The following is a 56,573-nucleotide window of genomic DNA, read 5'->3' as shown; positions in this document are numbered from 1 at the left end:
GATGTGTGGGGCATCGACCAGCCGATGAACAGCCGCACCGTCGACGTCCACATCAGACGGCTGCGGGACAAGCTGGGCGCCGACCGGCTGCGGATCACCACCGTGCGCGGGGTCGGCTACCGCTTCGACGGGCCGCAGGACGTGGTCATCGAGCCCGTCCCCGAATGGGCGGTGGTCTGACCTACCATCGGCGGCTGTGACACCACTGACCGCCCTGTACCGGGCACTGCCGATCTCGAGCGGGCGGGTGCGGGTGGGCAACCAGACCGGCTGCGGCGGCATCGCGGACGCCAGGCTCCACCTCGAGGCCGCGCGGGCCTACGAGTTCGTGGACGCGACCCCGGCGGCCCGGCACGACGACCAGGAGCTGGTCGCCTACTGCGTCACCAACGTGCGCGCGGGCGTCGAGGCGGAGCTGACCGCGCTGTTCGGGCGGCTGCCCGCGGTGCGCGTGACGCTCGACCGGGTGCTCCCGCACGCCGTCGACTCCAACGAGTGGATCAACCAGCTGGCGGGGCGGTCCGCGGTCCAGGACGCGCTGCGCGCCGCGGGGCTGGGCGGTCTGCTGCCCAGCCCCGAGGCGCGTTACCGGGTGGTCACACCCCCGCGACCGAGCTGATCCAGCTCCGGTAGCGGGTGATGTTCGTGTAGGCGGTGCGGGTCGAGCGGTCGCTGGTCGACGCGACGCCCACCTGCCTGCCGGAGGCGAACATCGGGCCACCGGAGTCGCCGCCCGCGGTGATGCCGTCGATGCGCTGGGCGCACACGGCGACACCACCGGTGTAGTCGCGGCAGCTCACCGACGTGACGCGGACGTTGGCGTACTTCAGGTAGCGGGACTGGCAGTTGATCTCGGGCTGGCCGGTGCAGGTGGCGCCCCAGCCGTAGACCTGGACCGTCTGGCCCACGGCCACGTCGGTGGTCGTGCCCAGCGGCGAGTAGGTCGCCGACACGCTGCGGTCGAGCCGCACGATCGCGAGGTCCGCCGTCGAGTGGCGGGTGATCGCGACCCCGGTGGCCATGGTGCCGCCGCTGGTCTGGTCGAGGCTGCCGATCCGGAAGGTGTACGTGCCGGAGCTGGACACGCAGTGCCTGGCGGTGAGGATGTAGGTCGGCGCGATGATCGTCGCGGTGCAGTTCTGCTGCCCGTTGACGAACAGGCGCGCCGCCCACGGCGCGTTGGACGCGGTGCCCCCACCGATGATCATCGGGGTGGCGCCACCGCCCGGCTCCGGCGGGGCGGCGGCGACGGCCTGCGGGGCCGCCATCACGAGCGCGAGTGCCGCGCCCACCACCGCGGTGGCGAACTTGAACAGCTTCATCTGGCTTCTCGATTCTGCGGCCGTGCGGCCGCGAGCAGGGTGAATCGGGAAGCCCCAGCTCACCACCCGCCCGCGCGCACGGGCAAGGAGGTGGGCGTTCCCAGAATTACCGGCTATCCGCGCAGCAGGCGAAGCGCCAGCACGCGCGCCTCGTCGCCGGTGTCCGCCCAGCGGGCGAGCGCGCTGGGGTGGGTCCACGACTCGTGGACGCCGCTGACCTTGCCGTACCCGTTGTCCAGCACGACGTGCGGCCGGCCCGCGAGCAGCGCCAGCACGTGCCCGTGCAGCTTGTCGGTCACCACCACGCGGCCCCGGCCGAGGATGTGCAGCCCGCGCCGCACCCAGCCGTGGCCGAGCGGCGCGAACGTCGCCCCCAGCGGGCGCCACGCGTGCCGCGCCCAGCGCGCGTCCGACTGTGCGCGGGCACGCAGGAACTCGTTGGCGCGCCTGGCGATCCGGTGGTCCACCCGCCACGCCGGCTCGTCGGGCTGCTCGTGGATCCACTCCACGACGCTGCTCGTGACCCCGTCCGGCGTGCCGCCGTGGTCGACGTACTCGGGGTCGCCCGGCACGCGGTGCAGCCACAGCACGTCGTGCCGCGGAGTGCCGAGCCGTGGCAGCGCGCCGAGCCCGAACGCCATGTCCGGCGCGAGGTGCACGTCGGCGTCGAACTCCTGCTCGGCCACGGTCCGGCTGCGGTGTTCGCGCACCATGACGGTGACGTCGCCGTGGTCGGCGACGAGGCGGCGGACGCGGTCGAGGTTGCCGCGGTCGCGGAAGTGGATGCTCTGCGGCAGCTGCACCAGGCGCCTGTCGCGCAGGGTCGCCAGGAGGTGCTCGCGGAGTCCCTGTTGCCCCTGGTAGAGGTCGCCGAAGTTGCCGCCGCCGTTGATCAGCACGGGACCGTCGGGCACCGCCTCGCGCAGGGCGGGCGCCGAGAACGTGTCCCACGCGCACTGGTAGCCGACCCGCACGCCGATGCGCCGCAGCGCCGCCCTGGTGCCCAGCCAGATGGCGGGGTCGCCGGGGTTGCCGTGGTTGGGGAAGTTCACCAGCGCGACCCGGCGGGCGCCGCGCAGGACGGTGCGGAGCGCGTCGTCCACCTGCCGGCGCAGGGAGGTGATCAGTGCGGCGTCTGGGTTGGACACGCGGACGAGCCTAGGGAGTGCCCATGAGCCCGGTGACGGGCGTGTCCGAGATGGCCATGCAGGTCCCCGTGGTGGACCCGGCGATCCACTGCTCCGGCGAGCCGTAGCTCATGCCGAAGCCGACACCGTCGCGTTCGCCGCCGAGGTACGCCTCGACGGCGGCCTTGCACTCGCGGAAGATCACGTCCTGGACGTCGGCCGCCGCGGGCGGCGGGTCGGTCGGCTCGCCGAGCACCACGACCGGGGTGACCGCCTCGCTGCGGTGCGGGCGGTCGCACGGCACCGTGAGCGCCGGACCGGGGTCGGCGGGGCTGCCGACCCGGCACTGCCGCAGTTCACCGAGGCCGTCGGTGAGCACGTCGCGCAGGGAGCCGGTGCGGGCGGCCACCTCGCCGTTGTCCGCGTACACGCCCGCGAGGCAGGAGTACCACCGCTGCCCGGCCCGCCACTCCGGTTCGTGCGGCCAGACGTAGGCCGCCTCGACCAGGCTCGCCTCGACCTCCGCGCTGCCGGTGTAGTCGGCCAGCACGTCGTGGCAGGACGGGCCGATCACCGTGTCCAGCTCGGGCGGGAAGGTGTCCGGCACGGTGGCGGGCAGCTCGCCGGACCGCGTCACCTCGTACTCGTGCGGCTCGGCGCAGGGGACGAGGGTGATGCCGTCCTCGATCGCGAGGCAGTCCCCCGGGGTGTAGGCGCCCGCAGGCACCGGCGGTGGCGCGGACGTCGTCGACGAGGGCGGGAGCGCCGCGCCCGCGACCGGCTGTCCGTCCACACTGGACATACAGGCGGCCAGGGGGAGGACGAGCAGGCACAGCGCGGCGCGGCGGGACATGACCGCAGTGAACCACGACCGTGCCGGGACCGGTCCCCGCTCGTCACCCGGTGCGGCGACAACCGCAGTACGATCTTCGAGGAGATCTCCTCCCCCTGCGAAGGGATCACCACCATGACGAGGCAGCACAACGACGTGACAACCTCGGTGACCAGCCGGTTCCCCACGAGCAGCCGGTTACCCGCACCCGAGGTCCGGCCACTGCCGGAGGCGCCGACCTCCACGTGGCGGATCATCGGGCCGGGCGTCATCGCCGCCGGTGTCGGGCTGGCGTCCGGCGAGTTCATCCTCTTCCCCTACATCGCATCCCAGGTCGGGCTCGTCTTCGTGTGGGCGGCGCTGATCGGCCTGGCCACGCAGTACTTCCTGAACATGGAGATCGAGCGGTACACGCTCGCCACCGGCGAGACCGCGCTGACCGGCTTCAGCCGCTTCTGGCGGCACTGGGGCCTGGTGTTCGCGGTCCTCACGGTCCTCGCGAACCTGTGGCCCGGCTGGGCGACCAGCTCGGCGACACTGGTGACGTACCTGTGGGGCGGCGACGTCACCTGGATCTCCGTCGGCATGCTCGTCGCCATCGGGCTGATCCTCACGCTCGCGCCCGTGGTGTACGTGGCACTGGAACGTGCCGAGATGCTGAAGGTCGCGGCCGTGCTGGTGCTGCTGGTCGTCGGCGCGGTGGTCGCGATCACCGCGGACGCGTGGGCGGACGTGCCGCAGATCGTGACCGAGGCGAGCATCCCGATCGACCCGCTGGGCCTCGCGTTCCTGCTGGGCGCGCTCGCGTTCGCCGGCGCGGGCGGCGGGCAGAACCTGGTGCAGAGCAACTGGATCCGCGACAAGGGCTTCGGCATGGGCCGGTACGTACCGCGGATCACGAGCCCGGTCACCGGCAAACCGGAGGCCGCGCCCAGCACCGGTTTCATCTTCGAACCGACCGACGAGCACATGTCCCGGTGGCGGGCGTGGTGGCGGTTCGCGAACCGGGAGCAGCTGTACACGTTCGTGCTGATCACGTTCGTGTCGATCCTGTTCACGTCGCTGCTCGCGTACTCGACCGTGCACGGCCGCGCCGACCTGCCGAAGGACATCGGGTTCCTGCAGATCGAGGGCCAGGTGCTCAAGGAGACCGTCGGCGCGTGGTTCGGCACGCTGTTCTGGCTGATCGGCGCGTTCGCGTTGTTCGCGGCCGCGCTCGGCATCGTCGACTACACGTCGCGGCTGGTCGCGGACGTGCTCAAGACCGCGTACGTCAAGCAGGCCAAGGAAAGCACGCTGTACTTCGGCGTGGTGTGGGTGCTCGTGCTGATCGGGTGCGTGATCGTGCTGGCCGGGTTCGCGCAGCCGCTGATCCTGCTGGTGATCTCGGCGTGCGTCGGTGGCGTGATGATGTTCATCTACTCCGGGTTGCTGATCGTGCTCAACCGCAAGGTGCTCCCCAGGCCGATTCGCATCCCGGCCGGGCGGATGGCCGTGCTCGGGTGGTCGGTCGCGCTGTTCGGCGTGCTGAGCGTGCTGACGATCATCGAGCAGGTGGGCAAGTTGATGGGTGACTGACGGCCCGGGTTGCTGGGTGATGAAGGGGTCCTTCGTCGCCCAGCCGGGATTTGCGGACCGCTGCGATGGCCCGGCCCGCTGAGCGGGCCGGGCCATCGGGTTCAGTCGGGCGTGGTGAAGGGGTCCTTCCTCACACGGCCGGACCACCCGGGCGCTGCGCGCCCGGGTGGCGCAGTGGGCCGGGCGCATCGGTTGGGGTGAGTGTGATGAAGAGGCCCTTCCCCGCGGTCGGCGTGACAACGGGACCCTTCATCACCCTGCCGGGTTTGCGGGCGCTACGCGCCCGGCCCGCACAGCGGGCCACCCCACCGATGGGCAAGCGTGATGAAGGGGTCCTTCCCCACGCGACCGCACCACCCGGGCGCTGCGCGCCCGGGCCCGCGCAGCGGGCCGGGCGCATCGGCTGGGTCGAGCGCGCTGACAAGGGCCCTTCCCCCGCGCTCGGCGTCACAAAAGGACCCTTCATCACCCTGCCGAGTTTGCGGGCGCTGCGCGCCCGGCCCCGCAACGCACCCGAACGCAACGCCCCAACGCAACGCCCTCGAACAGCGCGCGTCACGGGTGGCGGGCTGCGCGTTCGACCTCTGCCAGGTCGTCGGCCGTTACCAGGCGGTACTCCGCGACCCGTTTGCCCACCGCGAACCTCGGGTTCTGGATCCGGCCCTCGCGGGCCTCCGAGTACGGGTCGGCCAGCTCGCCGAACGCGACCTGCGACACCACGCGAATGGCGTCGTCGACGCGTTGGGGGCGTTCGAGGTTCCACGCGTGCCCGCCGCGCCAGTCGCGGATCCGTTCGTAGATCCGCCGGTTCGTCGGCGGGAACGGGGAGTCGTCGTCGCCGATGAGCCATGGTTCCGCCAGCGCCAGGGCGACGAACCACTCCTTCGAGTGGCGGGTGAGCTGTCCCTTGCGCAGGTGGGGTTTCAGCTCCGTGTCGCGGCGCACGGGTGGGGCGGCCGCGGTGGCCGGGACGAGCGCGTTCACGGTGAACGTCATCAGCAGGTCGGTGAACAGCTCGGCGCCGACCTGTTTGCCCGCCAGCACGACCAGCTCGTTCTTGCCCCCGTCGAGCAGCGCCGTCATGTCGCGCACCAACGTCACGCGCCGCGCGCCGCCCGGGGCGTCCAGCAGGCTGGACAGCCTGCCCTCACCGGACCCGAGCCACCGCAGCCACGCCGCCTCGTTGCCGACCACCAGCTCGGCGAGCGTGCCGGACACGTGCGGCGCGCAGCCCGGCAGCCGCAGCTCGACGCGGCCGGGGCCGGGGCCGGTGGCGCTGTGGGGGTCGCGGCCGAACAGCAGGCGCTCGCCCGCCGTCAGGAGCACCGGGTGCACGTCGTTGCCCCGCACCATGACCTGCAGCATTGCCGCAGATTACCGGGCGGGGCACCACCGCCGACCGCAGAACGGCGGCGGGCAGTGGAACGTTCCGCCGTCAGCAGCCGAGGCCGTCGAGGTCCGCCGCGCCGGCGTCGGCGAGGTTGTCGCACAGCTGCCGCACGACCGTGTCCGGGTCGAGCCGCCACACGCCGACGTCGGTGTCGGTGCCGCCGCTCGCGAGGACCGTGCCGTCCGGGGAGAACTCGATCTCGTTGAGCGCGCCGCCGTGGCCGCTGAGGGTCGCGAGCAGCTCGTGGCTGTTCAGGTCCCACAGCCGCACGACCGGGTCCTCGGTGGTGATCGTCGCGGCCATGCGGCCGTCCGGCGAGACCGCGATCTCGCGGACGGTCGCCGTGTGGCTGCCGAACGAGTCCCGCTGCTCGCCGGTCACCGGGTCGCGGACCTGGATGGCGCCGTCGGTGCCCGCGGTGAGCACGGGCCTGCCGTCCGGGGTGAGCGCCAGCGTGGCCAAGGTGTTCCGGTCGAGCAGCACCCGCTTCTCACCGTCGAACCCCGGCGCCCGCCACGAGATCATCGTGGAGGAGATCGCGCCGTCCGGGTCGCCATCCGGGGTCGAGTCGCCGTCGGTGTTGACGAGCGCGAGGAGCCGCCTGCCGTCCGGGGTGAACGTGAGCCCGGCGACCGACTTCGTGCCCAGGTCCAGTTCCGCGCGCCGCTCGAGCGTCGCCACGTCGTACACGGTGACCTTGTGGTCGACCGGGTCGTCGACGGTCACCGGGCTCTGGTGGGCGGCGGCGAACACGCTGCCGTCCGGCGACAGCGCCAGCTCCCCGCGGAACTGGCGGCCCGCCAGGCGGACCGACCTCGGGCGGGCGAACCCGGCCCGCGCCGCGGTGACCGTGAACGTGCCGTCCACCGTGCCGGTGATCCGGTCCCCGCGCCTGGTGTAGCGGGTGGCGAGCACGGCGCCGTCGAGCCGCGTGCTCGCGAGCTGCCGCCCCGACGCCGCCTCCCACGAGTCGAGCTCACCCTCGGAGTCCCCGGCGAGCAGGGACCGCCCGTCCGGGCTGAAGGCGACGGCGGTCACCGACCCGATCGGCTTGACGTACCAGCTGGGGTTGGAGTGCCAGCGCAGGATCGTGCCGTCGCTGGTGGCGGCGACCTTCGTGCGGCCGTCCCCGGACACGGCGATCGCGAGCACCGTCTTGCCGACGGTCGTGCCCGCGCGGGGACCGGGGGCGAGCGTGCCGGAGTAGCTGCCGTTCAGCGTCTGCCACGCGGTGAGGGTCGTGGTGTCGCTGTTGGTGTACAGCAGCGAACCGTCCGAGCCGAACGCCAGCGCGATCGGACCCTGGGCCGCGTCGCTGGGGTGGCGCGTGACGTCCGCGAACTGCCGCACCGGCGCGCCCGTCCGCGCGTTCCACAGCCGGATCGTGTTGTCCATGAAGCTGGTGCTCGCGAGCAGTTCCGCGGAGAACGCGACCTGGACCGGCACGCCCTCCCCCGTGTCGCCCACCGCGGTCATGAGGTGGTCGTCGTGCCGCGCGACGAGCTTGCCGGTCGCGGGCTCCCACAGGTCGAGCGTGCCGTCGAGGTGCCCGACCGCGAGCCGGTCACCCGCCGTGCCGTACGCGATGCTCGCCGCGTCCCCGCCGGCCGGGGTGACCCAGCGGATCAGGTTGCCGGTGCGGGGTTCCCACTCACCGACCCGCCCGACGCCCTCGGGGTCCACCGACACCGCCGCGATCGCGCCGCCGTCCGGCCGCCACGACACCGGCCCGAACGCGTTGAGGTTGTGGCGGAGCCTGCGGATCAGCCTGCCGTCCGGCACCGACCAGATCCGCACCCCGCTCTCCTCGACGTTGCCGGACCGCAGCGACGACACCGCGAGCATCGACGCGTCCGGGGAGAACCGGACCGCCCTGATCGTGCCGGCACCGGCGATGCCGACGTCGAGCCGCCTGCGTTCCGCGAGGTCCCACAGGGCGACCTCGCCCTCGCCGGACCCGGCCGCGACGTACCTGCCGTCGTGGCTGACGTCGATCGCGTAGCCCTGCGCCAGCCCGGACGCGAACGCGGACGGGTAGGTGAGGCCCGGCGCGGACAGCAGCGCGCTGCGCGCCTCCGCCGTCGGGCCGGCCCGCCAGCCCTGCACGGCCTTGCGCATGGCGCCCAGCGGGTCGACGGACGACTCGGCGAGCGACTCCGCCGCGTACTGGCGGGACAGGGCCACGTTGCGCTGGTCCTGCGCCTCGCTGCGGGAGATCACCGCCAGCACGCCCGCGACCAGCGCGATCGCGAGCAGCGACGCGAGCCCGGCGACCAGACCGCGCAGCCTGCGGGTGGTGCGCCGCCGGTCCCGGTCGCTCGCCTGCAGGAACGCGCGCTCGTCCGGGGTGAGGTCGGCGCGGCCCGCCGACCAGTCCAGCGCGGCGGCGAGCCGGGCGCCGCGGTACAGGTCGCCGCGGTCCTGCCCACCCGCCCGCCACGCGGCGGCGGCCTCGGCGAGCCGCTGGCGCACGAGCAGCCCCTGCCGGTCCTCCTCCACCCACTCGCGCAGCCGGGGCCACGCGGTCAGCAGCGCGTCGTGCGACAACGCGACCGCGTCCCGGTCGACGGTCACCAGCCGGGCGGCGACGAGGCTCTCCAGCACCCTGGGCGGGACCTCGTCCCGGCGGGCGCGGCGGCGCGCGATGCCGCCGCCGTCGAGCAGCGTGACCATCCGCAGCAGCGCGGCGCGCAGCGCCCAGCGCTCCGGTTCCGGCAGCCGGTTGTACACGCTGTCGGCGGTGAGCGCGACGGCCCGGTCGACGCCGCCGGTGCGCTGGTAACCGTTGAGCGTCAACCGGTTCCCGTCGCGGTTGTGCCACGTCTCGCGCAACGCGTGCGCCAGCCGGGGCAGCGCGCCGGGGTCGCGGCCCGCGCCGACGTCGGTGACCAGCCGGTCGACCAGGCCGGGTTCCAGTTCCAGGCCCGCCGCCTCCGCCGGCTTGGTCACCACCCTGGCCAGCTCGTCGGCGGTCAGCGGACCGAGCACGTACGGCGCGTCCAGCGACGGTTTCAGCGCGGGCAACGAGATGCAGTGCTCGACGAAGTCCGCCCGCACGGCGACCACGACGCGGGCGGGCCACGCGCAGGCGAGCGCGGTCGCGAACACGTCCCGCTCCCTCGGGTCCCGGCAGAGCGTGAACAGCTCCTCCGCCTGGTCGACGGCGACGACGAGCGGTCCGCGTGCACCGGCGGCGGCCTGGCAGAGCACACCGAAGTCCGCCGGCTGGTGCCACAGCCGCTGCGCGAGCACGCCGGGGTCGGCGTTGGTGAGCGCGGCGAGCCGGGCCGCGAGTGTCCCGACAGGACGGTCGCCGGGGGTCATGGCGAGCGCCTTCTCCCCCGACCTGGTGTGCGCGGCGAGCAGCCCCGCGTTCAGCAGCGACGACTTGCCGGCGCCGGACGCACCGACCACGATCAGCGGGCCGTCGTCGGCGCGCCCGCGGGACAGCCGGGCGAGCAGGTCCCGCACCGGCTGCTCGCGGCCGTAGAACCAGTCGCTGTCCCGGACCCCGAAGCTCTGCAGCCCGGGGTACGGGCAGGCGTCGGCGAGGTCGCGCGCCGGTGTGTGGTCCTGCCCGGCGACCGCGGTCATCAGCAGCTGCACGAAGTGGCCGCCGGTGAGCGTCGCCTCGGCCCGCACGGCGGTGGGCGCGTCCGCGGTCACCGCGGCGGCCGCCGCCATCAGCTCGCCCGCGGTGGGGTAACGCCGCTTGGGGTCCTTGTCCATGCCGGTGCGCACGACGAGGTCCATGCCCGCCGGGATGCGGCGGTCGAACAGCGACGGCGCCGGCGGCGGGTCGTTGAGCTGGGCCGACAACTTGCCGACCGAGTCCGGCGCGGGGAAGGGCACGCGGCCGGTCAGGCACTGGAACAGCACGCACGCGAGCGAGTACACGTCCGACGCGGCGTCGGCGGAATCCCCGCGCATCAACCGTTCCGGCGCCATGTAGTCGAGGGTGCCGATGTAGTCGCCGGTGTTCGTCAGCTTCGTCACGTCGTCGGCGAGCTCCCGGGCGATGCCGAAGTCCGCGAGGTACGCCGTGCCGTCGGCGTCGAGGAGGATGTTGGCCGGCTTGACGTCCCGGTGCAGCACGCCTGCCGCGTGGGCCGCGTCGAGCGCGGCGGCGACCTGGCCGAGGACCGCCACGGCACGTGCCGGGGACAGCGGTCCGTCGGCCAGGACGCGTTTCAGGTCGGGTCCCTCGACCAGGGCCATGTCCAGGTAGAGCCGGCCGTCGATCTCGCCGTGCGCGTGGATGGGGATGACGTGCGGCTCGTTCAGCGCCGCGACGAGCTTGGCCTCGCGGCGGAAGCGGGCGCGGAACTCCTCGCTCGCGGTGGCGGGCAGGCGTTTGAGCGCGACGTGGCGGTCGTGCTCGGTGTCGTAGGCGCGGTGCACCTCCCCCATGCCGCCGCGGCCGAGCAACTCCTCGATCCGGTACGGGCCGAACATCCCGGTCGCCGGATCGCCGTCCATCCCCGCCTCCCCCAGTTCGCTGGCGTGCCAGGGGATCTTACTGGCACGCGTCGTACATCGCGTCGAACGCGGACGTGCGGGCGGCTCCTTCCAGGCCGTCCCACAGGTAGTGCCGCACCGCCTCCACGCACGTGGTCAGTTTCGCGTTCTCCGCCGCCAGGTCGTCGTTGTGCGCCTCGGCCGCCGCCTGCGCCTCCTCCGCGTCGCCGATCCGGGCACGGACGTCGGCGAGTGCTCCCTTCCTGTCGTCCAGCCGGGCGATCGCCGCGTCGTGGTCGCCGTCCGCGGCCACGTACAGCCCGGCGAACACGGCGGCGGCGGCGAACGCGACCGCGCAGGCGATCAGGAGCACGAGCCCGGCGCGTCTTCTCGGTGGCGGCGGCGGGTACGCGACGGGCAGCGGGAACGGCTGGGAGATCGGGGACCGCCGGGGCTGGTGCGGCAGCTCGGGGTAGGACATGGGGGTCGTGCGGTCGTTCACCGGTCACCTCCCGCAGTGCAGCAACATCCGGTCCACCGCGGCCGACAGGGCCGGGTCGTCGCCCTCCGCCACGGCCAGCAGCGCGTCCTTCGTCGGGTCGGCGCAGGCACGCAGCGCGTCGCCCGCGTCGACGAGGTCCCGCTCCTCGGCCGCCAGTTCGTCCACAGTGGACCGAACGGTGCCGAGCCGGTCGCGGGCGCCCGCCAGTTCCCGTTCGGTGACGGTGACCTGCCCGTCGACGTCGGCGGTGGCCGACCGCGCCACGAGGTAGAGGGTGGCGAAGAGACCCGTCGCGGCGACGAGCACCCCGAGCACGATCGCGAGCACCACCGTCGTCGTCCGCGTCCCGTTCATGGCGGCTCCCTGCTGTCGACGTCCGCCACCAGTCTCGTGACCAGGCGGCGTTCGGGGCAGCGGAAGGTTCCGCCGGGGTCAGCCGACGTACAGGCAGAACGGGTGGCCCGCGGGGTCGAGGCACACCCGCACCTGTTCCTGCGGCTGGAAGCCCGCGACCTCGGCGCCCTCGTCGATGGCGTGCGCGACCTCCGCGTCGAGGTCGTCCACCTCGATGTCCAGGTGCGCCATCATCAGCTGCGCGCCCCGCTCCCCCGGCCACACCGGCCGCCGGTACTCCGGTTCGGTCTGGAACGACAGCCGCGCCGTGCCCTCGGGGTCGCGCAGGACCACCCAGTCCGCGCTGTCCTCCTCGGTCGTCCAGCCCAGCAGCCTGCGGTAGAAGTCGGCGAGTTCGCGGGCGTCGGGGGCGTCGAGGACGGTGCTCGTGTAGGTCATGGTCATGCCCGCGGGTGTTGACGCCGCCGGCCGCCGCCAAACGCGTCACCGCTTCGGGTGCAGGCGGACCTCCGTGATCGCGTGGTGGGCCACCGCCGTGACCTCGATCGTCCACTCGGACAGCGCCACCCGGTCGCCGGGCGCGGTCGGGATGCGGCCGAGCGCGGTGAGCACGAGGCCGGCGATCGTCGCGTAGTCGCCCTCGGGGCGGTCCGCGAGCTCCACCCCGACGTCGACGAGGTCGTGGATCGGGAACGTGCCGGGCAGCTGCAGCGCGCCGTCCGGCCGGGTCTGCACGGCCATCACGTCGGGGTCGGTCTCGTCGTAGATCTCGCCGACGATCTCCTCCAGCAGGTCCTCGAGGGTGACGATGCCGTCGATCGCGCCGTGTTCGTTGGCCACCAGCGCGAACTGCTCGCGCTCGTCCTTGAAGCGGCGCAACGCGTCCGACACGCGCACCGAGTCGGGGAACACGACCGGCGGCCGGGCGACGGCGGCGAGCGACGACGAGTCGTCGAGCAGGTCCCGCAGCGTCACCACGCCGATCACGTCGTCGAGGTGCCCGTCCCGCACGATCGGGGCCCGCGAGTGCCCCGACTCGGCGAGCGCCTTCCTCGCCTGCGGCACCGGCACGTCGCCGCGGATGGTGAACACGGCCCGCCTCGGCACGAGCACCTCGCGCAGGATCCGTTCGTGGATCTCCAGCGCGCCGGTGATGATCGTGCGCTGCTCGGCGTTGAGCCCGCGGTGCCCGACGACGAGGTCACGCAGCTCCTCGGGGCTGAGCTGCTCGGAGCCGGCCTTGGGGTCGCCGCCGAACATCCGCACGATCAGGTCCGTCGACCTCCCCAGCGCCCACACCGCGGGCCGCGACACGCGGGACAGGAAGTCCAGCGGCCGGGCCACGGTCAGCGCCCACCGTTCGGCGTACTGCATGGCGAGCCGTTTCGGCGCCAGCTCGCCGAACACGAGCGTCACGAACGTGAGCACCAGCGTGATCAACGCGATCGCGACGGCCTCCCGCGCGCTGCCCAGGAACGAGAACAGGGGCGCGACGGGCTCGGCGAGCGACACGGCCGCGGTCGCCGACGCGAGGAACCCGGCGAGGGTGATGCCGACCTGGATGGTCGCGAGGAACCGGTTGGGGTCGCGGGCGAGCCGGACCAGCGTCCTGCTCGCCGCGCCGCCGTCGCGTTCCAGCCGCCGCAACTGCCCCTCCCGCAACGAGATCAGGGCGATCTCGCTGCCCGCGAACAGCGCGTTCAGCACCACGAGCACACCGACCAGCAGAATGTTGAACCAATAACCGCTCATGTTCCAATCCCGGCTCGGTTGGGGACAACGGTACCGAGCCGTGGCTAACGTTGCGGTCATGAGACCAGCGGAGGTTCGGCAACGGGTCACCGGCCCGACCGCCGGGCTCGCGCCGGGGTACACGCAGGCCAACCTCATCGCGGTGCCGAGGGAGTGGGCCTACGACATGCTGCTGTTCGCGCAGCGCAACCCGAAACCGTGCCCGGTGCTGGACGTCACCGACCCCGGCAGCCCGCGCACGGTGCTCGCCCCGGCCGCCGACCTGCGCACGGACGTGCCGCGCTACCGGGTGTGGCAGGACGGCGCGCTGGTCTCCGAACCCACCGACGCGACCCCGCACTGGCGCGACGACCTCGTCGCGTTCCTCATCGGCTGCAGCTTCACGTTCGAGTCGGCGCTCGCCGCGGCCGGGGTGCCGCTGCGGCACGGCCGCAACGTGCCGATGTACGTGACGGACCGCGAGTGCCGCCCGGCGGGGCGGCTGCACGGGCCGCTGGTGGTGTCGCTGCGGATGATCCCGGCGGACATGGTCGGCACCGCCGTCCGGGTGAGCGGTCTGATGCCCGCCGTGCACGGAGCGCCGGTGCACGTCGGCGACCCGGCCGGGCTGGGCATCGCCGATCTCGCGACCCCCGACTTCGGCGACCCGCCGGTGGCGGAGGACGGGGACGTGCCGGTGTTCTGGGCGTGCGGGGTGACGCCGCAGGCCGTGCTGATGGCGTCGAAGCCGCCGTTCGCGATCACGCACGCGCCGGGGCACATGTTCGTCACGGACGTCCCGGACAGCGAGTACCGCGTGGCGTGAGTCAGGCGGCCGGGCCGAAGCGACGGCGGTAGGCGGACGGCGACAACCCGGTGTGCCTGCGCAGCTGCGCGCGCAGGTTGGCGGCGGTGCCGAGCCCGCTCGCCGCGGCCACGCGGTCCAGGCGCTGCTCGCCGCGTTCGATGAGCCTGCAGGCGAGCGTGACGCGTTCGGTGGTGAGCCACGCGAGCGGCGTCGTGCCCAGCTCGGTGCGGAACCGGCGGTGCAGCGTGGCCTGGCTGGTGGCCGCGCGGGCGGCGAGGTCGGGCACGGTGAGCGGCTGGTCGAGGCGTTCCCGGGCCCACTCGAGGACGGGCGCGAGCGACGTGCCGGGCACCGGCGGCACCGGCCGCTCGACGAACTGGCGCTGGCCGCCGTCGCGGTGCCCGGTGAACACCAGTCGCCTGCTGACCGCGTTGGCGACCTCCGCGCCGTGGTCGCGGTACACGAGGTGCAGGCCGAGGTCGAGCGCGGCGGCGCTGCCCGCGGCGGTGAGGACGTTCCCGTCGTCGACGAACAGCACGTCCGGCGTCAGCCGCACGGCCGGGAACCGCCTGGCGAACTCGGCCGCCCAGCGCCAGTGCGTGGTCGCGCGCCTGCCGTCGAGCACGCCGGCCTGCGCGAGGGTGAACGCGCCGGTGCAGAAGCTGACGAGCCGGGCGCCCCGGTCGGCGGCGGCGCGGATCGCGGCGAGCACGGCCGGGTCGGCGGGCACCTCCGGGTCGGGCCGGTTGGGCACGATCAGGGTGTCGGCGGCGGCCGCGGCGCCGAGGTCCGCGACGCCGGTCATGGTGAACATGCCGAGGTGCATCCGCACCGAGCGCCGGGCCGCGCACAGCGTGAAGTCGTACCAGGGCCTGCCGAGCTCGGGCCGCCGCAGCCCGAACAGCTCGGTGGCGACCCCCAGCTCGAACGGGTTCGACCCGTCGTCGACGAGGACCGCCACCCGGTGCGAGAATTCTTTCGGCATGTGCGATTCCTAGCACTCGTGCGCGGGGGTCCGCCACCGTCAGGATCGGCGCATGAACCGACCGATCGACCTGGCCGCCGCGCTCGCGAGCTTCACCGAGGCGTGGAGCCCGCGCATCGTGACCACCGTCAACGACTACGACATCCGCCTCGCGCGCTTCGCCGGCGAGCACGTGTGGCACGTCCACCTCGACACCGACGAGTTCTTCCTGGTCCTCGACGGCACGATCGACATCGGCCTGCGCGAGGAGGCCGGCGAGCGCACGGTGACGCTGCGCAGGGGCGAGGTGTTCGTGGTGCCGCGCGGGGTGTTCCACAAGCCGTCGTCGGCCGACGGCGCGGCCGTGCTGCTGGTGGAGCCGACGGGCACGCTGTCGGTCGGCGACGAGCACGACGAGGTGCCCGGGCACGTGGACGCCACCACCGGGCACCGGCTCGCTCAGGTGTGATGCCGCTGGTAGTAGCGCGAGACGCGGGCCCGGTTGCCGCAGGACGGCTTGCACCACTCCTGGCGTGCGTGCTCCTTGACGAAGTACCGCACGCAGCGCGGCGCCGGGCACGCGCGCAGCCGTTCGCGCTCCGGGCCGGCGAGGAACTCCATGGCGGCCCGTGCCACCGCGGCGAGCAGCCGGGCGGGCGCCGTTCCCGGCGTTTCGCGGACCAGCCGGGGATCGCCGCCCGTCGGCCACGTCAACCTCGTGGTGTGCGGCACGGCGGCGGCGTTGAGGCGGGCGAGCGCGTCGTCCGGTGACGGGAGGCGGGGCGCGTCCATCTTCCCGGCGGCGCCCGGCGCCACCGCGCGCGCGAACAGCGAGCGGACCGCCCACCGCAGGTCGGCCAGCTCCGCGCGGAGCTGCTCGTCGGCGGGTGCGGTGTCGGCGCCGAGCAGGTCGGCGTTGGCCGCCAGCCACGCGGCCAGCCCGTCGACGCCGGTCAGGTCGTCGGTCACACCGCCGTGCCCGTCGTGCCGGATCGTGCTCGCCAACTCCAGTGCCAGGTGCCGGTACGCCATGACTAATGGTTCTACCGCTTTCAGCCATGTGGTGCTAGCTTCTGCCTAATGATTGAACAGCCGGAAACCATTAGTAAAGTCCTCGACGACCTGGCCGTGAGCCACCGCAGGCTCGCGAAACTCGTCGACGAGTTCTCCGAGGCCGACGTCCGCGCGGAGTCCGCACTGCCCGGCTGGACGCGCGCACACGTGCTCACCCACCTCGCCGAACTGGCAGCCGCGCTGACCCGCCAGGTCACCGAGGCCATGGCGGGCAGGCTCGTCGACGTGTACGACGGCGGCCGGCCTGCGCGCGCCGCGGCCATCGAGGCGGGCGCGGGCCGCCCGGTCGGCGAGCTGGCCACCGCGGTCACGACCGCGTCGGACCGGCTGGCCGCCGCCTTGTCCACAGTGGACGACTGGACCCGGCCGGTCCGGTACCGCGACGGCACGCTGGCCGACGTCGCGCTGTGCCGGTGGCGGGAGGTGGAGCTCCACACGACCGACCTCGCGGTCGGGTACGGCCCGGACCAGTGGTCCGCCGACCTGTGCCACCACGTGATCGGGATGCGGGCGGAGCGCGCGCTGACGCTCGTCACACCGGAGGGGACCTGGACCGTGGGCACCGGCACACCCGTGACCGCGACCGGCGAGCTCACCGACCTGACGGCCTCGCTGGTCGGCCGCCCGCACGGTCCGGTGACGACGAGCGAACCGTGGACCCCCGAGCCGTGGGGGTGACGGTACCCGCCTGACGCGGCGACAAACCTCGATCCGTCGTGTTTCCCCCTTTCCTCCCCGGGCACCCGGATCGAAAGGGAGGTGAACACGGTCGTGCAGAAGGGAATCGAGGTCCGTGAGGAGATCGTCGTCCTGACGCCGACGGGCACGCTCGATGCCGGCAGCGGCGACGCCCTTCGCGACCGGGTACTGGCGTCGGCGGCGGACGAACCACGGGCGGTGCTCGTGGACGTCACCGAACTGGAGCTGCCGGCGCGGACGACGCTGTTCGGCGAAGTGGCCGACCAGCTCGCGCACTGGCCCGGTGTACCGCTCCTCGTCGTCGACCCGCGGGGCAGGCTGCCCGGCGCGCACCGCACGGTGCGCGCCGCGATCGCGTCGGTGGGCGAGCCACCACCGCGCAGGGTGGCACACCGGGTGCTGCCCGGCAACACCTCGGGCGGACGCGCGGGACGCGCGTTCGTGCGGGACTGCTGCCGGCGCTGGCACATCGAGGACGACCGCGCGGACGACGCCGTCTGGGTCGCGAACGAACTGATCGAGAACACCATCCGGCACACGCCGTACGCACCGGCGGTGCGCGTGGAGCTGCGCCACGGCGAACTGACGGTCGCCGTGCGTGACGACGACCCGCACCGCCCGCGACCGAACCCGGACCAGCGGCCGCTGCACGGGCTCGCCGCGGTGCACAAGCTCGCGACGACGTGGGGCACGGTGCCGCTCGAGAGCGGCGGGAAGGTGGTCTGGGCGGCACTGTGACGAACGCGGGGCTATGACAGCCGTCATGACCGAGGCTAGTATGACGGCTGTCATAGCAGCGGGAGGTCATGGTGCGACTGGGTTTTCTCGGGCTCGGCGTGATGGGCAAGCCGATGGCGCTCAACCTGGCGCGGGCGGGCACGCCACTCGTGGTGTGGAACCGCACGCGCGCGCGGTGCGCGGAGCTGCGGGACGCGGGTGCGACGGTGGCCGAGAGCCCGGCCGAGGTGTTCGCGTCGGCGTCGACGGTGCTGATGATGCTGGCCGACGACGTCGCCGTGGACACGGTCCTCGCCCGTGGCACACCGGAGTTCGCCGGGCGCGTCGCCGGGCACACGGTCGTCCACATGGGAACGACGGCGCCCGGCTGGTCGCGGTCGCTGGCCGACGACGTGGCCGCCGCCGGCGGCCGGTACGTGGAGGCGCCGGTGTCCGGGTCGCGGATCCCCGCGGTCAAGGGCGAACTGGTGGCGATGCTGGCGGGCGACGCGGCGGCCGAGGTGGCGCCGCTGCTGGCCCCGATGTGCCACGAGACCGTGCTGTGCGGTCCGGTGCCGAACGGGCTGCTGACGAAGCTCGCGGTGAACCTGTACCTGATCACGATGGTCACGGGGCTCGCCGAGGCCGTCCACTTCGCCGAACGCCACGGCCTCGACCTGGCGCGGGTCGCGGGCGTGCTCGACGCGGGGCCGATGGCGAGCGCGGTGTCCCGGGTGAAGACGGCGAAGCTCCTGGCCGGCGACTTCGACGTGCAGGCGTCGATCACGAACGTGCTGGAGAACAACCGGCTCGTGGCGGAGGCGGCGCGGGCGGCGGGCATCGCGTCGCCGTTGCTGGACGTGTGCCACGCGCTGTACGGGGAGACGGCGGCGCTCGGGCACGGCGAGGAGGACATGGTCGCGGTGGTCCGCGCGATCGAGGCGCGGACGGCCGCGTCGTGATCCGCGCGCTGCGCCCCGGCGACGGGGACGCCCTGACCCGCATGCTGGCCCGCTGCACCCCGGCGACGAGGTTCCAGCGGTTCCACGGCGTGGTCGAGGAGTTCCCGCCCGCGTACCTGCGGCGCTGCCTGACGGGCGAACACGCCGCGGTGGTCGCCGAGGAGGGGGACGAGATCGTCGCGCTCGCGAGCGCGGGCCCGGTCCCCGGCGAGCCGGGCGTGCACGAGGTCGCGGCGATCGTCGAGGATCGGTGGCAGAGCAAGGGTCTCGGCCGCGAACTGGTCGTGACGCTCCTGGCGCACGCGGACGTGGCCGTCGTGCGCATGGAGGTGTGCCGGACGTCGCTGCTCGGATACCTGACGTCGGCGCTGCCCGTGGTGGCGGCACGGCATCACGGGTGCGACACCGTGCTGGACCTGGACGTGCGGTCAGTCGTCCAGCAATGGCGCGAGCTCGGCAACCACGGTGGTGAGCGGGGCGACGTCCTCGTGCAGCCGGGCTGACATGATCGCGCCCTCGAGGGTGCTGATCATGAGCGTGGCGAGCCGCTTCGCCCGCCGCGGCGCGACGTCCATGGCGATCAGTTCCTCGGCCACCGCGGTCTCCCAGCGGATGATGCCGTCCCGCAGCTGGGTTCGCACTGATGACTCGGTGCCGACCAGGTCGGCGGTGGCGGCCATGAGCGGGCAGCCGCGGTCGAAGCCGCGTTTGGTGAACTCGTCCTTCCACTGGCGGGCCATATGCTGGAAGAGACCCGACGGGGTCGGCTTGCGGGCCGTGGCGCGGTAGGAGCGGGCGCGATCGGCGGCGAAGTCGGCGGCCCACAGGACCGCTTCGCCCACCAGCTGGTCCTTGCCGCCGGGGAAGTAGTGCTGGAACGAGCCGCGGGGGGCGTCGGCGTGCGCCACCACGTCGCGCACGCCGGTGCCCGTCGCGCCGCGGGCGCGGACCAGCTGCACGGCGCTGTAGACCATGCGTTCGCGGGGAGTTCGTTCCATGGGGGCCTCTTCATGACGGGTGTCATGAGGTTAGCAAGGGTGTGGATGACGTGCGCGGTTTTGTCGGTGGTGGTCGGTAGGCTGGTTCTCGGGGGCCGGAGGCCGTTGGCTGTGGACAACTCGGCTGTTGGTGGCTGATCGTGTCGGTGGCCTGCTCTAGGCTGGATGTCGGGGGCCGGAGGCCGCGGTTGCGGCGGCGGATTGCGCGGGCGGCGCACTCACCCGCCTCTCTGCCCGCCACCACCACCGAACCACTACCGGGGCATCCCGTTCGGGCGGCTTCTCCACGGGATGGGTCTTGGCGCCTTCGGCGCTAGGCGCGTCTTTCAGGACGCGTGCCCGGAAGCAGCGCCCCGCCGCGGGCTGACCGGGGCGGCACCTGCGCCAAGCGCATGACGTCCCTTGCGCTCGGCACCCGGCTCTGCCACTTTCCTTTGAGGGGACCATCTCACCCCCGATCCCGCAGTCCCACACCATCCACCCCTGCAATCAGTTGCACGAGACTGTCGATTTCTTGCAAGACACTGCTGGCATATTGCCTCGATCTGTTGACTCTGCGTATCCTCCTAGTCACCTGGCAGTGTTGCGAGGAATCGAAGGGCAGACATGCGAACCCTGCACAGCATCGTCGGCCTTCTGGCTCTGTTGCTCGCCGTCGGTGTGGTCGCCACACCCGCACCGGCGGCCGGCGCGCGGCCCGAGGCTGTCCAAGCCACCCCGTCCGACGTTCACCTCTTCTACTACCCCTGGTACGGCACCTACCGCCACTGGGACCAGGGCGGCCACACCCCACCCAACGACATCGGCGCCAACTTCTACCCCACCCTCGGCGCCTACGACTCCGGCAGCGCCTCCGTTCTCGACCAGCACATGGCGTGGGTCCGCCAGTCCGGCGCGGGCGTGATCGTCACGAGCTGGTGGGGCCAGGGCTCCTACGAGGACAACCTCGCCCCCGCGATCCTCGCCGCCGCCGCGCGCTACGGGGTGAAGGTGGCCTGGCACCTCGAGCCCTACGCCGGGCGCACCGCAGCCTCGACCGTCGCCGACATCAACTACATCCACGCGCGTTACGGCTCCAGCCCGGCCTTCTACCGGGACGCCGCGCACGGCAACCGGGCCGCGTTCTACGTGTTCGAGAGCCTGCGGATCGCCGACTGGTCGGCGCTCGACCAGGTGCGGAACACCAGCATCGTGCTCGCGCAGACCACCGACACCACCAAGGTCGCGCACTTCGGTGGCATGTACACCTACGACGGGATCGCGGGGGCCACCGCGCCCGGCTGGAAGAACGCGTCCGACTTCTGCCGCGCCAACGGTCTCGTCTGGGCGCCGTCCGTGGCACCCGGGTACCTCGACGACCGCGCGGTGCCCGGCAACACGACCCCGACCGTCGACCGCGCGAACGGGGCCATGTACGACCGGCAGTGGAACAACGCGCTCGACCCCGCGACGGGCGGGGCGCCGACGTGGGTGTCGGTCACCTCGTTCAACGAGTGGCACGAGGGCTCCATCATCGAGCCCGCCCGCTCGAACCCGCCCGCCGGCCACGGGTACCTGACCTACGAGGGCGCCTACGGCAGGACGGGCGCCGCCGCCGAGACCGCCTACCTCGACCGCACGCGGTACTGGGTCGAGCGGTTCACCGGTGGCACGACCCCGCCCGCGAACCCCGACCTCGCCCGCGGCGCGACGCTCACCGCGAGCGGCACGCAGCCCGGTTACCCCGCCGCCAACGCCAACGACGGGAACCGGGACAGCTACTGGGAATCCGCCAACCACGCGTTCCCGCAGACGCTCACCCTCGACCTCGGGTCCACACAGGACGTCGGCAGGCTCGTGCTGTCGCTGCCGCCGTCGTGGGGCGCCCGCACACAGACCATCGAGGTCCGGGGCAGCGCCGACGGTTTCGCCTACACCACGGTCGCCGCCGCGCGCGGCCACCTCTTCGATCCCGCCACGCAGAACACGGTGACCGTGCCCATCGCGGCACACGGCCACCGCTTCGTTCGCCTGGTCTTCAGCGGCAACACCGGCTGGCCGGCGGGCCAGGTCGCCGAAATCCAGGCATACCGCAACTGAAAGGACGCCGATGTCCCTGCACCAACGGCGTCGGTACGGAGTGACCGCGGCGGTGCTCGTGGCCGCGCTGCTCCTCCCGACCCCGGCCGCACAGGCCGGGTCCGTCATCCCAGCCGCCGACTACCAACAGATCCAGCTCGCGTCCGGTGGCGGCGAGCTCGGCGAGGCCATGTCGCTCGCCGTGCTGCCCAACCGGTCGGTCGTGCACACCGCCCGTGACGGCACGGTCCGGGTCACCGACGCGGCGGGCAACACCACCACCGCGGGCAAGCTGTCCGTCTACACCCACGACGAGGAAGGTCTCCAGGGCGTCGCGGCCGACCCCGGTTTCGCCACGAACCGGTACATCTGGCTGTACTACTCGCCCGCACTGTCCACTCCGGCCGGTGACGCGCCGACCGAGGGCACGCAGGCGGACTGGGACCGGTTCAAGGGCGAGCTGCGGCTGTCGCGGTTCGTGCTCACCACCGGCAACACCCTCGACATGGCGAGCGAGAAGATCGTGCTGCGGGTCGCCAACGACCGCGGCCAGTGCTGCCACGTCGGCGGTGACATCGACTTCGACGCCGCCGGGAACCTCTACCTGACCACGGGTGACGACACCAACCCGTTCCAGTCGGACGGGTACAGCCCGATCGACGAGCGGACCAACCGCAACCCGTCGTTCGACGCGCAGCGCAGCGCCGCCAACACCAACGACCTGCGCGGCAAGGTGTTGCGCATCAAGCCGCAGGCCGACGGCACCTACACGATCCCGTCGGGCAACCTGTTCGCGCCGGGCACGGCGGGCACCCGTCCGGAGATCTACGCGATGGGCTTCCGCAACCCGTTCCGGATGAGCGTCGACAAGGCGACCGGCATCGTCTACCTCGGCGACTACGGACCGGACGCCGGCGTCACCAACGCCAGCCGCGGGCCGAGCGGCCAGGTGGAGTTCAACCGGATCACGTCGGCGGGCAACTACGGCTGGCCGTACTGCACCGGCACGAACACCAGCACCGAGACGTACAACGAGTTCCAGTTCCCGTCCGGTCCGTCGAGTGCGAAGTACGACTGCCCCGGCGGCCCGACGAACAACTCGTTCCGCAACACCGGCCTGCAGAAGCTGCCGCCCGCGCGGGCCGCGTGGATCCGCTACGCCGGTGACGCGGGCACCCCGCCGGAGTTCGGCAGCGGCTCCGAGTCGCCGATGGGCGGCCCGGTGTACCGGTACGACCCGAACCTGAACTCGTCGGTGAAGTTCCCGCAGTCGCTCGACGGGCGCTTCTTCGCGGGCGAGTACGGCCGCCGCTGGATCAAGGCGATCGAGGTGACCTCGACGGGCGGGGTCGGCGACATCGGCGCGTTCCCGTGGACCGGCACGCAGGTGATGGACATGGCGTTCGGGCCGGACGGCGCGCTGTACGTGCTCGACTACGGCACCGGTGCCAACAACCAGGCACTGTGGCGGATCGAGTACATCGGCGGCACGAACCGCAACCCGATCGCGCGGGCGTCAGCGGACAAGACGTCCGGCCCGTCGCCGCTGACCGTGAACTTCTCGTCGGCGGGCAGCTCCGACCCGGAGGGCGGCGCGCTCACCTACCAGTGGAACTTCGGTGACGGCACCACGTCGACGGCGGCGAACCCGCAGAAGACGTACACCACCAACGGGAACTACACGGCGACGCTGACCGTGCGGGACCCGCAGGGCCTCACCGGCTCGGCGAACGTGCAGGTCTCGGTCGGCAACACGGCGCCGTCGGTGACGCTGTCCACCCCGGCGGACGGTGCGCTGTTCTCGTTCGGTGACACGGTGTCCTTCCAGGTCACCGTGTCCGACCCGGAGGACGGCACGATCGACTGCTCGCGGGTGAAGGTCCGCTACCTGCTGGGCCACGACAGCCACGAGCACGAGATCACGGCGAAGACGGGCTGTTCCGGCACGATCACCACACCGGTCGACGGCGAGCACGACGCGGCGGCCAACATCTACGGGGTGTTCGACGCCGAGTACACCGACAAGGGCGGGCTGACCACGCACAGCAAGCGCAAGCTGCAGCCACGGCACCGGCAGGGTGAACACTTCAGTGCGCAGAACGGCATCCAGCTGGCGCAGCACGCGGCGGCGGAGGGCGGTCAGACGGTCGGGTTCACCGACAACGGCGACTGGATCTCGTTCACGCCGTACGCGCTGTCCGGCGCGGGCAGCTTCACCGCCCGCGTGTCGTCCGGCGGTGCGGGCGGCACCCTCGAGGTCCGCGCGGGCTCGGCGACGGGCACGCTGCTCGGCTCGGCGGCGGTGGCGAACACCGGCAGCTGGGACACGTTCGTGAACGTCAACGGTGCGCTGTCCGGCGCGCCGGCGGGCACGACACAGCTGTTCCTGGTGTTCAAGGGCGCGACCGGGCAGGGCAACCTGTTCGACCTCGACGCGTTCACCATCAACCCGGCGAACTCGGGCACGAGCCGCACCGTGGAGGGCGAGTCGTGGTCGTCGACGGGTGGTGTGCAGGTCGCGGCGCACGCGGCGGCGAGCGGCGGCGCCACGGCCGGGTACATCGAGTCGGGTGACTGGGCGGGCTACGCGCAGCTGAGCACGAGTGGCGCCAAGGGTTTCTCGGCACGCATCTCGTCGGCGGGCGCGGGCGGCACGATCACCGTCCGGTCCGGCTCCCAGACGGGCACCGTCCTCGGCACGGTGACCGTGCCGGTGACCGGTGGCTGGGAAACCTTCCAGGACGTCTCGACCACGCTGACCGGCACCGCGTCCGGCGCGCTGTTCCTGACGTTCACGGGCGGCGCGGGCGCGTTGTTCGACGTGGACACGCTGACGGTCCGGTACTAGCGCAACGGGACGGGCGCCCACACGCGTGTGTGGGCGCCCGTTCACGTGCGCGGGGCTAGCCGAGGATCTGCCTCCAGTAGTTCTTGATGAAGTCCTGGACGTCACTGGGCAGCTGGTTGAACGGCAGCTTCGTGGTCACGTCCTCGTCGGTGAAGGGGTCCCTCTGGGTCGACTTGCCCCGTTCCTTCTTGTTCGGGACCACGCTCTCGATGTCGGTCCCGGAGCCGGTGAAGAAGTACTGGATCCTCGGGTTGCTCTCGCGGGTCACGTGGTAGACGTGGTCGCGGTCCCCACCTTGAAGATTGATGTGATATCGGAAGTTGTCCTGCACCCAGGTGGGCATCAGTTCGTTGCGCTCGCCGCGTTGCACGTTGATGCCGTTCACCGCGTACACGCCCGGCCCGGCGGCGATCGCGTCGGCGTGGTCGGTCCTCGGCTTGGTCTTCTTCTCCTTCTGCTTGCTCTTCTTGTCCCGGGCCTTGTTCGCGGCCTTTTCCCTGACGTTGCGGTAGGTCATGACGCGTCCTCCGGTTCGGCCGTTTCCTCGGCGGCTTCCTTGGCGAGTTCCTCGGCGATCTCAGCGCGCATCCGCGTCAGTTCCTCGGCCGTCAGGTTCTCGGCACCCGGCACCTCCGCCAGCGCCTCGGCGAGCGCCTCCTCGATGATCGGGTCCGCCGACGGCTCGCCGGGCACCGCGGCGGACTCGGCGGACCCGCCGTCCGGCTGGGGCGAGGCCTGGACGGCGAATCCGAACTCGGTCAGCCTGGCGATCCGCGCCGCGGCGGGGAGTTCGTCGAGCGGCGCCAGCTTCTCGTACGCGGCGGCGTACAGCGCCGGGTCCTGCGCGTTGGCCGACGTGTAGGTCCAGTCGCGGAACTGTGCCCAGCCCTCGTCCGAGCCGTCCCAGTTCGCCCAGCCCGGCCCGAAGTCCCGCACGACGTCCGACCACGGGTCGCCCGCCTGCTCGTCCGGTGGCTGGGCGTTGATCTCGAACCCGAGCCCGGTCATCCTGGCGATCCGCTCGGCGAGCGGGAGATCGTCGAGCGGCGCGAGCCCCTCGTAGGCGACGGCGTACAGCGCCGGGTCCTGCGCGTTCGCCGACGTGTAGGTCCAGTCACGGAACTGTGCCCAGCCCTCCTCGGAACCGTCCCACCCGGCCCAGCCGGAACCGAACAGCTCCACGACCGTGTCCCACGACCCCGGCTGTGGCTCCGCCGCCTGCTCCCTGGAGTTCGCGTACGCGGACGGCAACGCCCCCGGATCGGCGACGAGCTTGTCGATCAATTCCATCTTCCCGTGGTCGGCGGCGTACCACAGGAATGTCTTGACGGCCGTGTCGAAACCCCCGCCCGCGGTCGAGCGGAGCTGCTCGGAAAATGTGTCCCAGTCGCCGTTCGATGTCGAGTGGGCCGCTTCGACCACGTCGAACCATTCACCGGCCTGACCGGGATCGATGTCGACGACGGCGACGGCTTCCAGTGTTTCGGGGTCCATCAGCTGTCTCCCCTTGTGTGGACGCGCTGCGGGCAAACCCTCCCGAGATTAGGGGCAGAACATGAATGCACCGGTGCACAAAAGTGCGGTCATTCATGCGGGATTCTGTGCCCTCGGCAAGAATTACCCGGGGATCGACTCCGTGGCGTACCAGCGCCACAGAACGCACACACCGTCCACGTCCGGGTGACGGAACACGCTCCCCCGGAACGTCTTGCTGTGGCGAACACCGTTCAACGGCGGCACGTGACTCGTCCGCGCCAGCACGTCGACATGTCCCGTCGGCAGGTCGAGGTCGACGAACGCGAGGAACTCCTCCCCCGCGCCCTCGGCGAGCTCGGGCGGGCACGGCCAGCGCTCCTTGCCGACCAGCTCGGTGAAGTACCGGACGGCCTGGTGCGTGTACAGCGCGCTGAACGAGGTCGGCTGGCTGTCGCCGATGGCGGTCATGATGTCCACCGGGCGCTCCGCCATGGCGCGCTCGTAGGTCTCCCACGCCTCGACCAGCCTGATCGGCTCGTACGGCGGCGCTTGCGCGAGCCACCCGCGGACGTCCACGGGACAACACTAAGGGCTTGGCTAGGCCCTCTGTTCCCGCAAAAGGTTGAGCAGGAGACCTTCCTTGGTCGACCACGGGCTGATCTCGATGGTCTCGTGGCCGGTCGCGTGCATCAGGGCCTCCGCCGCCACGGCGCCCGCGAGCGACTGCCGCGCCCGGTGCCGGGAGATGCCCGGCAGCTTCGCGCGCTGCCTCGGGGTCATCTTGGCCAGCCGTGGGATCCATTCGGCCAGGTCAGCGGCGTGCAGGCGGGACCGCGCGCCGGTCAGCTCCGCGAGCTGCTGGAACACCTTCGAGCAGCCGACCGCGCGGCCCGTCGAGAGCTTCGCGAGCGCGCCGTCGGGGAGCGCCTCGGCGATCTTGCCGGGCAGCGTGCTCCGCAGCTTCGGCAGAGAAAGACCCGATCGGGTGAGCGTGCGGGCCCCCAGCGGCAGCGACCGGGCGAAGACCGGCTTGCGGGCGTCGCCCGCCGCCAGCTCGACCGTGCCGCCGCCGATGTCGAGCACCGACAGCGCGCCGGACTCGCCGAACCACGACCGGCACGCCGTGTAGGACATCCTGGCCTCGCGCTCACCGGAGAGGAGCCGCAGCTCGAGCCCGGTGCGCTTGGCGACGCGCGTCACCACCTGTGACGAGTTGGCCGCGTCCCGCACCGACGACGTGGCGAACGCCATGAACGCGGGCACCCGCACCTCACGCAGGCGCTCCTGGACCTCGGCGACCGCCGCTGTGATGTGATCTATGCCATCCGAGGAGATGCGGTTCCCCTCGTCGAGTGCGCGGTCCAGCCGCAGGCGCACCTTGTGTGACACCAAAGGCCTGGTCAGAGACTTTTCCACCACCATGAGGTGAGCACTGAAACACCCGACGTCCAGTACCGCTGCTCTTGGTGGCTCCTTCATGGTCAGCAAGGTTCCCACACCGCAGTCGAAACAAACACGGAATTCGGCATACGGCATAGTGGAAGACACCCCCGACGACCCCGTGATTGAGGTGTGACCACGCGTGTGCGGCCTGATCGGACTTGTCTGCGCCACCCCCCACCACGCGGCCGCCAGGCGCGAGGCCGTGCGGGCCGCCATGCGCTGCCAGCGGCACCGCGGCCCGGACGAGACCGACACGTGGGCGGGCGGCGAGGTCGTCTACGGGTTCAACCGGCTCGCGTTCATCGACCTCGAGCACTCGCACCAGCCGCTGATCTGGGGCCCGCCGGAGAACCCGACCCGGTACACGCTGAACTTCAACGGCGAGATCTACAACTACCGCGAGCTGCGGCAGATGCTCGCGGACCGGTACGGCGCCCGGTTCCGCACCCGCGGTGACGGCGAGGCCATCGTCGCCGCGTTCCACTACCTCGGGCCGGACTCGGTCAAGAAGCTGCGCGGCATGTTCGCGTTCCTGATCTGGGACGCGCAGGAGCGGGTCGTGTTCGGGGCGCGCGACCCGTTCGGCATCAAGCCGCTGTACTGGTCGGGCGGGCCCGGCGGGGTCGCGTTCGCCAGCGAGAAGAAGAGCCTGCTGGAACTGTCCGGCCCGCTCGGCGTGCGTGAGCAGCTCGACAAGCGCGCACTGCAGCACTACCTGGTGCTCCAGTACGTGCCGGAGCCCGAGTCGATGCACACCGGCATCCGCCGCATCGAGTCCGGCACGTCGTTCTACGTGCGTCCCGGCCAGCGGATCCAGTTCAACCGGTACTTCCACCCGACGTTCGAGTCGAAGCCGGTGCCGGACCCGGAGAAGCTGTACGACGAGATCGCCGAGGTCATGCGCGACTCGGTCGCCAAGCACATGATCTCCGACCCGGACGTCACGGTCGGCGCGTTCCTGTCCGGCGGCATCGACTCGACCGCCACGGCGACGCTCGCGCGCGAGTCCAACCCGAACCTGATCGCGTTCACGACCGGGTTCGAGCGCGAGGGCTACTCCGAGGTCGACGTGGCCGCGGAGACCGCGGAGGCCATCGGCGTGCGGCACGTGGTCAAGACCGTGTCGCCGCAGGAGATGATGGACGCGCTGCCGCTCATCGTCTGGTACCTCGACGACCCGGTGGCCGACCCGGCGCTGGTGCCGCTGTGGTTCATCGCGCGCGAGGCACGCAAGTACGTCAAGGCGGTGCTGTCCGGCGAGGGCGCGGACGAGCTGTTCGGCGGCTACACGATCTACAACGAGCCGGTGTCGCTCGCGCCGTTCGAGAAGATGCCGCACGGCATGCGCAAGATGCTCGGCAACCTGTCCACCAAGATCCCGGAGGGCGTGCGCGGCAAGGACCTGCTGCGCCGCGGTGCCCTTAAGCTGGAGGACCGCTACTACGGCAACGCGCGGAACTTCCGCGACGAGCAGCTGCGGGCCGTGCTGCGGGACTACAACCCGAACATCGGGTTCAAGGACGTCACCATGCCGTGGTACCGGGAGTCCTGGGACTGGGACCCGGTGGCCCGCATGCAGCACGTCGACCTGTTCACGTGGCTGCGCGGCGACATCCTCGTCAAGGCCGACAAGGTCACCATGGCCAACTCGCTCGAGCTGCGCGTGCCGTTCCTCGACATCGAGGTGTTCGAGATCGCGTCCCGGCTCCCGCGCGAGGAGAAGCTCGCCGGCGGGACCACGAAGTACGCGCTGCGCCAGGCGCTCAAGCGGATCATCCCGCCGCACGTGCTCAACCGGCGCAAGCTGGGCTTCCCCGTGCCGATCCGCCACTGGCTGCGCAACGAGATGTACGAGTGGGCGCGGTCGATCATCACGTCGTCACAGACGGACGAGCACCTGGACCGGCGGGCGGTGCTCGCCCTGCTCGACGAGCACCGGGAGGGGCAGCTCGACCGTTCGCGGCAGCTGTGGGCGCTGATCGTGTTCATGCTGTGGCACGGGATCTTCGTCGAGCACCGCATCAAGGTGGCTGTCCCCGAGCCGCGGTACCCGGTGAAGCTCTGACCCGCTGCGGCGGCCCCCGTGTCCGGCGGTGTCCCTCGAGTTCCGCGCCGACGCAGCGGTTCTGCCCAGGGTGCTCCTTGAGGCGGTCGGCTCGGCGTGCGGCTGGCCCGCTCCGCGGGCCGGAGCGCGCAGCGCTCGGGAGCGCCTCCGAAGGAAAGTCCCGCCGCAGCCGCCCCAGCCCAGTTCATCCCGGACCACAAACGGGCCCGGTGCGCCGCGCACGGGCCCACCACGCCCATGCACCTCGGCAGACCCCTCCCCCAAGACCCGAGCACACAACACCCGAAACGCTCCTCCAGCACCGCCCAGGCAACCGGCCCGCTGCGCAGGCCAGGGCCCGAGGTACCCCGAAGGCCGAGCCGACCGCCGGCCGACCGGCTCGCGCGCACCAGCCCTGACCTGCGGCGCTGCCACGCGGCTCGCGACTTGTAATACTGGCCGCGTGCGTTCTCTTGGTTTGCGGTTCGTCGGGCACTCCACCGTCCGGGTGGAGCTCGCCGGGCACGCCGTGCTGACCGACCCCGTGCTCACCGACCGGGTGTCGGCGCTCACCAGGGTGACGTCCTCCTGCACGAAGGCCGACCACGGCGACGTCGACCTGGTGCTGCTCTCCCACCTGCACGGCGACCACGTCCACCTGCCGTCGTTGCGGCTGCTCTCCGAGCACGTCCGGGTCGTGGTGCCGCGTGGCGCCGGGGACTGGCTGCGCGGCAAGGGCGTCCGCCGGGTCGACGAGCTGGCGCCCGGCGAGGAGCTGGAGCACGGTGACCTGCGTGTCACCGGCGTCCGCGCCGAGCACTCCGGGCACCGGTGGGGGCCGCGCTCGACGCGCGGGCCGCAGGCCGTCGCCATGGGGCACCTCATCGAGGGTGCCGAGCGGAAGGTGTACGCGGCGGGCGACACCGACCTCTTCCCCGAGATGGCCGGTTTCACCGACGTCGACGTGGCGCTGCTGCCCGTCTGGGGGTGGGGGCCGACGCTGGGACCGGGGCACATGAACCCCGAGCGAGCGGCGGCTGCCGTCGACCTCATCAAGCCGCGTGTCGCGGTGCCGGTGCACTGGGGGACGCTCGCCGTCACCGGGCTTCCTCAGCTGCCCGGCAAGCACGGGCGGCGGATGCGGCGGCTGCTGAAGGACCCGCCGCACGAGTTCGCCGCCGCCGTCACCGGAGCCACCCGCGTGCTGGTCACGCAGCCGGGTGAGAACGTGCGGTTGCCCGACGCCGTGCCCGGGTCGTGAGCGGCTTCCTCGGGATCGACTGGACACACCCGTCGTCCATCGGCTACCCGGTGATCTTCGGTGGGGTGCTGCTCGGGTCGATCGTGCCGGTCGTGCCGACCGGGGCCGTGGTGGGCGCGGGCGCGGCGATCGCGGTCAGCGGCGGGGACCTCAACCTCGTCCTGGTCGTCGTGTTCGCCATGCTCGGGGCGCTGATCGGCGACCTCGTCACGTTCGGTGCGGGACGGGGCGGGCGGGGGACGCTCGCCCGCTGGTTCGAGAAACGGCAGTCGCAGGAGAAGCTCGACGCGGCGCGGGCGAAGTTCGTCGAGCGCGGCTGGCTGCTCGTCGTGATCGGGCGCATGGTGCCCGCCGGGCGCATCCCCGTGCTGCTCGCCGCCGGGGCGCTCGACTACCCGTGGCGGCGGATCGTCGTGGCCTCGGCCGGGGCGTGCCTGCTGTGGGCGGTCGCCTACGCGGGACTGGGCGTGGTCAGCGGCGGTCTGTTCGACAACCCGCTGGTCGCGACCGTGATCGCCACGTTCCTGATCCTGGTCGTCACGCTCGTCATCGGGTTGATCAGCAAGCGGCGGGAGAGAGCACGCGAACATGCCGGAACTCACTGACCGCGGCCGGTTGCTGCGTGGCGGGCGGGCAGTGGCCCGCCTGCTGCTCGTCTGGGCGCTCGTCGCGGTCAGCCTGCACCTGCTCGACCTGTGGCTCACCGACTTCGCCATGCCGCTGTGGTGGCAGCCGACGGTGTTCGCGGCCATGCTCGGGCTGCTCAGCGCGGTCGTGTGGCCGCTGATCATGCGGTTCGCGCCGCCCGGTGCGGTGCTGTTCCTCGGGCTGTTCTCGTTCCTGCTGCTGGGCGCCGGCATCCTCGGCATCTCGTTCGCGGTGCCGGAGGTGTACGTCGCGAACATCAGGACCGCGGTGGTCGTCGCCGTCGTGATGGCTGCCGTCGCCGGGCTGGTCAGCAGCATGCTCGCGATCGACGAGGACGAGGTGTTCTTCCGGCGGGCCGCGCGCCGGTTCCGCAAGGACGGGACCGACCCGTGCGACGACCCGCCCGGCGTGCTGCTCCTGCAGATCGACGGTCTCGGCCACGACACCGTGCGCCGCGCCGTCCGCGACGGTGACCTGCCCACACTGGCCCGCTGGCTGTCCGACGGCAGCCACGTCCTCACCGACTGGCACTGCGACTGGTCGTCCCAGACCGGCGCGAGCGTGTGCGGCCTGCTGCACGGCAGCAACGACGACATCCTCGGTTTCCGCTGGTACGAGAAGGACCGCGACCACGTGATGGCGTGCGCGCACCCGACCGACGCGGCCGAGATCGAACGGCGCCACTCGAACGGGCAGGGCCTGCTCGCGAACGGCGGCGCCGCCCGCGGTGGCCTGTTCACCGGCGACGCCGACCACACCAGCCTCACGATGAGCGCGGTGCCGATCCTCACGAAGTCGCACCGCGAACGGCGCGACCCGGCGGGCTCCGGCTACTACGCCTACTTCGCGAACCCGATCAACGTGGTGCGCACGTTCGGGTCCGCGCTCGTCGACGTGCTGCGGGAGATCTCCGCGTCCACCCGGCAGCACCGGGCCAGGGTGCGGCCGAGGATCAAACGCGGCGGCTTCTTCCCGTTCGCGCGGGCGGGCACCACGGTCATCGCCCGCGACCTGGTGGTGTCCGCGATCATCGGCGACATGCTGGCGGGCAGGCCGGTCGTGTACGCCGACTTCCTCGGCTACGACGAGGTCGCCCACCACACCGGCATCGAGCGCTTCGACGCGCTCGCCGTGATCCGGGCCATCGACCAGCAGATCGGCCGCCTGCACCGGGCCGCCCGGCTCGCGCCGCGCCACTACAAGCTGGTCGTGCTGTCCGACCACGGCGTGACGCAGGGCTGGGCGTTCACCAACCGGTTCGGCGAGTCGATCGAGCAGTTCGTCGGCAGGATGTGCGGTGGGACGCCCCCACCGAACGGGAAGCGCGACAAGCCGAAGACCGGTGCGTGGCAGCTCGGCGCGGCACTCGCGGAGGCGTCGACGGGCGCGGGACCGATCGCGAAGGCGCTGCGGGCCCGCGCGACCCGGCAGGACACCAGGGACCGGCACCGCACCGAGGAGGGCAGGCCCGCGGCCGTGACCAGGGCGGCGCCCGGTGTGGTGGTCGTGGTGTCCGGGCACGTCGCGATGGTGTCCTTCACCGAGCACGAGGGCCGGGTCGACATGGAGACGATCGAGCGGGAGTTCCCCGAGCTGCTGCCCGCGCTCGTCGACCACCCCGGCGTCGGGTTCATGCTGGTCCGCAGCGCGAAGTCGGGCCCGCTCGTGCTCGGCCGCGACGGGGTGCGCAGGCTGCGTGACGACTCGGTGTCCGGGGAGGACCCGCTGACCGGGTACGGCCCGCACGCCGCCGACCTGATCCGCCGCACCGACGGCTTCGCGCACTGCCCCGACATCCTCATCAACAGCCGATACCACGAGGCCACCGACGACGCGTCGCCGTTCGAGGTGCACGTCGGCTCGCACGGCGGGCTCGGCGGCGGCCAGTCCCGCGGATTCCTCATGTACCCGGCGGACCTGCCCGCGCCCGGTGAGATCGTCGGCGCGGAACAACTGCACCGGGTGGTGCGTGGCTGGCTCGACCACCTCGGGCACGACCGGCCCGCGCCGGCGCGGGAGGCGGAACTGGTGGCGGAGACATGATCCCCGAGTACGGCGTCCGATCCCTCGCCGACGTGTTCGGTGTGCTCGAACCGGCCCGCGCGACGGCGTTGCTGCTGGTCGACGGCCTCGGCAGCGAGCTGCTGCGCGCGCACCCCGGCGACGCGCCGTTCCTCACCTCGATGACCGACGCGGGCCCGCTGACCGTCGGGTTCCCGTCCAGCACGGCGATCAGCCTCGCGTCGCTGGGCACGGGCCTGCCGCCCGGCGCCCACGGCGTGCTCGGCACGGCGCTGCGGCTGAGCGACGAGGTCGTGATGGACACGCTGCGGTGGGCCGAGCACGGCACGCACGGCAAGGTGGACCTGCGGGAACCGTTCCCTCCCGAGACCGTCCAGCCCGCGGACACCGTGTTCCAGCGTGCGGCGGCCGAGGGCGTCGGCGTGACCGTGGTGTCGCAGCCGAAGTTCGCGGGTTCCGGGCTCACCAGGGCGGTGCTGCGGGGCGGCGAGTTCACCGGCGCGTTCGCGTTCGGTGACCTCGCGGCCGCGATCGTGACCGCGTTGTCCGAGCCGGGCAGGCGGCTGGTGTACGGCTACCACGCGGACCTCGACGCGATGGGGCACGTGTACGGGCCGGGCTCGCTGCCGTGGCGGGTGCAGCTGCGGCAGGTGGACCGGCTCGTCGAGACGGTCGTGTCGCTCATGCCGCCGGACTGCCTGCTCGCGGTGACCGGCGACCACGGCATGGTGGCCATGGACCGCACCTTCGACGCCGACACGGACCCGGTGCTGCGGGCGGGAGTGCGGGCGTTCAGCGGTGAACCGAGGGCCCGGCACGTGCACACCGAGCCCGGCGCGGCGGCGGACGTCCTCGCCACGTGGCAGGGCGTGCTCGGCGACGCCGCGTGGACGGTGTCGCGGGAGCAGGCCGTCGACGAGGGCTGGTTCGGGCCGCTGTCCCCGCACTACGCCGACCGCGTCGGCGACGTGATCGCGGCCGGGCGCGGCACGGCCGGGGTGATCCGGTCGAAGGCCGAGTCGTTCCTGTCCGGACTGATCGGCCAGCACGGCTCGCTCACGCCCGAGGAACAGCTGGTGCCACTACTGGTGGCCCGTGCATGAGTGCGGTAGGACTGCCGCATGCCGCTTCTCCAGGACCTCCTCGCCGCCATCGCGGGCGGCCGGGTCGAGATCGTCGACCTGACCGCGCCGCTGTCGTCGCAGACGCCGATCCTCCAGCTGCCCGAACCGTTCTCGAACACGATCCCGTTCTCGCTGGAGCTGATCAGCCGCTACGACGCGGCCGGGCCCGGCTGGTACTGGAACAACATCCACACCGGTGAGCACACCGGCACGCACGTCGACGCGCCCGTGCACTGGGCCACCGGCAAGGACGGCGCCGACGTCTCGCAGCTCGCGCTGACGCAGCTGGTCGCGCCCGCCGTCGTGGTCGACGTGTCGGAGCGGGCCGCGGCGGACGCCGACTTCCTGCTGGGCGTCGACGACGTCAGGGCGTGGGAGGCCGAGCACGGCCCGCTGCCGGACGGCGCGTGGCTGCTGCTGCGCACCGGCTGGGACGCGCGGTCCGAGGACGCGGCGGAGTTCCTCAACGCCGACGAGACCGGCCCGCACTCCCCCGGCATCGCCCCGGAGTGCGCGCGGTGGCTCGCCGAGGAGACCGGGCTCGTCGGGCTCGGCGTCGAGACCGTCGGCACCGACGCGGGCGCCGCGCACTCGTTCGAGCCCGCTTTCCCGTGCCACCACTACTTCCTCGGCGCGGGCAAGATGGGCCTGACGCAGCTGCGGAACGTGGCGTCGCTGCCGCCGACCGGCGCGGTGCTCGTGGTGTCGCCGCTGCCGATCGTCGGCGGCTCCGGCAGCCCGGCGCGGGTGTACGCGCTGGTCGAGCGGTGAGCGGAGCGAGGCATGTCGACACTGACCACGACCGCGGAGCTGGTCGGTTCGACGCTCGCCGGGCTCGGGGTCGCGCACGCGTTCGGGGTGGTCGGCAGCGGCAACTTCGTGGTCACGAACGCGCTGGTGGCGGGCGGTGTGCCGTACGTGGCGGCCCGCCACGAGTGCGGCGCGACGGTGATGGCCGACGCGTACGCCCGGATGAGCGACCGGCTGCCGGTGGTCTCGCTGCACCAGGGGTGCGGGCTGACCAACGCGCTGACCGGCATCACCGAGGCCGCGAAGAGCCGCACGCCGCTGCTCGTGCTGACCGCCGACACGGCCGGTGCCGCGGTGACCGCGAACTTCCGCATCGACCAGGACGCGGCGATCACGGCGGTGGGCGCGGTGTCCGAGCGGGTCCACTCGCCGGCCTCCGCGGTGGCGGACACCGTGCGCGCATACCGGAGGGCGGTGCACGAGCGGCGGACCGTGGTGCTGAACCTGCCGCTCGACGTGCAGGCCGCGCCCGCGGTGCCCGCGCCCGTGGTGGTGCCTCCGGTGCCGCCGCCGGTCCGGCCCCACGCCGACGGGGTCGCCGCACTCGCCGACGCGTTGCGGTCCGCGCGGCGGCCGGTGTTCGTGGCGGGCCGGGGTGCCCGGCACGCGGCCGGGGAACTGCGTGCGCTGGCCGGCGCCACGGGTGCGCTGCTGGCCACGTCGGCGGTGGCACACGGGTTGTTCGCGGGCGACCCGTGGTCGCTCGGGATCTCCGGTGGGTTCGCCGCGGACCGGGCGGCAGCGCTGATCGCGGACGCGGACCTGGTCGTCGGCTGGGGCTGCGCGCTCAACAGGTGGACGACCAAGCACGGCACGCTGCTCGGCGCGACCGTCGCGCAGGTCGACCTGGACCCGGCGGCGTTCGGCGCCCACACCCGCGCCGACCTCGGCGTGGTCGGTGACGTCGGCGAGACCGCGCGGGACGTGCTCGCCGCGCTCGACGGGTACACACAGGACGGTTACCGCACCGCACCCGTCGGCGACGTCCGCAGGCACCCGCCGGGCGACGCGTCCACAGCGGACCGCATCGACCCGCACGTGCTGAGCGCGCGGCTCGACGAGCTGCTGCCCGCCGAGCGGGTGGTGTCCGTGGACTCCGGGAACTTCATGGGCTACCCGAGCGCGTACCTGTCGGTGCCGGACGAGTTCGGGTTCTGCTTCACGCAGGCGTTCCAGTCGATCGGCCTCGGCCTCGCCACCGCGGTCGGCGCCGCGCTGGCCCGCCCGGACCGGCTGTCCGTCGCGGCACTGGGCGACGGCGGGTTCCTCATGGGGGTCGCGGAGCTGGAAACCGTGCCGCGACTGGGCATCCCGATGGTCGCGGTGGTGTACGACGACGCCGCGTACGGCGCGGAGATCCACCACTTCGGGGCGGACGCGGACCTGTCGACGGTGACGTTCCCGGACACCGACCTCGCCGCGATCGCCACCGGTTTCGGGTGGACGGGCCGGACCGTCCGCACGGTCGCCGACCTCGACGGCGTGACCAGCTGGCTCGACGGCCCCCGCGACCGCCCGCTGCTGATCGACGCGAAGATCACCGACGACGGTGGCTCGTGGTGGCTGGCGGAGGCGTTCCGCTGAGCGCCTGGCTTGTCCGAGTTGCGACATGTCGCAGCTTGGCCAGCCCGCGCTGCTGACAACGGGCGGGTAAGGGCACGAGCCTACGGGGCATGCAGTGGAGATCCCGTGCACTCACCGTTGTCGCAGGCACCGCCGTCGTACTGGCGACCGTGTCCGTGCCCACCGCGGCCGCGGCACCCGCTCCCGCGCCGGACGCGCGGGGCGCCGCCGTCTCCGTCACGCTCGTCACCGGCGACGTCGTGCACCTCGAACGGCTGCCCGGCGGCAGGCAGGCCGCCACCGTCGAACCCGGGCCCGGCCGCGACCACGTCACGTTCACCCAGCACGAGGTGGACGGGCGGCTGTCCGTGCTGCCCGCCGACGTCATGCCCCAGCTCGGCGAGCGCCTGGACCCCGCGCTCTTCGACGTGACCGGGCTGGTCGAGCAGGGCTTCACCGGCACGCTGCCGGTGATCGTCACCTACGCCGACCGCGCCACGCGCAAGGCGCCGGGCCTCGACCTCGCCAGCATCAACGGCCGCGCCACCCGCGCGACGCCGTCCGTGCTGGCCGACAAGGCGGTCGAGCACATCGACCTGGACCGCCGGATCGAGGTGGACCTCGAGCACAGCGTGCCGCAGATCGGCGCGCCCACGGCGTGGGCGGCGGGCTTCGACGGCACCGGCACGACCGTCGCCGTCCTCGACACCGGTGTCGACGCCACCCACCCGGACCTCGCGGGCGTGGTCACCGAGGCCGAGAACTTCACCGACAGCCCCGACACGACCGACCACTTCGGACACGGCACGCACGTGGCCGCGACCGTCGCGGGCACCGGCGCGGCGTCGGACGGGCGGCGCAAGGGCGTGGCGCCCGGCGCGGACGTCATCGTCGGCAAGGTGCTCGGCGACGACGGCTACGGCATGGAGTCGTGGGTGCTCGCCGGCATGGAGTGGGCGGCGCGGTCCGGCGCGGACGTGGTCAACATGAGCCTCGGCGGCGACCCGACCGACGGCAGCGACCCGCTCAGCCAGGCCGTCGACGCGCTGACCGCCGAGACCGGGACGCTGTTCGTGGTGTCCGCGGGCAACTCCGGCGAGAACGGCGCGAGCACGATCGGTTCGCCGGGCAGTGCCTCCGGCGCGCTCACCGTCGGCGCCGTGGACCGGGACGAGGCGCTGGCGCCGTTCTCCAGCCGCGGCCCGCGCCTCGGCGACCTGGCCGTGAAGCCGGACATCACCGCGCCGGGCGTGGACATCGTCGCCGCCCGTGCCGCGGGCACCGCCATGGGCACGCCGGTCGACGACCACTACACGGCCGCGTCCGGCACCTCCATGGCCGCGCCGCACGTGGCGGGCGCCGCCGCGATCCTCGCGCAGCGCCACCCCGAGTGGACCGGGCCGCAGCTGAAGGACGCGCTCGTCAGCACCGCGGTCGGCGACCCGGCCCGGTCGGTGTACGAGCACGGCGGCGGCCGGGTCGCGGTGGACCGCGCGGTCGCACAGGGCGTGTACGCGTCGAGCACGGTGGACTTCGGCGAGCTGACCGAGCCGGTCACGCACGACGTCACCTACGTCAACACCACTGACGCGCCGGTGACGCTCGCGCTGTCGACGACCGCGCCGGTCCAGCTGGGACAGTCCAGTGTGGAGGTCCCGGCGCACGGCAGCGCGTCCGTCGCGGTGACCGCCGACCCGGCGCGGGTCGAGCCGGGAGCGCACGGCGGGCTGCTGACCGCCACGTCCGGTGACGTCAGCGTGCGCACCACCGTCGGCGTCGTCGAGACCGCGCCGACGCACGAGGTCACGTTCCGCGCGCAGGGCCGCGACGGGCAGGAGCTGTTCACCGAGTACGTCGCGGTGTTCGGCGCGGACCAGCGGCAGGACGTGGTGAGCTGGATCCCGTCGGGCGGCTCGCTGACCGTCGACGTGCCGGAGGGCGTGAACTACCTGGCGGCGCTGCTGTCCTCGCCGGACGGGGACGTCGCGTACCAGGTCATCGACCCGGCGTTCGAGGTCACCGGCGACCGGGAGTACGTGCTGGACGCGCGCAAGACCACGCGGGTGCGGGTCGAGACGCCGCGACGCGCGACGCAGCAGGGCATCTTCAGCTTCTACGCGCACCGCGAGTTCGGGCAGCGGAACATCAGCAACTACGCGATGAAGTTCCCCGACACGCGGGAGCTGTGGGTGACCCCGACGGTCACCGCGCCGTCCGGCGTGTTCGAGTTCGGTGCCCGGTGGAGCATGACCGCGCCGCCGCTGTGGGCCGACACGTCCACTGTGGACTTCGAGCCGCGGTACATCGGCGACTCACCGAAGCTGACCGGGCGGCGCACGCTCGACATCGTGCCCGCGGGCGACTTCGGGCCGGAGGTGCGCGGCAAGGTGGTGCTCGTGCCGCCGTCGTACGACCACGACTACGTGGCGATCGCGGACGCGGCGAAGAAGGCGGGCGCGGTGCTGGCGCTGCTGACGTTGCCGACGTACGGCGTCACCGCGACCTCGGCCGCGGACGCCGGGCTCGCGGCGCCGGTCGCGACGGTCCGGCCCGCCGAGGGCGCGGCGCTGGCGGCGGCGATCGCCCGCGGCCGGGTGCGGGTCACGCTCACGGCCACCGTGGACAGCCCGTACCTGTACGACGTCATGCAGGTGGAGCGGGACCGGGTGCCGCGCGAGGTGGTGCACCGGGTGTCGGACCGCAACTCGGCGACCGTGCGCGCCGGGTACCACGAGTCGGGTGGCGAGCGGTACGCGAAGGAGCAGCGGTTCGCGTGGCGGCCGTGGCAGACCACCGCGATCAACCAGTACCAGCGGGTGATGCCGACCGGGGTGACCAGGACGGAGACGGTGACCGCGGGCGCGACGACGTGGCAGCACCGCGTGCGGCACTTCCGCAGCTGGGAGAGCATGCAGCCGCTGGCGGAGGGCCTGGTGGACACGCCCCGCACGTTCCGCGCCGGGGAGCGGGTCACCGAGTCGTGGTACGGGCCGGTCGTGCGGCCCGCGATCCCGCGCGGCGGCCCGGAGTCCACACGGGACGGTGACGTGCTGTCCGCGTACGTCCCGGAGTTCGTGGACGCGGCCGGCCACCAGGGGTACCTCGAGGGCGCCCTCGGCGACGAGCCGGACACGGCGTCCGCGCGCCTCTACCGCGACGGTGCGCTGCTCGCGGCGGCGCCGTACGCGTGGGGCACGTTCCCGGTGCCCGCCGGTGAGGCGACGTACCGGCTGGAGCTGTCGACGGGCCGGTCCGGCGCCGAGTGGCAGTACGCGACCACGACGGAGACGGCGTGGACGTTCCGGTCCGGCCACACCGAGCACGCGCTGCTGCCGTTGCTGCAGGTCGACTACGCGGTGGACACCGACCTGACGAACCAGGCGGGCAGGACCACGAGGCTGGGCCTGGAGTTCCGCCACCAGGACGGCCTGGCGGCCCCGCGCATGCGCGCGGTGGAGGCGTGGCTGTCCTACAACGACGGCACGTCGTGGACCAAGGTCCCCCTGGACCGCCACCACCGAGCCACGGTCCACCACCCCCGCGGCGCGACCCACGTGACACTGAAGGTGGCAGCCACCGACACGGCAGGCAACAAGATCGAACAAACAATCACAAGAGCCTACGGCCTCTAACCCCGCGAGTCTCGCTCTCGCGCACACCGAGTTGTCGGTTTCGTGCACACGCCGGCGTGATCGGCCTGCACGAAACCGACAACTCGGTATGCCTGCGAGCGAGACTCGCGATGTTTGGGAGCGTGACTCGCGGGGTTACGGGGTCAGCCAGTTGAGTTTGCTTGCTTGCCAGGCCAGTTGCATGCGGGTGTCGGCGTGTACGCGGCGCATCAGGTCCTGGATGCGGCGTTGCACGGTGCGCTGGCTGACCTTCAGCTGGGTGGCGACCGCTTTGTCGGTGACACCCGCGACCAGCAGTGCCAGCAGTTGCCGTTCGTCCTCGGCGAGGCGGCCGGTGGCGTCGTCGTCGAACACCAGGGGCGAGCCGCGTTCCCAGTAGGACTCGAACAGCGCGATCAGCGCGGCCAGCAGGCTCGAGTCGTGCACCAGTGCCGCGGTCGGCTCGTCGCCGTTCTCGGTGTGCTGGACCAGCGGGCACAGCGCGACGACGCCGTCGGCGATCATGAGCCGGATCGGCAGGTGCGACGTGGCGCGCGCGATCTCGCCGTGCCGGACGCCACGCTCGATGTCGGCGATCATGCCGGGTTCCTCGACGAGCGCGGTCTCGTACAGCACCCGGACCTCGACGCCGCGGGCGAGCGCGTCGAACTCCTCGGTGTTGTCCGCCGACGGCATCGCGACGTGCCCGGCGCGGCAGAACCACCGCAGGTCGCGGCGGGCCGTGAGCTGCAGGTTCATCACCTGCTGCCGGATCGCGGCCGCGCCGGTGATCACCTCGACGAGCCGCGCGGAGTCCCGCCGCCGCGCCGTGTCCCGGTACTGCTCGACCAGCTCGGCGACGCTGCCGCGGGCGGCCTCGAGCGCCTCCTGGCCACGCAGCAGCAGCGGCCCGAACGCGGCGTCCGGCGGCACCGGCGTGTACTCGGGCCGGTCCGGGGCGGCCTTGCTGAGCAGGCCCAGGTCGTGCAGGGAGCTGAGCACCGCCGCGACGGCCGCCGTGCCGAGTCCCGTCCGCTCCGCCACCACCTCGGGCCGGGCCCGGTGCATGCCCAGCACCGCCCGGTAGACCCGCTCCTGGTCACCCGTCAACCCGATGGCTTCCAACATCACCGGATTCAAACACGCACCGTGTTTCCGGGCCGGTCCGGCCGGGCATTCCAGGGCATCGTGGAGGTGAGGACCGTGACCGAGACCGTCCGGAAGACCGCGAGCCCGGCCAGGACGATCGTCCTGGTGCTCGGGGTGGTGTACCTGGCACTCGCCGTGATCGGGCTCGCCGTCGTCGGCTGGGGCAGCATCCGCGAGGCCGAGAACGCACGACTACTCGGCGTGTTCGGCGTGAGCAGGCTGCTGATCATCGCGCACGGCGCACTGGGCGTGATCGCCGTCGTGGCGGCGCTGCGCCGGGGCGCGAGCGCCTTCGCCGCGGTCGCGACGATCGTGTTCGTCGCGATGTCCGCGTTCGGCGTCGTCGCCAACGTCATCGGCGACGCGGGCGACCCGCTGCACATGACGTGGTGGAACGTCGGCCTGTACGTGCTGTCCGCCGTGGCGTGCGTGCTCGCCTACACCCTGAACGCCAGGGCGCGCCGCTGACCTACAGCTCGGGCAGCTCCTGCCGCATCCCGACGAGCGGGGCGAGCGGGTCGCCCTTGTCCCGCAGCCGGTCCGGCACGGTGCGCACGGTCCACCGGTCCGGCCGCAGCCCCGGCTCGTCCAGCTCGTCCCACGTGATCGGCACCGAGACCGGTGCGTGCGGCATCGGGCGGATGCTGAACGGCGCCACGAGCGTCTTGTTGATCGCGTTCTGGGTGTAGTCGAGGCGCGCGAGGCCGCGGCGGCGGTCGCGGTACCACTGCCAGCTCACCAGCTCCGGCCGGATCCGCCCGACCACCCGCGACACCTTCTCCACCCACGACCGGGTGTCGTCGAAGGAGTACCCCTCCCGCACCGGGATCCAGATCTGCACGCCGCGCTTCCCCGTCACCTTCGGCATCCCGGCCACGCCGAGGTGCTCCAGCGCGGTGCGGAACAGCCTGGCCAGGTCGAGGATGTCGGCGAACGTCGTCGTGTCACCGGGGTCGATGTCGACCAGCGCCCACGTCGGCTGCCGCACGTCCGGCAGCCGCGACGTCCACGGGTGCAGCTCGATGCCCGCGAAGTTCGCCATCCACACCAGGGCGGGCACGCTGTCGAGCACGGCGTAGCACTGCGTCTCGTCCTCGTCGGCCTCGGTGTTGTGCCACCGCGTCAGCCAGGCCGGCGCGTGGTCGGGCACCTCCTTGTGCCAGAACCCGGGCTTGCCGACGCCGTCGGGGTACCGGTTGGCGTTCACCGGGCGGTTCCGCAGGTACGGCAGCAGCCACGGCCCCACCTCGGCGTAGTACCGGATCACGTCGCGTTTGGTGAGCGGCGGCGGCCCGGGGAACAGGACCTTGTCGAGGTTCGTCACGTGCACCCGCCGGTCGCCGACGCACCACCACCCCGCCCGGTCCAGGTCGTCGAGCGAGGTGCTGGTGCGTTCCGCGACTCTCATGGCCGGGGGGTACCCCGCTCAGGCGAGGAAAGTCCTGACCAGCAGGAACACGTTCAGCGCCGACACGATCGCGGCGATGGTGACGCCCGCGGCCGTGGTGGGCGGCCGGTTGGCGAACGTGCCCATGACGTCGCGGCGGCGGGTCAGCCACACCAGCGGCACCAGCGCGAACGGGATGCCGAACGACAGGACCACCTGGCTGAGCACCAGCGCCTGCGTGGGGTCCACCCCGGACGCGAGGACCAGCAGCGCGGGCGCCATGGTCACGAGCCTGCGCGCGGCGAGCGGGATCCGCCTGCGCAGGAACCCGTCCATCACGACCTGGCCCGAGTACGTCCCGACGCTGGACGCGGCGAGCCCGGACGCGAGCAGCGCCAGCGCGAACGCCAGCGCCGCGCCGGACCCCAGCGTCATGCCGAGCCCGCCGTGCATGTCGGTGAGCGACGCGGCGGGCAGGCCCGTGCCGTGCAACGCGCCGGCGGCCACCACCAGCATGCTGATGTTGACCAGCCCGGCGACGCCGAGCGCGATGCCGATGTCCCAGCGCGTGGTCCGCAGCGCACCGCGCACGGCCGCCGGTTCCTGCCGCTTGTTCAGCGCGGAGTGCAGGTAGATCACGTGCGGCATCACGGTCGCGCCCAGCATGCCTGCCGCGAGCAGCACGCTGTCCGCGCCCGCGAACCCGGGCACGAGCCCGGCGCCCGCGCCGGTGACCGGGCCGAGCCGCAGCACCTGGTAGAGGAACCCGGCGAGGACCACGGCCAGCAGGCCGATGATCACCGTCTCGAACCGCCTGCGGCCCGCGGGCTGCAGCACGAGGATCGCGAACGACACGAACGCGGTGATGCCGGCGGCGGGCAGCAGCGCGATGCCGAACAGCAGGTTGAGCGCGACCGCGGCGCCGACGAACTCGGCGAGGTCGGTCGCCATGGTGACGAGCTCGGCCTGCGCCCACAGCAGCCCGGTCACCGGTCGCGGGCAGTGTTCCCGGCACAGCGCGGGCAGGCTCCGGCCGGTGACGATGCCGAGCTTCGCCGACAGGTACTGCACGAACATCGCCATGAGGCAGGCGCTGACGATCACCCACAGCAGCAGGTAGCCGTACCCGGCGCCGCCCGCCATGTTGGTGGCGAAGTTGCCGGGATCCACGTACGCGACCGCGACGACGAACGCGGGTCCCATGAGCGCCGCGACGGACCGCACCCGGGAGGGCGCGGCCGGGGCGACGGCGACCGAACTGACCATGCGAGCACTCCGTCCGACGTTGGGCGGCGATGCCCTGAAAGCGTCTTTCAGGGCATCGCCGGGAGGGTGAGCGCCCGCCCGTGGCGTGTTGTGGGGCAACACCGGCGGGCGCCCACGATCAGGTGAGCTTCTTGATGGCCTTCTCGATCAGCCCGAGGTTCGCGGGGCTCGTCGCGTACAGCAGCGGGTCCGGTTTCGGCGCGGACGCCTTGCCGCCCAGCGGTTCCGGGTTCCGCACGTAGCTGAACTCGTGCATGCCGTCCGGCGCCGGACCGGACGCCCAGCGGCCCTCCGCGCCCTGGGTGCCGTCGGACAGGTGCCAGATGGTGCCCGCGTGCTCGGCGTGCTCCTCGTCGAACAACGCGCTCGGCGCGACCGCGCTCTCCAGCCCGTCCTCCTGCAGCTCCTCGATCGCGGCGAGCCACATGTTCTGGTGCACGGTGTCGCGGGCGAGGTTGAACTTCAGCATGTCCCGCACACCGGGGTCGTCGGTCATGTGGTACAGCCGGGCGGTCTGCAGCCTGCCCTGCGCCTCGGCGGCGACGTTGGCCCGGAAGTCCGCGAGCAGGTTGCCGCTCGCCACGATGTAGCGGCCGTTCCACGGCACACCGTTGGCGTCGGAGAGGGTCGGCCCGCCACCGGACACGATCGCCTGCTGCGGGTCCATCCCGCCGATGACCGCGGCCATCACCGGGTCCTTGTCGACCATCGCCGCGGTGGTCTCCGCGGGCGCCCCCTCAAGCAGCCGCGCCACCATCGTCGCGAGCATCTCGACGTGGCCGATCTCCTCGGTGGCCACGTCCATGATCAGGTCCTTGTACTTGCCCTCCATCCGGCAGTTCCAGCCCTGGAACAGGTACTGCATGGTCACGGTCATCTCGCCGTAGGCACCGCCGATGAGCTCCTGGAGCTTCCTCGCGTAGTGCGCGTCCGGCTTCTCGGGCTTGGCCTCGAACTGCAGCCGGCTCGTGTGGGTGAACATGACCGGGACGCTAGGTACGAGCAGTGACCGCCCCGCCACGATCGGTCCACGGGTGCGCCACCGGTGCGTCACCGCGCCGTCGCCGCAGCTCTTCGGAACGATTCAAAAAAAGCGGCGGCACGAGTAGTGAACCGGGCGGATCGGGGGAATTCGCTCTGGGCCCCACCGTTCGAGCCGACGCCGGGACAGCCGATGACTTCTCCGCACGCGCACCCGCCCACGATCACCATGCGACTCCTCGACGGGTTCGAGCTGCTGGTCGGGGGTGATCCGGTGCCGGTCGTCCCGGGTGCGCAACGACTCCTCGCCTACCTCGCCCTGCACGAGGGCACCGCGCCGAGGCAGACGGTCGCGGCCGCGCTGTGGCCGCAGGCCTCGGCGCGACGGGCGGCCGCGTGCCTGCGGTCGGCGTTGTGGCGGCTGGTCAAGCCCCCGCACCCGCTGGTGCACGGCGGCCGGGAACGGCTGCGGATCGGCCCGGGGGTGGACGTCGACGTGACGAGGGTCCGGGCGTTCGTCGCGGGGAACGCGCCGCCGAACCCGTTCCCGTCGCTGACCGCGCTGACCGCGGACCTCCTGCCGGGCTGGACGGAGCAGTGGGTGGAGGCGGAACGCGAGTGGTGCAGGCAGGTCTGCCTGCGGGCGCTGGAGATGCTGAGCGAGCGGTTCCGCACGTGCGGCGACCACTACCACGCGCACGAGACGGCCGCGGCGGCGGTGCGCGGCGACCCGTTGCGGGAGAGCGCGCACCGGCGGCTCATCGAACTGCACCTGGCGGACGGCAACCCGGCGGCCGCGCTGCGCCAGTTCACCACCTACCAGGCGCTGCTGCGTGCGGAGCTGGGGGTGTCGCCGTCACCGGAGATCCGCAGGCTGGTGGCCTCGGTGTTCGCCGAATGACGGTTTTCCGGCCGTCGATTCCGGGCACCCGGTGGTCCGACGAGTCGGGAGGAGACGATCATGACCGAGACACCGGCCGATCCGGATCCCGAGGGCCACAACGCCGCCGAGGACCTGGACGAGGACCGGCTGCGGCTCGACCCCCTCGAGGACGGCATGGACCCGCCGGAGCACTGGTCCCCGGTGACGGAGCAGGGGATCACCGAGCGCCAGGAGCGGGAGGGCAGACCGCTCGACGAGCGGCTGCGCGAGGAGCGCCCGGACACCGCCGTGCCCCGCGAGGAGCCGCGCGACGCGGTGGACCGGATGGACGCCGAGGGCGAGCTGGAGGGCCGTCCGACCGACGACGGCGAGGTCGCGTTCGCGCGTGACTTCGACCAGCCGTCCGAGGAGGCCCGCCGTGGGCAGACCGCGGACGAGGGCGCCGGTTCGGTGGCACGCGAGTTGCGCACGCCGCGCGACCGCGCGCGGTAGTGCACGACGGGAAGGGGCCGGGACCGCGTGGTCCCGGCCCCTTCCCGTGGTGGCGGTCAGCGGGCGACCGCACGCCTGCCGCGGAGGGCGAGGCCGAGGCCGATCATGAGGACGGCCAGGCCGAAGTGCAGCCAGTTGTCCGCCGTGTTGACCGGCACGAAGTTCGCCGCGCTGCTCTGGTCGATGATCAGGCCGTAGAGCCACAGCACCGCGTAGACCGCGCCACCCCAGATCAGGAACGCCGTGGCGCCCGAGACCGTGCGGGCGAGCGCCAGGCCGACGATGCCGAACAGAAGGTGGACGATGTTGTGGAGTATCGAGACGTGGAAGACGCCGAGGAGCATCGCGGTCGACTCGTGGCCCGCGAACGTCATCCCGTCGTAGTCGGTGGTCAGGCCGGGGATGAACCCCGCGATCCCGACCACGAGGAACACCGCCGCGACGACCATGGCCGCCACCTGGACCGGATGCCTCGTGTGCACCGAACTGGTCATGCTTCATCCCTCCCAACGCCGGAACCGGCTGTGCGGCCCGGATACCCTCGTTTCGGGGGCCGAACCTGGGTGAATACCCCCGGCATGGACGAATTTCTCCGCATCTACTTGCGCGACCAGCTGGCGATGGGCATCGGCTGGCGGGAGCTGGCGCGGCGCGCGGCACGCAGCAACAAGGGCACCGAACTGGGCGATGCGCTCGACCGGGTGGCGAAGGCCATCGCGGCCGACGTCGACACCTTCCGCGAGATCATGCGGCGGCTGCGGGTCACGCCGGACCCGGTGAAGAACACCGCCGCGATGGCGGCCGAGCGCGTCGGCAGGCTCAAGCCGAACGGCAAGCTGCGGGGTTACTCCCCGCTGAGCCGCTTCGAGGAGCTGGAGCTGCTCACCATGGGCATCGACGGCAAGAAGCAGATGTGGCACACCCTGGGCGATGTCGCGGGCCTCCGCGCCCGCATCACCGACATCGACTTCGACCGGCTGGTGGCCCGCGCGGAGGAGCAGCGCGCGGAGTTGGAGCCGTACCGCGTCGCCGCGGGCACGGAGGCGTTCGCGACCGCCTGACCTCGCGGGTCCACCTCAGTGTGCGGTCGCGGCGGCCACCCTGGTCACTCAGGTGCGGTACGCGTCCGGCCCGTGCGGCGCGGCCACCACGCGGACGTCGGCCTGCTCGACCTCGACGTGCTCGCCCAGCCGGGTCAGGAGGTCGGCGTCGCGGCCGGCGGTGACCCCTTCGCGGCCCGCGAAGTCCGGCCCGTGCGGCACGACGAGCCCGGTGACGTCGACGCGTTCGCCGGGCTGCACCGGCATCGCGGAGCGGCCGGGCAGCCGGAGCTTCACCCAGATGCGCTCGTCGCGGTGGCCGATCGCCCAGAACCCGGTGTCGGCGGGCACGGAGTCGACGGTGAGACCGCGCAGGACGACGCGCTCCGGCGTGGCAGCGTCGTGCGCCTCGTGGGTGCCGCACCCCACGGCCAGCAGGGCGACCACGACCACGAGCAAACGCATGGCGCAACGGTTCCCGGTGCTGGCACGGCCCGCCACCGGAGCCACCGGATCGGGTGGAATATCGCTCGGCACGGAGGGGACCGCTGCTCTACCCTCCGGCCATGCTGCCCTGGTCCGCATCCCTGTCCGGCCGTATCGAGCACCACGTGGTCCACAGTGAACTGCTGCGTGGCAACCCACTGGGTGACCCGCACGAGCGACCGGTGTACGTGTACCTGCCACCCGGCTACGACGAGTCGGACCGCCGGTACCCGGTGGTGTACGTGATCCAGGGCTACACCGGCCACGTGGCGATGTGGTTCAACCGCATGCCGTTCCGCCGCCCGTTCCCCGAACTGGCCGACGACGTGTTCGCGCCGGGCGACACCCCGCCGGCGATCCTGGTGTACGTGGACGCGTGGACGTCCCTCGGCGGGAGCCAGTTCCTGGACTCCCCGGCCACGGGCCGCTACCACTCGTACCTGTGCGACGAGGTCGTCCCGTGGGTCGACGCCCGGTACCGCACCCTCCCGGCCCCCGCACACCGCGCGATAGCGGGCAAGTCGAGCGGCGGCTACGGCGCGATGGTCACCCCGATGCTGAGGCCCGACCTGTTCGGCGCACTGGCCACCCACGCGGGCGACGCCCTGTTCGACGTGTGTTATCCCGGGGACTTCCCCCGGATCGCCCGCATTCTGCGGGATTCCTACGACGGCGACTACCAGAAGTTCTTCGCGGACCGCGCGGAACGCGTACACGGCACCAAGGACACCGACAACGACCTGATCGAGATGTACGGCTACGCGGCGGCGTACTCCGGCAACGAGGACGGCAGCGTGTCCCTGCCGTTCGACGACACGGGGGCACTGGTACCGGACGTGTGGGCCCGGTGGCTGCGCTGGGACCCGGTCCGCATGGCACCGGAGCACGCGGAGGCACTCCGTTCACTCAAGGCGATCTGGATCGACGCGGGCCGCAGCGACGAGTACTACCTGGACCTGGGCGCGACTGCCTTCCGGCGAGCGGTCCAAGCAGCGGCGGTGCCCGACGACCGGGTCCACTTCGAACTCTTCGACGGCCGCCACGGAGCCATCGAGTACCGGTACCCGCTGGCACTGAAGTTCCTCTGCGAACGCATCGCCCCGTAGGGCGAGCACCCTTCCGAGGGGCCGGGCGCTGCGCGCCCGGGCCCGCGATACGGGCCCACCAGCCAAGCCGAGCGCAGCTCACCAAGCGAGGACTGCCTGCCTGCCATCCCGTCGACCTGGCGAAGCCCGATCACACCGTGTCAAGGGGGCCCGAAACCCAAAGCGCCCACATGCCAAAGCCGCCGGGCCCCCTTGACGCGGTCTGATAGCCCTCCGGGAGGTCGACGGGATGGCAGGCAGACCCTGGACACCAGTCCCTGCCAACCCAACCCGAGACCAAACCCCCGCCATCCCGGAGACCAGCCCCTCCGGCGAGGAGGCCCGTCCGGCAGGACGCCCTCCGGCGAGGACGCCCCTCCGGCGAGGAGGCCCGTCCGGCAGGACGCCCTCCGGCGAGGACGCCCGTCCGGCGAGGACAAACCCAGAACGGGGAACACCCACGACGACTACCCCTGCGGCGCAAGCGTTCTCGACCACAGGGCAGCACCAAGCCCACGATCTTCCACGTAGCCTTGCCGCGGGTCAGCCCGGAACGCGCGCCGCCGGCACACCCGGCCGTCGGGCAGCGCCGGTAGTCACGTCAGCCCCGCGGGACCAGGCGGTACTCGCGGTCCTCCGCCACGTACACCCTCGGCGTCGGGACCGTCGGCGGCGCGGTCACGTCGGCGAGCGCGGTCGCGCCGGTCGCGAGCGACACCGGCAGCCCGAGCCTGCTGCGTGACAGGTCGATCCGCACGGTCGCACCGGTCGACGCGGGCAGCGTGTACTCGCTGTCGGACAGCGTCAGCACCAGGCCCAGCACGCGGCCCGCGGGCAGCACGGCGTCGTGTGCGTTCAGGTCGAACGTCACCGTGTACCAGCGGTCCGGCCGCAGCGGCGCCGGCGACGTCAGCGAGTCGCGGTGCGCGGCGTCCACCCAGCCGCGGGTCATGACGGCGGCGTCCGCGGTCACGACGTCCTTGGCGGTGTCGCGGTAGCAGGCGTCGTCGGCCGGGGTCGACCCGCCGTAGCAGGACTCCGTGGTCAGGTCCACGATGCCCTCCTTGCGGCCGAGGTAGTTGATCCGGGTCGCGGTGCCGTAGTCGACGAGCCGTGCGGCGATCCCGGTCGTCGGCCGGTCGACCTGGACCCGCAGCGTGACGGTGGCGGTGCCGCTGATCCGCAGGTCCCTCGGCAGAGGTGCGGACAGGAACACGGCACGGCCCGCGACGGCCGCGTTGGGATTCGCGACCGCGGCCCGCTCCCGCAGCGCCGGGTTGTCCACAATGGACGTGGTGCCGCGGCCCGGCAGCAGGCCGAGCGTGCCGGTGGTGCCGTCGCCCGCGCCGAGCGAGACCGGCAGCCGCACGGCGCCGCGGGCGGGCCACGTGCGCTCGTCGACCCAGACGTCCGGCGCCCGCTCCACGGTCGCCACCGGCTCGCGCATGATGCCGTTGTCCAGGCCCTGCAGCCAGTAGTCGAACCAGCGGTGCAGCGTCTCGACCCACTCGGCGCGGCGGAAGTCGAACGGGTCGACGTGCCCCTCCTGCCCCAGCCAGAGCTTGCGCGGCACGCCCGCGCGGCCGAGCGCGTCCCACCACCGGGCGAAGTGCTTGGTCTCCACGTTCAGGTCGTTGACGCCGTGCGCGATGAACACGCTGGCCTTGACCTTGCGCGCGTCGGGCACGAAGTTCCGCTCGGCCCAGAAGGCGTTGTAGCTGCCGGTGGCGTTGTCCGACCCGGCGAGCAGCGCGTCCCGCACCGGCCGGCACACCTCCTCGGGGCGGCCGTTCACGTACCCGGACAGCCACGCGGGCCCGAAGTCGGCGGTGTAGCGGACGCCGCCGTCGCGGTAGTAGTCGTACCAGCTGGAGATCGCGGAGATGGGCACGATCGTCGCGAGGCCGTCGACGCCGGTGGCGGCGACCCCGTTCGCGACGGAGCCGTCCCACGACTTGCCGATCATGCCGACCTTGCCGGTGCTCCAGGTCGCGCGAGCCGGGGTGCCGTCGGCGTGGGTGCCCTTCGCGCGGCCGTTGAGCCAGTCGATGACTGCCTTGACGCCCTCGATCTCCTCCCGGCCGCCGACGTCGCCGCACCCGGTGGACCGGCTGGTCCCGGCGAAGTCGACGGCGGCGAACGCGTAGCCGCGGGGCACGAAGTAGTTGTCGTAGAACAGGGGGAACTTCGTGACCGTGCCGTCGGCGGCGTACTCCTTGAGCTCGCTCTCGTTGCCGCGGCCGCAGCACCGGTAGTACGGCGAGGCGTCCATGATCACCGGCACCCGCCCGGCCGCCGCTTCCCTGGGCCGCACGAGGTCGACGACGACCCGGTCCGGCGCGCCGTCACCGTCGTTGTCGAGCTTCGTGGTCACCCACACGCTCTCCCGGACGGCGTTCGCGTAGTCGTACACCGGCACGGTCCGCGTGCCCTTGACGTGCGGCGGCGGGGGTGCGGCCGCGGCCGTCGGGGAGATCGCCAGACCGGCGAGACCGATCACCACCGCGACCAGAGCGGCGCGGCGCAGGGAGGGAAAGGCCATGGGCCGCAACCTACTCGCGCCACGGGCGCGGTGGAAGCCGCACACGACAAGGGGCCCGGCCGGCGAAAAGCACCGGCCGGGCCCGTTCTCAGCGCGCTACTTCCACTGGATGATCTGGAGGTAGTTCCCGTCGGGGTCGGCGAACGTGCCGAACCTGCCCTTCTCCCGGTCCTCGACCGAGATCCACGCCACGCCGGCCGCGTCGAGCTGGGCGGCCACCGCGTCGAAGTCGTCGACGTGGAAGTTCAGGATCACCCGGCCCGGTTCGTTGTTCTTCGCCTCGACGTCGTCCCGGCCGTCGATGACCAGCAGGAAGCCGCCCAGGTCGAGCGCGCCGTCGCCGGTGGTCTCCGGCGCGAGGGCCTTGACGTACCAGGCCCGCAGCTCGGCGGGACGGGTCGTGCCGAGCAGCATGCTGCCGGGCTTCAGGGTCGTCATGTCGGTTCTCCTTCTGTGTGGGTGTTACGCGGGTACGGCGTCGGTGGTCGTGGGCGTCTCGACGACCGGTGGTTTCAGGAAGCTGGTCCCCCAGGCGACCGCGACGGTGAGGACGGCGAGGACCACGCCGGTGACGACGGTGGCCCGCGCGCCGTGGTCGTCGATCGCGACACCGCCCGCGAACGCGCCGAACGCGATGCCGACGTTGGCGGCGGAGACGGGCAGCGACTGCGCGAGCTGGCCGCCGGGGCCGGCCAGGCTGATCACCCGGACCTGCAACGAGGGCACGATGGCGTAGGCGGACAGGCCCCAGGCGAGCAGCACGAGCACGACGAGCCACGCGGTCGAGCCGGCGAAGTACAGCGCCAGCAGGGAGACGGCGATGCCGAGCGCCCCGACGATCAGCGTCCGTGCGGCGTCGCGGTCGGCGAACCGGCCGCCGTTGAACGAGCCGAACGCCGTGGCCACCCCGTAGGCCAGGAGGAACACGCTCAGCACCGCGCCCGAGACACCGGTGACGTCCCGCAGGAACGGCACGAGGTAGGTCAGTGCCGCGAACGTCGTCGCGAACACGATGAAGTTCAGGAACAGCACCGCGAGCACCCTCGGGGCGAACGCGTACCTCGCCTGGTGTCCCGCACCGCCACCCGACGGCGGCACGGACGGGACCAGCGCCACCGTCGCGATCAGCGTGACCGCGGTGATCGCCACGATCGCCGCGAATGAGCCGCGCCAGCCGAGGGTCTGGCCGACCAGCGTGCCCAGCGGGACGCCGAGCGCCGTGGACACCGAGACGCCGGAGACGACGATCCCGATCGCCTTGCCCATGCGTTCCGGCGGGACGACCGACATGCCCGCGATGAACGACGTGGCGATGAACAGCCCCTGCAACGCGCCGATGAGGACGCGCGCCACGAGGAACACGGCGTAGCCGGTGGTCAGCAGCGCGACCACGTTGGCCGCGGCGAACAGCACGAGTGTGCCGACGAGGACGGCCTTCCGGTCCAGCCTGATCGTCAGCGCGGCGAGGACCGGCCCGCCGACGGCGAGGCCGAGCGCGTAGCCGGTCACGAGGGCGCCCGCCTCGGGGACGGTCACCCGGAGGTCGGCGGCGATCAGGTCCAGCACGCCGACGACGAGCAGTTCGCCACTGCCCAGCACGAACATCCCCAGGAACAGCGTGGCCAGGACGAGGTTGGCCCTGCCCGGGCTCACCTCTGTCCGCCGGTTGCTCATGTGCACCTTGGTCCTTTCAACGAACTTTGAGGTAGCACCATAGGAGTATCTAGTCCTAAAAAGCAACCATGATGGTCGATAACAGAACCTCCGCTGGTAGAGTGCGTGCATGGCCACCAGGCGCAAGTACGACGACGGGTGCGCGGTCGCCCACGCCCTCGACCTCGTGGGCGAGCGCTGGGCGCTGCTGGTCGTCCGCGGGCTGCTGTTCGGCCCGAAGCGGTTCACCGACCTGCGGACGAGCCTGCCGGGCGCGAGCCCCAACGTGCTGTCCCAGCGCCTGCGCGAACTGGAGGACTCGGGTGTCGTGCGCAGGCGCAAGCTGCCCCCGCCCGCCGCGACCTGGGTGTACGAGCTGACCGAGTGGGGCAGGGAACTGGACCCGGTGCTCACCAGCCTCGGGCGCTGGGGTGTGCGGTCACCGTCCCTGCGGCCCGGCAGCGAGGTGAACGCGGACTCGTTGATGCTCGCGCTGAAGACGCTGTACGCCCCGGCGGACGGTCAGGGCGTCACCGCGGACTTCCAGGTGCGCGTCGGCGAGGACGAGTTCCGGGTGTCCGTGTCGGCCGACGGGGTCGACATCGCCCGCGGCGAACTCGACCGGCCGGACGCCGTCGTCGAGACCGACCGGGCCACGTTCACCGCGTTGCTCGCACGCGACAGAGAACTCGGTGAGGCGGTCGAGTGCGGGGACGTCCGCCTCACCGGGAACCGGGAGAGCCTGGCGCGCTTCCTGGACCTCCTGCCGCCGCCGGAACCCGCGACCACCTGAGCATCACGGGGTGTCGAGCAGCCGCTCGACCTCCGCCAGCGGTCGCGTGTCGTAGCTGTGCAGGAGGAGCACGTACCGCTTGGCCTCGTCGGCGCGTTCCCTGGCCTCCTCGGGCGACGTCGCGGGCGCCGGGTCCATGACCCGGGCCGCGATCTCGTTCAACCGCGCCTCCACCGCGGCGCGCCGGGTCCGGTACGCGGTCAGCACCGGCCACGCGCGCAGGAGCAGCCACAGGACCGCCGCGCCGAGACCGACCTCCGCCACCGTCACCGCGATCCGGTGCGCGACGACGTCCGAGCCCGCCTCGCTCGTGGCGATGGCGAACAGGACGACCGCGAACGCGCCCACCACCAGCAGCGGGCGGCGCCACCAGCCGGCGGGCACGGCCGGGAGCTCCTGCCGCGGCGCCGCGGGACGGAACCGGCGCGCGGGCACACCGGCGGGCCGGCCGCGCCGCCGGGAACGCCTGCGGGCGCGCCGCGGGTCCTTGCGCGGCAGCGGGCGCGGCGGCGCCTCCGGCACCGTCTCGGCCACCAGTGCGCTCACCTCGGCGAGCGCCGCGGGCGTCGCCGCCTGGTCGTAGAGGAGACGGGCGGTCGCGAGCCGTTCGGCGAGCGCCGTGTCCGACGGGTCGGCCAGGACACGCGCGCCGAGTTCGCTGATCCGCGCCATCGCCTCCGCGCGGGCCGTGCGCAGCGCCGACCGGCGGTTGGCGGGGAACACGACCAGAGCCAACCAACGCGGCGACGCGAACGGCACGACCGAAAGGGCAGCGGTCAGCGCACCGTGTACACGCCCGTCGGTTCGTCGTGGTACCCCTTGGCGCCCACCGCGAGTGCCAGCGGGCTGCGGAAGTCCGTCCCGGCGCGCAGGCAGTCGAGCACGTGCGCGAAGTCGTACTTCGGCCGCCACCCCAGCACCGAGCGGGCGCGGTCGTTGACGTACACCCGGTCGATCTCGTCGAACATGCGCCAGCCGCGCTCGGCGTACCGCGCGGGCTGCTCGGGGAACAGCGACGCCACGACCGACGCCGCGTCCCCGTGCAACGCCGCCACCTGGGACGACGTGAACGGGGTGGTCGCGCTGACGATCATGCGGTCGAACCCGATCGACGGCGCCTTCGCCAGCGCCAGCAGGTGCGCGTCGACGATGTCCTGGATGTCGGCGCGCCGGTACAGGTACTCGTTGGCCTTCAGGTTCGCGTCCTCGTACACGGTGCGGACCTCGTCGCGGTCGTCCTCCTCCGGGAAGAACCGGGACGTCCGCAGCACCACCACCGGCAGGCCGTGGTCGCGGTGCACCAGCTCGCACAGGTTCTCCGCGGCGACCTTCGTGACGCCGTAGATGTTCTTCGGCACCGGGACGACGTCCTCGGTGATCCACCCCGACAGCGCCCGGCCGAACGAACTGGTCGTGCTGGTGAACACGAAGCTGCCGACGCCCGCGGCCACCGACTCCTCCAGCAGCGTCAGCGTGCCGGTGACGTTGGTGTCGACGAAGTCCTGCCTGCTGTGGGACGCCACGTGCGGCTTGTGCAGGGTCGCGGGGTGCAGGACGGCGGTGACGCCGTCGAGCGCGGCCCGCACCACGTCCCGGTCGGTGATCGAGCCGACCACCGACGTGAACGGCGACGCCTTCACGTCGAGGCCGACCACGTCGCGGCCCTGCCCGGACAGCACCCGCACCAGCGCTTCCCCGAGGTGCCCCGCACTCCCGGTGACCAGAATCCGCTCCACGTCGATCACCGTACGGCCTGGTCGCAACCGGTTTGTTGACCACCAGGAGACACGGCGGGTTGACTTCCGGTGACGACAAGGAGGTCACCGTGCGTCTCAAGGGATTCCTGCTGGCGCTGGTGCTGGTGTTCAGCACCGTGCTCACCCTCCCGGCCGCCGCCGAGCGCGCCGGGGCGTACATCGTCTCGCGACAGCAGCTCGACGACCGGCTGGTCGAGCTGACCGTGCACTCCCCGGCGGTCGGTCACGACGTCGGTGTGCGGCTGCTGCTCCCACCCGACTTCGACCGCAGGCCGCACACGCGGTGGCCGACGCTGTACCTGTTGCACGGGTGCTGCGACGGTGACACCGGCTACCGGAGCTGGACCGACAAGACCGACGTCGAGGAGCTGTCGGCACGGACGAACGTCCTGATCGTGATGCCCGAGGGGGGTCCGGCCGGGTTCTACTCGAACTGGCTCGACGGCCCCGCGTGGGAGACCTTCCACCTCACCGAGCTGCGGCGGATCGTCGAACGCGAGTACCGGTCGGGCAGCCACCGCGCGGTCGCCGGGCTGTCGATGGGCGGCTTCGGCGCGCTGTCCTACGCGGCGCGCCACCCCGGCTTCTTCCGCGCCGCCGCGTCCTACAGCGGTGTCGTGCACCCGACCTACCAG

53 protein-coding genes (2 of these 53 cut by a window edge) are annotated in these 56,573 nt (G+C 72.4%); 26 read left to right on the top strand and 27 right to left on the bottom strand.

Annotated features, from left to right (window positions below; translation table 11 throughout):
* Both ACYQ77_RS40250 and ACYQ77_RS40245 read left to right on the top strand, forming a co-directional pair.
* Positions 1-180, top strand: partial view of a winged helix-turn-helix domain-containing protein gene (locus ACYQ77_RS40250; RefSeq protein ID WP_459721939.1) — the 3' end only. Its footprint begins 324 nt before the window's first position; only the last 180 of its 504 coding nucleotides appear in the window; its start codon lies beyond the left edge, outside the window; its stop codon occupies positions 178-180.
* 16 nt (positions 181-196) lie between these two features.
* Positions 197-619: a hypothetical protein gene (locus ACYQ77_RS40245; protein ID WP_459721936.1), complete on the top strand. Its 423-nt coding sequence runs from the start codon at positions 197-199 to the stop codon at positions 617-619.
* Here the strand turns inward: ACYQ77_RS40245 and ACYQ77_RS40240 are convergent.
* The 3 genes from ACYQ77_RS40240 to ACYQ77_RS40230 all read right to left on the bottom strand — a co-directional run bounded on the left by ACYQ77_RS40240 (position 597) and on the right by ACYQ77_RS40230 (position 3,302).
* Positions 597-1,322 carry a S1 family peptidase gene (locus ACYQ77_RS40240; RefSeq protein WP_459721934.1) on the bottom strand — a complete coding sequence of 242 codons (726 nt, stop codon included), beginning with the start codon at positions 1,320-1,322 and terminating at the stop codon, positions 597-599. The two genes, ACYQ77_RS40245 and ACYQ77_RS40240, sit on opposite strands and share 23 nt — an antisense overlap.
* 113 nt (positions 1,323-1,435) lie before the next feature.
* Positions 1,436-2,470: a polysaccharide pyruvyl transferase family protein gene (locus tag ACYQ77_RS40235; RefSeq protein ID WP_459721931.1), complete on the bottom strand. Its 1,035-nt coding sequence runs from the start codon at positions 2,468-2,470 to the stop codon at positions 1,436-1,438.
* Between the two features lie 10 nt (positions 2,471-2,480).
* Positions 2,481-3,302, bottom strand: a complete 822-nt coding sequence (locus ACYQ77_RS40230; RefSeq protein ID WP_459721928.1) for a septum formation family protein — start codon at positions 3,300-3,302, stop codon at positions 2,481-2,483.
* Between the two features lie 114 nt (positions 3,303-3,416).
* Between ACYQ77_RS40230 and ACYQ77_RS40225 the strand changes: the two genes are divergently transcribed.
* Positions 3,417-4,859, top strand: a complete 1,443-nt coding sequence (locus ACYQ77_RS40225; RefSeq protein ID WP_459721926.1) for an Nramp family divalent metal transporter — start codon at positions 3,417-3,419, stop codon at positions 4,857-4,859.
* Between the two features lie 555 nt (positions 4,860-5,414).
* On the opposite strand, the gene ACYQ77_RS40220 is transcribed toward ACYQ77_RS40225, so the two are convergent.
* The 6 genes from ACYQ77_RS40220 to ACYQ77_RS40195 form a co-directional block, all read right to left on the bottom strand.
* A complete protein-coding gene (locus ACYQ77_RS40220) occupies positions 5,415-6,224 on the bottom strand; it encodes a hypothetical protein (protein ID WP_459721923.1) in 810 nt (269 codons plus the stop codon).
* A gap of 70 nt (positions 6,225-6,294) precedes the next feature.
* Entirely contained in the window at positions 6,295-10,728 is a 4,434-nt protein-coding gene (locus tag ACYQ77_RS40215) for an nSTAND1 domain-containing NTPase (RefSeq protein ID WP_459721921.1), read from the bottom strand.
* A gap of 37 nt (positions 10,729-10,765) precedes the next feature.
* Positions 10,766-11,209, bottom strand: a complete 444-nt coding sequence (locus tag ACYQ77_RS40210) for a hypothetical protein (RefSeq protein WP_459721919.1) — start codon at positions 11,207-11,209, stop codon at positions 10,766-10,768.
* A 3-nt stretch (positions 11,210-11,212) separates the two neighbouring features.
* Complete coding sequence (locus tag ACYQ77_RS40205) at positions 11,213-11,563, bottom strand: hypothetical protein (RefSeq protein ID WP_459721917.1); 351 nt, start codon at positions 11,561-11,563, stop codon at positions 11,213-11,215.
* Between the two features lie 78 nt (positions 11,564-11,641).
* On the bottom strand, positions 11,642-12,007 hold the full coding sequence (locus ACYQ77_RS40200; RefSeq protein ID WP_459721915.1) for a VOC family protein: 366 nt from the start codon (positions 12,005-12,007) through the stop codon (positions 11,642-11,644).
* A gap of 39 nt (positions 12,008-12,046) precedes the next feature.
* Positions 12,047-13,315: a hemolysin family protein gene (locus tag ACYQ77_RS40195; RefSeq protein ID WP_459721912.1), complete on the bottom strand. Its 1,269-nt coding sequence runs from the start codon at positions 13,313-13,315 to the stop codon at positions 12,047-12,049.
* Positions 13,316-13,373: 58 nt separating this feature from the next.
* On the opposite strand from ACYQ77_RS40195, the gene ACYQ77_RS40190 reads away from it, so the two are divergent.
* Positions 13,374-14,120: a putative hydro-lyase gene (locus tag ACYQ77_RS40190; RefSeq protein WP_459721909.1), complete on the top strand. Its 747-nt coding sequence runs from the start codon at positions 13,374-13,376 to the stop codon at positions 14,118-14,120.
* A gap of 1 nt (position 14,121) precedes the next feature.
* On the opposite strand, the gene ACYQ77_RS40185 is transcribed toward ACYQ77_RS40190, so the two are convergent.
* Entirely contained in the window at positions 14,122-15,087 is a 966-nt protein-coding gene (locus tag ACYQ77_RS40185; RefSeq protein WP_459721907.1) for a helix-turn-helix domain-containing protein, read from the bottom strand.
* Between the two features lie 52 nt (positions 15,088-15,139).
* Here ACYQ77_RS40185 and ACYQ77_RS40180 point away from each other — a divergent pair, with 52 nt between their 5' ends.
* Entirely contained in the window at positions 15,140-15,535 is a 396-nt protein-coding gene (locus ACYQ77_RS40180) for a cupin domain-containing protein (protein ID WP_459721905.1), read from the top strand.
* On the opposite strand, the gene ACYQ77_RS40175 is transcribed toward ACYQ77_RS40180, so the two are convergent.
* The gene (locus ACYQ77_RS40175; RefSeq protein ID WP_459721902.1) at positions 15,526-16,098 is read right to left on the bottom strand and encodes a CGNR zinc finger domain-containing protein; all 573 of its coding nucleotides are present in this window, start codon (positions 16,096-16,098) and stop codon (positions 15,526-15,528) included. The genes ACYQ77_RS40180 and ACYQ77_RS40175 overlap by 10 nt on opposite strands.
* A gap of 48 nt (positions 16,099-16,146) precedes the next feature.
* On the opposite strand from ACYQ77_RS40175, the gene ACYQ77_RS40170 reads away from it, so the two are divergent.
* The 4 genes from ACYQ77_RS40170 (at position 16,147) to ACYQ77_RS40155 (ending at position 19,021) form a co-directional block, all read left to right on the top strand.
* Positions 16,147-16,818: a maleylpyruvate isomerase family mycothiol-dependent enzyme gene (locus ACYQ77_RS40170; RefSeq protein WP_459721900.1), complete on the top strand. Its 672-nt coding sequence runs from the start codon at positions 16,147-16,149 to the stop codon at positions 16,816-16,818.
* A gap of 93 nt (positions 16,819-16,911) precedes the next feature.
* The gene (locus ACYQ77_RS40165; protein ID WP_459721897.1) at positions 16,912-17,577 is read left to right on the top strand and encodes an ATP-binding protein; all 666 of its coding nucleotides are present in this window, start codon (positions 16,912-16,914) and stop codon (positions 17,575-17,577) included.
* 68 nt (positions 17,578-17,645) lie between these two features.
* Positions 17,646-18,518 (top strand): NAD(P)-dependent oxidoreductase, encoded by an 873-nt coding sequence (locus ACYQ77_RS40160; protein ID WP_459721895.1) that lies wholly within the window; start codon positions 17,646-17,648, stop codon positions 18,516-18,518.
* Entirely contained in the window at positions 18,515-19,021 is a 507-nt protein-coding gene (locus ACYQ77_RS40155; RefSeq protein ID WP_459721892.1) for an N-acetyltransferase family protein, read from the top strand. The genes ACYQ77_RS40160 and ACYQ77_RS40155 overlap by 4 nt, the downstream gene beginning before the upstream one ends.
* On the opposite strand, the gene ACYQ77_RS40150 is transcribed toward ACYQ77_RS40155, so the two are convergent.
* The gene (locus ACYQ77_RS40150; protein WP_459721889.1) at positions 18,947-19,516 is read right to left on the bottom strand and encodes a TetR/AcrR family transcriptional regulator; all 570 of its coding nucleotides are present in this window, start codon (positions 19,514-19,516) and stop codon (positions 18,947-18,949) included. The genes ACYQ77_RS40155 and ACYQ77_RS40150 overlap by 75 nt on opposite strands.
* Positions 19,517-20,122: 606 nt before the next feature.
* Here ACYQ77_RS40150 and ACYQ77_RS40145 point away from each other — a divergent pair.
* Both ACYQ77_RS40145 and ACYQ77_RS40140 read left to right on the top strand, forming a co-directional pair.
* A complete protein-coding gene (locus ACYQ77_RS40145; protein ID WP_459721886.1) occupies positions 20,123-21,595 on the top strand; it encodes a discoidin domain-containing protein in 1,473 nt (490 codons plus the stop codon).
* Between the two features lie 10 nt (positions 21,596-21,605).
* On the top strand, positions 21,606-24,422 hold the full coding sequence (locus ACYQ77_RS40140) for a carbohydrate-binding protein (protein WP_459721883.1): 2,817 nt from the start codon (positions 21,606-21,608) through the stop codon (positions 24,420-24,422).
* Between the two features lie 55 nt (positions 24,423-24,477).
* On the opposite strand, the gene ACYQ77_RS40135 is transcribed toward ACYQ77_RS40140, so the two are convergent.
* From ACYQ77_RS40135 to ACYQ77_RS40120, 4 genes are all read right to left on the bottom strand, one after another.
* Positions 24,478-24,939 (bottom strand): hypothetical protein, encoded by a 462-nt coding sequence (locus ACYQ77_RS40135; RefSeq protein WP_459721880.1) that lies wholly within the window; start codon positions 24,937-24,939, stop codon positions 24,478-24,480.
* On the bottom strand, positions 24,936-25,916 hold the full coding sequence (locus tag ACYQ77_RS40130) for a hypothetical protein (protein WP_459721877.1): 981 nt from the start codon (positions 25,914-25,916) through the stop codon (positions 24,936-24,938). The genes ACYQ77_RS40135 and ACYQ77_RS40130 overlap by 4 nt, the downstream gene beginning before the upstream one ends.
* A 123-nt stretch (positions 25,917-26,039) precedes the next feature.
* Positions 26,040-26,474, bottom strand: coding sequence for a hypothetical protein (locus tag ACYQ77_RS40125; protein ID WP_459721875.1), 435 nt, complete (start codon positions 26,472-26,474; stop codon positions 26,040-26,042).
* A gap of 21 nt (positions 26,475-26,495) precedes the next feature.
* Positions 26,496-27,377: a Ppx/GppA phosphatase family protein gene (locus ACYQ77_RS40120; RefSeq protein ID WP_459721872.1), complete on the bottom strand. Its 882-nt coding sequence runs from the start codon at positions 27,375-27,377 to the stop codon at positions 26,496-26,498.
* Between the two features lie 103 nt (positions 27,378-27,480).
* On the opposite strand from ACYQ77_RS40120, the gene asnB reads away from it, so the two are divergent.
* From asnB to ACYQ77_RS40080, 8 genes are all read left to right on the top strand, one after another.
* Positions 27,481-29,406, top strand: coding sequence for an asparagine synthase (glutamine-hydrolyzing) (gene asnB, locus ACYQ77_RS40115; protein WP_459721869.1), 1,926 nt, complete (start codon positions 27,481-27,483; stop codon positions 29,404-29,406).
* Between the two features lie 442 nt (positions 29,407-29,848).
* Positions 29,849-30,646 carry an MBL fold metallo-hydrolase gene (locus ACYQ77_RS40110; RefSeq protein ID WP_459721867.1) on the top strand — a complete coding sequence of 266 codons (798 nt, stop codon included), beginning with the start codon at positions 29,849-29,851 and terminating at the stop codon, positions 30,644-30,646.
* Entirely contained in the window at positions 30,643-31,251 is a 609-nt protein-coding gene (locus tag ACYQ77_RS40105; RefSeq protein WP_459721864.1) for a DedA family protein, read from the top strand. Before ACYQ77_RS40110 ends, ACYQ77_RS40105 begins: the two co-directional genes overlap by 4 nt.
* The gene (locus ACYQ77_RS40100) at positions 31,235-33,337 is read left to right on the top strand and encodes a phage holin family protein (protein ID WP_459721861.1); all 2,103 of its coding nucleotides are present in this window, start codon (positions 31,235-31,237) and stop codon (positions 33,335-33,337) included. Before ACYQ77_RS40105 ends, ACYQ77_RS40100 begins: the two co-directional genes overlap by 17 nt.
* Complete coding sequence (locus ACYQ77_RS40095) at positions 33,334-34,419, top strand: alkaline phosphatase family protein (RefSeq protein ID WP_459721858.1); 1,086 nt, start codon at positions 33,334-33,336, stop codon at positions 34,417-34,419. Before ACYQ77_RS40100 ends, ACYQ77_RS40095 begins: the two co-directional genes overlap by 4 nt.
* 18 nt (positions 34,420-34,437) lie before the next feature.
* Positions 34,438-35,211, top strand: coding sequence for a cyclase family protein (locus tag ACYQ77_RS40090; protein ID WP_459721856.1), 774 nt, complete (start codon positions 34,438-34,440; stop codon positions 35,209-35,211).
* Between the two features lie 12 nt (positions 35,212-35,223).
* Entirely contained in the window at positions 35,224-36,834 is a 1,611-nt protein-coding gene (locus ACYQ77_RS40085; RefSeq protein WP_459721853.1) for a thiamine pyrophosphate-binding protein, read from the top strand.
* A gap of 89 nt (positions 36,835-36,923) precedes the next feature.
* Positions 36,924-40,445 carry a S8 family serine peptidase gene (locus ACYQ77_RS40080; protein WP_459721850.1) on the top strand — a complete coding sequence of 1,174 codons (3,522 nt, stop codon included), beginning with the start codon at positions 36,924-36,926 and terminating at the stop codon, positions 40,443-40,445.
* Between the two features lie 135 nt (positions 40,446-40,580).
* Here the strand turns inward: ACYQ77_RS40080 and ACYQ77_RS40075 are convergent, their stop codons facing one another.
* On the bottom strand, positions 40,581-41,552 hold the full coding sequence (locus tag ACYQ77_RS40075; RefSeq protein ID WP_459721847.1) for a helix-turn-helix domain-containing protein: 972 nt from the start codon (positions 41,550-41,552) through the stop codon (positions 40,581-40,583).
* Between the two features lie 75 nt (positions 41,553-41,627).
* Between ACYQ77_RS40075 and ACYQ77_RS40070 the strand changes: the two genes are divergently transcribed.
* Positions 41,628-42,041 (top strand): DUF4383 domain-containing protein, encoded by a 414-nt coding sequence (locus ACYQ77_RS40070; protein ID WP_459721845.1) that lies wholly within the window; start codon positions 41,628-41,630, stop codon positions 42,039-42,041.
* A 1-nt stretch (position 42,042) separates the two neighbouring features.
* On the opposite strand, the gene ACYQ77_RS40065 is transcribed toward ACYQ77_RS40070, so the two are convergent.
* From ACYQ77_RS40065 to ACYQ77_RS40055, 3 genes are all read right to left on the bottom strand, one after another.
* The gene (locus ACYQ77_RS40065; protein WP_459721842.1) at positions 42,043-42,981 is read right to left on the bottom strand and encodes a DNA polymerase domain-containing protein; all 939 of its coding nucleotides are present in this window, start codon (positions 42,979-42,981) and stop codon (positions 42,043-42,045) included.
* An 18-nt stretch (positions 42,982-42,999) separates the two neighbouring features.
* Complete coding sequence (locus tag ACYQ77_RS40060) at positions 43,000-44,226, bottom strand: Nramp family divalent metal transporter (protein WP_459721839.1); 1,227 nt, start codon at positions 44,224-44,226, stop codon at positions 43,000-43,002.
* 118 nt (positions 44,227-44,344) lie between these two features.
* Positions 44,345-45,208, bottom strand: coding sequence for a manganese catalase (locus ACYQ77_RS40055; protein WP_459721836.1), 864 nt, complete (start codon positions 45,206-45,208; stop codon positions 44,345-44,347).
* Between the two features lie 192 nt (positions 45,209-45,400).
* Here ACYQ77_RS40055 and ACYQ77_RS40050 point away from each other — a divergent pair, with 192 nt between their 5' ends.
* The gene (locus tag ACYQ77_RS40050; protein ID WP_459721833.1) at positions 45,401-46,108 is read left to right on the top strand and encodes an AfsR/SARP family transcriptional regulator; all 708 of its coding nucleotides are present in this window, start codon (positions 45,401-45,403) and stop codon (positions 46,106-46,108) included.
* 60 nt (positions 46,109-46,168) lie between these two features.
* Positions 46,169-46,582, top strand: a complete 414-nt coding sequence (locus tag ACYQ77_RS40045; RefSeq protein WP_459721830.1) for a hypothetical protein — start codon at positions 46,169-46,171, stop codon at positions 46,580-46,582.
* Positions 46,583-46,638: 56 nt separating this feature from the next.
* On the opposite strand, the gene ACYQ77_RS40040 is transcribed toward ACYQ77_RS40045, so the two are convergent.
* A complete protein-coding gene (locus ACYQ77_RS40040; protein WP_459721827.1) occupies positions 46,639-47,076 on the bottom strand; it encodes a DUF4383 domain-containing protein in 438 nt (145 codons plus the stop codon).
* Positions 47,077-47,160: 84 nt separating this feature from the next.
* Here ACYQ77_RS40040 and ACYQ77_RS40035 point away from each other — a divergent pair, with 84 nt between their 5' ends.
* Positions 47,161-47,643 carry a hypothetical protein gene (locus tag ACYQ77_RS40035; protein WP_459721824.1) on the top strand — a complete coding sequence of 161 codons (483 nt, stop codon included), beginning with the start codon at positions 47,161-47,163 and terminating at the stop codon, positions 47,641-47,643.
* 48 nt (positions 47,644-47,691) lie between these two features.
* On the opposite strand, the gene ACYQ77_RS40030 is transcribed toward ACYQ77_RS40035, so the two are convergent.
* Positions 47,692-48,087 (bottom strand): hypothetical protein, encoded by a 396-nt coding sequence (locus tag ACYQ77_RS40030; protein WP_459721823.1) that lies wholly within the window; start codon positions 48,085-48,087, stop codon positions 47,692-47,694.
* 101 nt (positions 48,088-48,188) lie between these two features.
* Between ACYQ77_RS40030 and ACYQ77_RS40025 the strand changes: the two genes are divergently transcribed.
* Positions 48,189-49,214, top strand: coding sequence for an alpha/beta hydrolase (locus ACYQ77_RS40025; RefSeq protein ID WP_459721821.1), 1,026 nt, complete (start codon positions 48,189-48,191; stop codon positions 49,212-49,214).
* Between the two features lie 580 nt (positions 49,215-49,794).
* On the opposite strand, the gene ACYQ77_RS40020 is transcribed toward ACYQ77_RS40025, so the two are convergent.
* The 3 genes from ACYQ77_RS40020 to ACYQ77_RS40010 form a co-directional block, all read right to left on the bottom strand.
* A complete protein-coding gene (locus ACYQ77_RS40020; RefSeq protein ID WP_459721819.1) occupies positions 49,795-51,735 on the bottom strand; it encodes a Xaa-Pro dipeptidyl-peptidase in 1,941 nt (646 codons plus the stop codon).
* A gap of 96 nt (positions 51,736-51,831) precedes the next feature.
* The gene (locus ACYQ77_RS40015; RefSeq protein WP_459721816.1) at positions 51,832-52,173 is read right to left on the bottom strand and encodes a VOC family protein; all 342 of its coding nucleotides are present in this window, start codon (positions 52,171-52,173) and stop codon (positions 51,832-51,834) included.
* A gap of 24 nt (positions 52,174-52,197) precedes the next feature.
* Positions 52,198-53,409 carry an MFS transporter gene (locus ACYQ77_RS40010; RefSeq protein WP_459721813.1) on the bottom strand — a complete coding sequence of 404 codons (1,212 nt, stop codon included), beginning with the start codon at positions 53,407-53,409 and terminating at the stop codon, positions 52,198-52,200.
* 109 nt (positions 53,410-53,518) lie between these two features.
* Here ACYQ77_RS40010 and ACYQ77_RS40005 point away from each other — a divergent pair, with 109 nt between their 5' ends.
* Positions 53,519-54,181, top strand: a complete 663-nt coding sequence (locus tag ACYQ77_RS40005) for a winged helix-turn-helix transcriptional regulator (protein ID WP_459721810.1) — start codon at positions 53,519-53,521, stop codon at positions 54,179-54,181.
* 3 nt (positions 54,182-54,184) lie between these two features.
* On the opposite strand, the gene ACYQ77_RS40000 is transcribed toward ACYQ77_RS40005, so the two are convergent.
* Entirely contained in the window at positions 54,185-54,940 is a 756-nt protein-coding gene (locus ACYQ77_RS40000) for a hypothetical protein (protein ID WP_459721808.1), read from the bottom strand.
* Between the two features lie 17 nt (positions 54,941-54,957).
* Positions 54,958-55,917: an NAD-dependent epimerase/dehydratase family protein gene (locus ACYQ77_RS39995; RefSeq protein ID WP_459721807.1), complete on the bottom strand. Its 960-nt coding sequence runs from the start codon at positions 55,915-55,917 to the stop codon at positions 54,958-54,960.
* An 89-nt stretch (positions 55,918-56,006) separates the two neighbouring features.
* On the opposite strand from ACYQ77_RS39995, the gene ACYQ77_RS39990 reads away from it, so the two are divergent.
* Positions 56,007-56,573: the 5' portion of an alpha/beta hydrolase gene (locus tag ACYQ77_RS39990; protein WP_459721804.1), read on the top strand. Its footprint extends 378 nt past the window's final position; 567 of the gene's 945 nt are visible here — the first part of the coding sequence; its start codon is at positions 56,007-56,009; the stop codon falls past the right edge of the window.

The organism is Actinophytocola sp. KF-1, from assembly GCF_054661535.1.
This window is presented reverse-complemented; position numbering and strand designations above follow the sequence as displayed.

Coding starts and splice junctions, on each gene's coding strand:
- ACYQ77_RS40055 (WP_459721836.1), bottom strand. CDS start 45,208: ATGTTCACCCACACGAGCCGGCTGCAGTTCGAGGCCAAGCCCGAGAAG.
- ACYQ77_RS40225 (WP_459721926.1), top strand. CDS start 3,417: ATGACGAGGCAGCACAACGACGTGACAACCTCGGTGACCAGCCGGTTC.
- ACYQ77_RS40140 (WP_459721883.1), top strand. CDS start 21,606: ATGTCCCTGCACCAACGGCGTCGGTACGGAGTGACCGCGGCGGTGCTC.
- ACYQ77_RS40075 (WP_459721847.1), bottom strand. CDS start 41,552: ATGTTGGAAGCCATCGGGTTGACGGGTGACCAGGAGCGGGTCTACCGG.
- ACYQ77_RS40080 (WP_459721850.1), top strand. CDS start 36,924: ATGCAGTGGAGATCCCGTGCACTCACCGTTGTCGCAGGCACCGCCGTC.
- ACYQ77_RS40090 (WP_459721856.1), top strand. CDS start 34,438: ATGCCGCTTCTCCAGGACCTCCTCGCCGCCATCGCGGGCGGCCGGGTC.
- ACYQ77_RS40170 (WP_459721900.1), top strand. CDS start 16,147: ATGATTGAACAGCCGGAAACCATTAGTAAAGTCCTCGACGACCTGGCC.
- ACYQ77_RS40015 (WP_459721816.1), bottom strand. CDS start 52,173: ATGACGACCCTGAAGCCCGGCAGCATGCTGCTCGGCACGACCCGTCCC.
- ACYQ77_RS40025 (WP_459721821.1), top strand. CDS start 48,189: ATGCTGCCCTGGTCCGCATCCCTGTCCGGCCGTATCGAGCACCACGTG.
- ACYQ77_RS40220 (WP_459721923.1), bottom strand. CDS start 6,224: ATGCTGCAGGTCATGGTGCGGGGCAACGACGTGCACCCGGTGCTCCTG.
- ACYQ77_RS40230 (WP_459721928.1), bottom strand. CDS start 3,302: ATGTCCCGCCGCGCCGCGCTGTGCCTGCTCGTCCTCCCCCTGGCCGCC.
- ACYQ77_RS40180 (WP_459721905.1), top strand. CDS start 15,140: ATGAACCGACCGATCGACCTGGCCGCCGCGCTCGCGAGCTTCACCGAG.
- ACYQ77_RS40030 (WP_459721823.1), bottom strand. CDS start 48,087: ATGCGTTTGCTCGTGGTCGTGGTCGCCCTGCTGGCCGTGGGGTGCGGC.
- ACYQ77_RS40145 (WP_459721886.1), top strand. CDS start 20,123: ATGCGAACCCTGCACAGCATCGTCGGCCTTCTGGCTCTGTTGCTCGCC.
- ACYQ77_RS40215 (WP_459721921.1), bottom strand. CDS start 10,728: ATGGACGGCGATCCGGCGACCGGGATGTTCGGCCCGTACCGGATCGAG.
- ACYQ77_RS40005 (WP_459721810.1), top strand. CDS start 53,519: ATGGCCACCAGGCGCAAGTACGACGACGGGTGCGCGGTCGCCCACGCC.
- ACYQ77_RS40205 (WP_459721917.1), bottom strand. CDS start 11,563: ATGAACGGGACGCGGACGACGACGGTGGTGCTCGCGATCGTGCTCGGG.
- ACYQ77_RS40050 (WP_459721833.1), top strand. CDS start 45,401: ATGACTTCTCCGCACGCGCACCCGCCCACGATCACCATGCGACTCCTC.
- ACYQ77_RS40085 (WP_459721853.1), top strand. CDS start 35,224: ATGTCGACACTGACCACGACCGCGGAGCTGGTCGGTTCGACGCTCGCC.
- ACYQ77_RS40240 (WP_459721934.1), bottom strand. CDS start 1,322: ATGAAGCTGTTCAAGTTCGCCACCGCGGTGGTGGGCGCGGCACTCGCG.
- ACYQ77_RS40040 (WP_459721827.1), bottom strand. CDS start 47,076: ATGACCAGTTCGGTGCACACGAGGCATCCGGTCCAGGTGGCGGCCATG.
- ACYQ77_RS40200 (WP_459721915.1), bottom strand. CDS start 12,007: ATGACCATGACCTACACGAGCACCGTCCTCGACGCCCCCGACGCCCGC.
- ACYQ77_RS40035 (WP_459721824.1), top strand. CDS start 47,161: ATGGACGAATTTCTCCGCATCTACTTGCGCGACCAGCTGGCGATGGGC.
- ACYQ77_RS40185 (WP_459721907.1), bottom strand. CDS start 15,087: ATGCCGAAAGAATTCTCGCACCGGGTGGCGGTCCTCGTCGACGACGGG.
- ACYQ77_RS40120 (WP_459721872.1), bottom strand. CDS start 27,377: ATGAAGGAGCCACCAAGAGCAGCGGTACTGGACGTCGGGTGTTTCAGT.
- ACYQ77_RS40045 (WP_459721830.1), top strand. CDS start 46,169: ATGACCGAGACACCGGCCGATCCGGATCCCGAGGGCCACAACGCCGCC.
- ACYQ77_RS40095 (WP_459721858.1), top strand. CDS start 33,334: ATGATCCCCGAGTACGGCGTCCGATCCCTCGCCGACGTGTTCGGTGTG.
- ACYQ77_RS40060 (WP_459721839.1), bottom strand. CDS start 44,226: ATGGTCAGTTCGGTCGCCGTCGCCCCGGCCGCGCCCTCCCGGGTGCGG.
- ACYQ77_RS40010 (WP_459721813.1), bottom strand. CDS start 53,409: ATGAGCAACCGGCGGACAGAGGTGAGCCCGGGCAGGGCCAACCTCGTC.
- ACYQ77_RS40100 (WP_459721861.1), top strand. CDS start 31,235: ATGCCGGAACTCACTGACCGCGGCCGGTTGCTGCGTGGCGGGCGGGCA.
- ACYQ77_RS40190 (WP_459721909.1), top strand. CDS start 13,374: ATGAGACCAGCGGAGGTTCGGCAACGGGTCACCGGCCCGACCGCCGGG.
- ACYQ77_RS40150 (WP_459721889.1), bottom strand. CDS start 19,516: ATGGAACGAACTCCCCGCGAACGCATGGTCTACAGCGCCGTGCAGCTG.
- ACYQ77_RS40130 (WP_459721877.1), bottom strand. CDS start 25,916: ATGGACCCCGAAACACTGGAAGCCGTCGCCGTCGTCGACATCGATCCC.
- ACYQ77_RS40020 (WP_459721819.1), bottom strand. CDS start 51,735: ATGGCCTTTCCCTCCCTGCGCCGCGCCGCTCTGGTCGCGGTGGTGATC.
- ACYQ77_RS40160 (WP_459721895.1), top strand. CDS start 17,646: ATGGTGCGACTGGGTTTTCTCGGGCTCGGCGTGATGGGCAAGCCGATG.
- ACYQ77_RS40065 (WP_459721842.1), bottom strand. CDS start 42,981: ATGAGAGTCGCGGAACGCACCAGCACCTCGCTCGACGACCTGGACCGG.
- ACYQ77_RS40175 (WP_459721902.1), bottom strand. CDS start 16,098: ATGGCGTACCGGCACCTGGCACTGGAGTTGGCGAGCACGATCCGGCAC.
- ACYQ77_RS40135 (WP_459721880.1), bottom strand. CDS start 24,939: ATGACCTACCGCAACGTCAGGGAAAAGGCCGCGAACAAGGCCCGGGAC.
- ACYQ77_RS40195 (WP_459721912.1), bottom strand. CDS start 13,315: ATGAGCGGTTATTGGTTCAACATTCTGCTGGTCGGTGTGCTCGTGGTG.